Origin of the sequence: Actinotalea sp. JY-7876, assembly GCF_014042015.1 — a bacterium.
Taxonomy (GTDB): domain Bacteria; phylum Actinomycetota; class Actinomycetes; order Actinomycetales; family Cellulomonadaceae; genus Actinotalea.
The window spans coordinates 2,523,881-2,581,551 of record NZ_CP059493.1 but is presented as its reverse complement, the minus strand read 5'-3'; the positions used below and the strand labels follow the sequence as shown (position 1 = coordinate 2,581,551).

The window sequence follows — 57,671 nt, the reverse complement described above, 5'->3', positions numbered from 1 at the left end:
GGGTCCGGGGCCCCCGTCCCGAGCCGGACGACCACCGCGCTGCCCCCGATCCGCACGACCTGCCCGGGCCGGACCCGGCGTCCCCGGCGGCCCACCGCGACCTCGCGGTGGCGGCGCGTCGTGGTCGTCCCGTTGGCGGAGCCGACATCCCGGACGCGCCACCCGTCGCGCCGGTGCCCGCGCCTGGCACCGACGAGGGCGTGGTGGCGCGACGCGGCCGGGTCGTCCAGGTCGAGGGCGCCGACCCGCGTGCCGCCCTCCGGCCGACCGAGGCGCACGGTGCCGTCCCGCATCGGCACGCAGACGGCGCCCGCGGCCGGACCCGAGACGACCGCGACGTGCCAGGGCAGGCGCGCCGCGAGCGCGGCCAGGTCGGGTGCGCCGGCACCGACGCGCAGCACGGCGCCGGTCACGAGCGGGTGGGCGCCCGCGACGTGGTCGTCGCCGAGCACCTGCCCGTCGACCCCGAGGACGGCGTCGGTGAGCTCGGGGGCGCCCGTGAGGGCCGCGAGGGCCGCGCGGGAGCGCCCCAACGACGCCCCCCTCGGCAGGTCAACGTCGCCCCACGGCGCCAGCGTGATCTCCATGCCGCCACCGTCGCCTCCCGCGCGCACCCGGCGGGCGCGGGGACCCGCGGGCCTGGGGACGACGGCGTCGTCCCCAGGCCCGCGCGGCACCTACTCCACGGTGAGCGCGGCGACCGGGGACGTCCTGGCGGCGCTGCGCCCGGGCAGCACCGAGGCCAGGAGACCCGCGAGCACCGCGACGAGCAGCACGAGGCCGAGGTCGCGCCACGGCACGACGAAGTCGACGGGGCCGACCGTGCTGAGCAGGGTCGCCGCGCCGGCCCATCCGTACAGCGTGCCGAGGAGCACGCCGACCGCGGCGCCGACCCCCGCGATGAGCATCCCCTCCACCGCCAGGGTCAGGCGCAGCTGGGCCCGGGACAGGCCGATGGCCCGCAGGGTCGCCGACTCGCGGCGTCGCTCCAGGACCGACAGCGAGAGGGTGTTGGCCACCCCGACGACCGCGATGACGACCGCGACGCCGAGCAGCGCGACCACCACCGCGAGCAGGGTGTCCACGACCTGCTGGTAGAAGGCCCGCTCGACGGCGGCGCCGGTGGTGTCCAGAGCCGCCCCGGTCTCGCTCGCGACCGCCGTGACCCGGGAGACGACGTCGGCCGCGTCCTCGCCCGCGCCGAGCCGCAGCCAGGTCCGCGTCACGGGCGCGTCGGGGCTGATCTGCTCGAGCGCGGCGGGCGTGACGATCATCGCCGACCCGGCCAGGTCGGTGACCACGGCCGTGAGGGTGACCCGGGCGCCGCCGTCCTGCGGTGCCTCGTCGGACGGCACCGCGACGGTGACGGGTGGCGCCGCCGGGCCCTGCGTCGGCGAGGTCACCTGCTCGGTCGGGCGGGCGGCGGACAGCGTCACCTCGTCCCCGGTCTCGATCTGCGTCCACATCGTCAGGTGCGTGGGAACCACGACGTGGGAGTCGTCCAGGCCCTCGAGGGCGTCGGGCGCCAGCAGCACCCGCGCCGCCGCGGCGGGGTCGACCGCGCGCACCTCGGTGAACGAGCCGGCCATGGCGCGCTCCGACTCGGGCAGGCGGTCGAGGCCGTCGACGACGTCCACCAGGGCCCCGGTCAGCTCCGTGACGTCGGCGACGCCGTCGACCGCGCGCAGCTGGTCCGCCAGTCCCGTGGGCAACGGCTCCGCGTTGGCCAGGGTGCCCACCGCGACGTCGACGGGGTACTTCCCCTCGAGCGTGCTCGTGAGGCTGGTGCGCGACGTGGCGGCTCCGGTCGCCATCATCCCGACCAGCGTCACGCCGATGAGCAGCGCGCTGCTCGTCGCCGCGGTGCGACGGGGGTTGCGGACGCTGTTGGCCGCGGCGAGGCGTGCCGCCGGGCCACCGGAGCGGGCCAGCACGCGCCCCGCTGACCCGACCAGGCGGGGGACCCAGAACACGGCTCCAAGGACGACGCCGACGAAGGACAGCGTGCCGCCGACCAGGCCCAGGGCGAGCCCGACGACGAGGTCGGCCAGGACGGCGACCACCGGGCCCAGCACGAGCGCCCCGGCCCCGCCCACGGTGAGGAGCCCGGCGGCCCAGAGCCGCAGGCGGCTCGACCGCTCGGCGAGCGTCGGCGTCCCGGCGGGTCGCAGGGCGGCCAGGGGAGCGACGCGCGTCGCCGCGACCGCCGGCGCCAGGGCCGCGGCGACGGTGACGAGCGTGCCGATGCCGAGGGGCAGGAGCACGGTGGCCGGCGTGAGCGTGATGCGCGCGGGCAGCGGGACGTCGCCGACGCTGCCGCCCAGGAGCGCGAGCGCGACCTGCACCACGAGGATCCCGACCGCGAGGCCGACGAGCGAGGACGCGGAGCCCACCACGAGCGCCTCGACGACGACCGAGCGGCGCAGCTGGGACCGGTCGGCGCCCACGCAGCGCAGCAGGGCCAGCGTGCGGGTGCGCTGGGCGACGAGCACCTGGAAGGTGTTGGAGATGACGAGCGCGGCGACGAGCAGGGAGACGCCGGCGAAGCCGAGGACGACGGCGGTGAACTGGTCCGCCTGCCCGGTCACCTGCGCCGTGATCGCGCGGCCCATCTCCTCCATGGTCCGCACGACGACGTCGCCGCCCAGGGCCGCCGTCGCCGTGGCCTGCGCGTCGGCGGGCGACGCGCCGTCGGCCAGCGCCGCCGTGGCGTGCCAGTACCGCTGCGGTTGCCCCTGGCCCAGCGTGAACGCGTTCCACTGGCGTCCGAGGCTCTCGACCACGACGCCCGACTCGGCGGTGGCGAACGTCGCGCTGGGCAGGTCCAGGATGCCGACGACCGTGAGGTCGTCGACCCTGACCCTGGTCGTCTCGGTGCCGTCGTCCCCGATGGTCCAGAACTCGATCGAGACCTGCACGGTCGTCCCGGGGCCGGCGCCGACGACCTGCGCGCTCTCCTCGGTGAGCGCGATCTCGCCGGCGGTCCGCGGGAGCGTCCCCTCGACGAGCGCCCCGGACCGCAGCGCGGGGTCGGTGGCCACCGTGCTGATCCCCGCGTAGGTCTGGCCCCGCGGGCCGGTGAGCTCGGTGCCGACCTGCGAGTACCCGTGCACGGCACGCACGCCCGGCACCGCCTCGAGCGTGGCGAGCGTCGCGTCGTCGACCTCGCCGTCGCTCACGACGAGGTCGGCGTCGCCGTAGCCGGCGGTGACGGCGTCGTAGACCGTCGACTCCATCGCGTCGGACGCGAGGAGCGTCGCGGTGACGAACGCCGTGCTGATCCCGATCGCGACGCCCGCCGCGACGAGCCGGCCCAGGCTGCGCCGCATCTGGGCGAAGGTCAGGCGCAGCATCACCGGGCCCCGGGCTCGTCGAGCGTGCGCAGCGCGTCCAGTCCGGCGAGCACGGACTCGGGCGTGGGCTCGGTGATCTCCCCGGCGATGCGGCCGTCGGCCAGCAGCACCACGCGGTCCGCGTAGGCGGCCGCCGACGGGTCGTGGGTGACCATGATCACGGTGCGGCCGAGCTCGCGGACCGACTGCCGCAGGAAGCTGAGGACCTGGGCGCCCGAGCGGGAGTCGAGGTTGCCGGTGGGCTCGTCGGCGAAGACGACCTCGGGCTTGGCGATCAGCGCGCGCGCGATCGCGACGCGCTGCTGCTGCCCGCCGGACAGCTCGCTCGGCCGATGGGAGAGACGCTGCTCCAGGCCGAGCGTGTCGACGAGCGTGCTCATCCACTCCCGGTCGACCGGTGTGTTCGCGAGCTCCAGGGGCAGCACCACGTTCTGCTCCGCCGTGAACATCGGCAGGAGGTTGAAGGACTGGAAGACGAACCCGATGCGCGTGCGGCGCAGGACCGTGAGCTCCTTGTCGCCGAGCTCCGACAGGGCGGTGTCGCCGAGGTACGCGGTGCCGGAGGTCGCCGTGTCCAGGCCCGCGAGCAGGTGCATCAGCGTCGACTTGCCCGAGCCCGAGGGGCCCATGATCGCCGTGAACGCGCCGGCCGCGAAGTCGACGTCGACGTCGACCAGGGCGTGCACGGCGGCATCCCCGGAGCCGTAGACCTTGCCGAGGCCGCGCGCCCGCACCGCGACACGCCGCGCCTCGGCCTCCGTCTCCGTGCCGGGTCGTGCGGAGCCGGGCATCGCGGCAGGGTCCAGGGCGGTGAGATCCACAGGTTCTTCTCCGGGGGTAGGTCGAGCGTGGTCCCGACGCTACGGGCGGGGCGAGCGGGGCGGCGTCGCGCCCTGGCATGGCCTCGCCCGCCCGGCCGTCATCCCGCGGGCGGAGTCAGGCGCCCGGCCGCACCAGCCCCGACTCGTACGCCGTGACGACCGCCTGCACCCGGTCGCGCGCGGCGAGCTTGGCCAGGATGCGTCCCACGTGCGTCTTGACGGTCGCCTCGGCGACGTAGAGGTCGCGCCCGATCTCCGTGTTCGACCGTCCGCGCGCCATGAGCACGAGCACCTCGCGCTCGCGGTCCGTCAGGTCGGCGAGGCCGGGGTGCGGCGTCGGCTCGGTCGTGTCGGGCAGGGCCGTGACGAGGTGCTCGAGCAGGCGGCGCGTGCTCGACGGCGCGATGACGGCGTCGCCCGCGTGGACCGTGCGGATGGCGGCGAGCATCTCCTCCGGCGGCGCGTCCTTGAGGAGGAACCCGCTCGCGCCGGCCCGGATCGCGGAGAGCACGTACTCGTCGAGGTCGAACGTCGTCAGCACGACGACGCGCGGCGTCGGCTCCCCGGTGGCGGTCAGCCGCGCGGTCGCCGCGAGCCCGTCGAGCGTCGGCATGCGCACGTCCATGAGCACGACGTCGCACGGCACCGCGGCCAGCCGGCGCAGCGCCTCGGCGCCGTCCCCGGCCTCGACGACCACCTCGAGGTCCGGCTGGGAGTCGATGACCATGCGGAAGCCCGCGCGGACGAGCTGCTGGTCGTCGACGAGACCGACGCGGATGGGTGCGGGTCCGGTGGGGTCGCTCGGGCTCACGGCTGCTGCAGCTCCTCGGTGCGGGGTGGGACGGGGATCTCGGCGCGGACACGGAAGCCGCCGCCGGGGCGCGGGCCCAACGACAGCGTGCCGCCCAGCATGGCGGCACGTTCGCGCATGCCCAGCACGCCCTGCCCGGCGCCGTCGGCGCCCGTCGCGGCGGCGCCGCGGCCGTCGTCCGACACCTCGAGGACGAGCGAGGTCGCGGTCCACTGGAGCAGGACGGTGACGGTCGGCGTCGGCCCGGCGTGCTTGAGCACGTTCGTCAGGGACTCCTGGCAGATCCGGTAGACGGTCAGCCCGGTCCCCGGGGGGAGCGGGCGGTCCGTGCCCATGCGGACCAGCGAGACCCGCATGCCGCTCGCGCGGACCTGCTCGACGAGCTGGGCGATGTCACCGACGGCGGGCTGGGGGGTCAGGTCCGGGATCGCGGCGGGCTCTGACGCGCGCCCGCCGCCCGTGGGGCCGGCGGTGGTGCCGGTGGCTCCCGCGCCCGAGAGCTCCGGCCGCAGCACGCCCAGCAGGCGGCGCATGTCGGCGAGCGCGGCGCGGCCCGTCTCGGAGATCGTCGTCAGGGACCGGGCCGCGGCGGCGGGGTCGCCGGCCGCGGCGTACCGGCCGCCGTCGGCCTGGGCGATGATCACGGACAGGGAGTGGGCGACGATGTCGTGCATCTCGCGCGCGATGCGGGTCCGCTCGGCCGACGTCGCCAGCTGCGCCTGCTGGTCGCGCTCCACCTCGAGCCGCAGGGCGCGGTCGACGAGCGAGTCGATGCGCTCCCGCCGCGACCGGCGGACCAGCGCGAACGCGAAGACGCTGACGGCCAGGAGGCCGACGACGAACGCGACCGACACGGCGGCGTCCGGGCCCTGCTGCGCCGCGAGCACCGCCGTCCCGAGCACGACGGCCCCCACGAGCGCCCCGCCGATCGCCGTGCGGTAGGCCCACACCGGCCCGTGCACGGTGACCGAGTACAGGGCCACCAGGACGAGGACGTCGGCGGGCAGCAGGAGGGGGTGGCCCAGCACGATGTGCGTGAGGCCCAGGCCGTAGATCGTCGCGGCCGACGCGGTCGGCAGCGTGCGGCGCCAGGCCAGCGCGACGAGCATGAGGGTGGCGAAGACCAGCGCCGCGGTCGCATCGGTGCCGGGGGAGAAGCCGGCCGTGGCGGGGAACAGCACGAGCCCGACCAGCGCGGCGCCGGCGGCGTCGACGCTGAGCCGGTGGGACTCGTCCCAGGCGCCGACCCGCTCCCACCAGTGCACGCGGCAAGCGTAGGGGTGGCGGCTACAGGCGGCGTCGGACCCCGGGCCCAGGCGCGCGCCGCCACCGTCCGCCCGCGGGGGGACCGCCGCGCCGCGGGGGACGTGGGTCTGGCCACGCGGGCCGGGACGTGACTTAGCATGACCACATGACGCAGGTTCTGTTGGCGGAAGACGACCCGGCCATTGCCGAGCCCTTGGCCCGGGCCCTCGGGCGTGAGGGCTATGAGGTGGTCGTGCAAGGCACCGGTCAAGGTGCGATCGACGCCGCGCCTGGCGCGGACATGGTCATCCTCGACCTCGGCCTGCCGGACATGGACGGCCTGGACGTCGCGCGCTGGATCCGGCAGCAGGGGCTGACCACGCCCGTGCTGGTCCTGACGGCCCGCGCGGACGAGGTGGACCTCGTCGTCGGGCTGGACGCCGGGGCCGACGACTACGTGACCAAGCCCTTCCGCCTGGCCGAGCTGCTCGCCCGCGTCCGCGCTCTGCTGCGCCGCTCGCACGCCGACGGCGGCGACGAGGGCGACGTCGCCGCCCAGGACGTCCGCCTCGACCTCGGCGCCCACCGCGCGTTCCAGGGCGAGCGCGAGCTCCACCTCACGGCCAAGGAGTTCGAGCTGCTGCGCGTCCTGGTGCGCGACGCCGGCACCGTGGTGCCGCGCGAGACGCTCATGCGCGAGGTGTGGGACACCGACCCGAGCGGCTCGACCAAGACGCTGGACATGCACGTGTCGTGGCTGCGCCGCAAGCTGGGCGACGACGCCAACGCCCCGCGGTACATCTCGACGGTGCGAGGCATGGGCTTCCGCTTCGAGACCGGCGCCGGCTGACCCGACGTGCGCCGCCGCGTCCTGCTGGCGACGATCTCGGCCGTCACGGTCGCGGTCGTCCTGCTCGGCTTCCCCCTGGCGTTCTACGGCGCCCGGCTGATCCAGGAGGCGGAGGAGCGCGACCTCCACCAGCGCGCCGAGGCCCTCGCGCGCCAGGTGGAGAGCCGCCTGGCGACGGACCGTCCGCTCGACGACGAGCTCCTCGAGGTCTACGTCGGCGGCGACGGCGAGCTCCCGGCGTCGGTGTCGGTGGTCACGGCGTCCGGTGAGCGCTTCCAGGCGGGTGAGCCGGTCGAGGGTCGCGCGTACCCGGAGGTCGTCCGCACGGACTCGGGTGCGGTCGTGCTGCTCACGGCGTCGTGGTGGGACGTGTTCTGGCGGTCGGCGGGCGCCGTCGCGCTCGTCGCCGCGGCCGCGGTCGTGGCGTTCGCGGCCGGGATCGCGATGGCCCTGTGGCAGGCCCGCCGCCTGGCCGCGCCGCTCGTGTACCTCGCGGCGAGCGCGGAGCAGCTGGGGTCCGGGCAGGTGCGGCCCCGCCTGGAGCCGTCCGGCATCGAGGAGATCGACCTCGTCGCGGCGGAGCTGGCCCGCAGCGCGGACCGCCTCGCGGGCCGTCTCGCCGCGGAGCGGCAGTTCGCCGCCGACGCCTCGCACCAGCTGCGCACACCCCTGACCGCGCTGACGATGCGGCTCGAGGAGATCGCGGCGGCGACCGAGAAGGAGGAGGTCCGCGAGGAGGCCCGGATCTCGCTGGAGCAGGTGGAGCGCCTGGTCACGGTCGTGGACGACCTCCTGGCCCGCTCGCGCCGCGCCCAGGGCGGCACGACCGAGGCCGTCCACCTGCGCGACGTCGTCGACCAGCAGCGCGAGGAGTGGACGCCGTCCTTCGCCTCCGCGGGCCGGCGGCTCGAGGTCGAGGTGCCGCCGGGCACTGCCGTGCTCGCGACGCCCGGCGCGCTCGCGCAGGCGCTCGCGACGCTGATCGAGAACTCGCTCGTCCACGGCGCCGGCACCACCACCGTGCGCGCCCGCCCGTCCGGCGCCAGCGGGGCGATGGTCGTCGAGGTGAGCGACGAGGGTCCCGGCGTGAGCGACGACCTCGCGCCGCGGATCTTCGAGCGGGAGGTCACCTCGGGCAAGGGCACCGGCCTGGGCCTGGGCCTGGCGCGCGACCTCGTCGCGGCCGACGGCGGCCGGCTCGAGCTCGCGCAGCGGCGACCGGCCACCTTCGCGATCTTCCTGGCCGGGGTGCCCAAGACGCTGGACCCCGACGTCGTGCTGCCGCGCGGCTCGCTCGTCTCGACCCGCAAGGGCCGCCGCCCACGTCGCTGAGCCGGTTGTTAGGCTCCCCGCTCGTGACTCTCGTGGCGGTGGTGGGCGGCGGCCAGCTGGCCCGGATGACGGCGCCCGCGGCGACCGCGCTGGGAGTGGGGCTCCGGGTTCTCGTCGAGTCCCCGACCACGTCGGCCGCGCAGGTCGTCGCCGACGCTCCCGTCGGCTCGCCGCAGGACCCGTCCGCCGTCGCCAGGCTCCTCGGGGAGCCGTTGCCCGCGGTGCTCACCTTCGAGCACGAGCACATCCCGGCCGCGGCCTTCGAGGCCGCCGCCGCGGCGGGCGTGCCCGCGCGGCCGAGCGCCGAGGCGCTGGTCCACGCGCAGGACAAGACGGTCATGCGCCGGCGCCTCACGGAGCTCGGCGTACCGTGCCCGCGGTGGTCCCCGGTCGCGGACGCCGCGGCCCTGGCGACCTTCCTGGAGGACGTCGGCGGCGAGGCGGTGGTCAAGACCGCGCGCGGCGGGTACGACGGCAAGGGCGTGCGGGTGGTGCGCTCCGCCCACGACGTCGCGGAGTGGTTCGCCGCGGCGCGGATCGGCGGCCCCGCGCTGCTCGCCGAGGAGAAGGTGCCCTTCGTGCGTGAGCTGGCCGTGCTGCTCGCGCGCCGCCCGTCCGGCGAGGTGCGGGTGTGGCCCGTGGTCGAGACCGTCCAGCGCGACGGCGTGTGCGCCGAGGTGCTCGCGCCCGCGCCCGACCTCGACCCCGAGGTGGAGCGCGCCGCGGTGCAGGCCGCACGCGCCGTCGCCGAGGGGCTCGACGTCACGGGCGTGCTCGCGGTCGAGATGTTCGAGGTCGCCGGCGGTGACCGCGGGCGCGTGCTGGTCAACGAGCTCGCGATGCGACCGCACAACTCCGGCCACTGGACCATCGACGCCGCCGTGACGAGCCAGTTCGAGCAGCACCTGCGCGCGGTGCTCGACCTGCCGCTGGGGGAGACGGCGGCCCGTGCGCGCTGGGCCGTGATGGCGAACGTGCTCGGTAGCTCGCTCGAGCGCCTCACGGACGCGCTGCCCGCCGTGCTGGCCGCGGACCCGGCCGCGAAGGTGCACCTGTACGGCAAGGAGGTGCGGCCCGGGCGCAAGCTCGGCCACGTCACCGTGACGGGCGAGGACCTCGCCGACGTCCGCGCGCGCGCCGCGCGGGCCGCCGCGATCCTGCGCGGCGACCCCGCCTGACCGACCCACCCGGACCGAGGAGCACGACATGGCTGACCGCACTTCCCCCGCACCGCTCGTCGGCGTCGTCATGGGCTCCGACTCGGACTGGCCCGTCATGGAGGCAGCCGCGCAGGCGCTCGCGGAGTTCGGCGTGCCGCACGAGGTCGACGTCGTCTCCGCGCACCGGATGCCGCAGGAGATGGTCGACTACGGGCGCACGGCGGCCGAGCGCGGCCTGCGCGTGGTGATCGCCGGCGCCGGGGGCGCCGCGCACCTGCCGGGCATGCTCGCGGCGGTCACGCCGCTGCCGGTCATCGGGGTGCCCGTGCCGCTCGCCCACCTGGACGGCCTGGACTCGCTGCTGTCGATCGTCCAGATGCCCGCCGGCGTGCCGGTGGCGACCGTCTCCGTCGGGGGAGCGCGCAACGCGGGCCTGCTAGCGGTGCGCGTCCTGGCCGCGGGCGGCGACGACCGGGCCGCGGCCCTGCGCGAGCGCATGACGGCGTTCCAGGGCGACCTGCGTGACCAGGCCCACGCCAAGGGCGAGCGCCTGCGTGCGCGGCACCGCCCGGGCGGTGCGGTGACCGGCTTCGGGGCCTGAGCACAGGGCGCCGCACGGCGCCCTCGGGGTCCGTGCTCGGCGGGCGAGGTCAGGGGACCTCACCTAAGGTCACGGGATGGTCACGGCCCTTCGCGCACCACAGGTGCCGCACGCCGTGCCCTCTCCCCGCACCCCGGAGGGCGGCCGCGCCGGTACCGCGGCGGGCTCCCGGCTGCGCACCCTGGACGGGCTGCGGTTCGGCGCCGCCGCCGGCGTGCTGCTCTACCACTTCACCGCCCGGTGGAGCACGGCGTGGGGCGAGGAGCCGGCGGCGCGCTTCGGCGAGCTCGGCCGCGTCACGAGCTACTTCGCCCTCGGCCCTGAGCTCTTCTTCGTCATCAGCGGCTTCGTCATCCTCTGGAGCGCCTGGGGCCGGAGCGTGCCCGCCGTCGTGGGCTCGCGCGTCGGCCGCCTGTTCCCGGCGTACTGGACCGCCCTCGTCCTGACGAGCGTCCTGCTGCTGGTCCTGTGGCCGGACGGCAAGGACATCACCCTGGGCCAGGTGGCGGTCAACGCGACCCTCCTCCAGGAGGTCTTCGCCGTCGCCCACGTCGACGGCGTGTACTGGACGCTGTGGGCCGAGCTGCGGTTCTACGCGATCGTCGTCGTCCTGGTCGCGGTGGGCCTCACCCGGCGCCGCGTGCTCGCGTTCTGCGCGCTGTGGCCCCTGGCCGGGCTCGTCGCCGAGCACGCCGGGGCGTCGTGGGCGCAGACCCTGCTGGTGAGCCGGTACGCGCCCCTCTTCGCGGGCGGGATGCTGCTCTTCCTCATCCACCGCGACGGGCACGCCCGCCTGCCGTGGGCGCTCGTCGGGCTGAACGTGGTGGTCGCGCTGGTCAACGTCGTGCCCGCGCAGCTCGCCTCGCTCAGCCGGAACACCGCGTTCGTGCCGTCGCCCGTGGTCCTCGGGCTGCTCGTCGTCGGCTGCTTCGCGGCGGTCGCGGCGCTGACGCTCACGCGGCTGGCGCGCGTGGACCTGCCCGTGCTGACGACGCTCGGGGTCCTCACCTACCCGCTGTACCTCGTGCACGAGTACTGGGGCTGGTGGACCATCCACCTGCTGCACGACGCGGTGCCGACGCCGGTGGCGCTGCTCGCGGCGGTGGCCGTGTCCCTCGGGCTCGCGTGGGCCGTGCACCGCGTGGTCGAGAAGCGCGCGCAAGGGCCCCTGCGCGCCGCGGTGGAGGCGGGGCTGTCCCGCCTCGTCGCGACGTACCGCCCCCGCGGCGGCGCGGTGACCAGACCCCGCGCGGAGGACCGCGCGCTCAGGACGGCGGCTGGTCGGTGAGGTAACCGAGGACGTCCACGACCACGTGGGTGCGCCCGCCCGCGGGCTGGTCGGTGTGCACCACGACCTCGCCATCGGCGCCGATGGTCGCGACGACGAGGTTCGCGGTGTCGACCCGCGGGATGTAGTTCAGGGACGACGTCGGTGGCGGCGCGGTCGAGCCGGCGGTGCGCGGGAACACCCGGAGGTTGCCGATCGTCGTCGGCGCGACGGCGATGACGTTGAGCACCACGGCGGTGGCGTGGTCGGGGACCGTCCCGCGCACGGAGAGCGCCCGGCTCGTCCCGCCCACCAGGGCCCCGCCGCCGGACCGCGTGTCGAGCACGCGGTCCGCGTCGATCGGCACGAGCCCCGAGCCGGGGACCGTGTAGCCCACGACGTCGAGCACGACGCGCAGCCGGTTGCCCGCGCTGGTCTGGGAGACGTAGCTCAGGGCGCCGTCGTCGGAGAGCTGCACGAGCGCGGCGTTCGCGCGGTCGCCGTCGGCCGCGTAGTTGAGGTTGGACGTCGGGGGCGGTGTCGCGCCCGCGGGGAACAGCCGCAGGTTTCCGGGTGCCCGCGACCCGGCGGCGGTCACGTTGAGCAGCACGGCGGTGGCGTCCTCGGGCACGCCGGCGCGGCCGGCCACATCCAGGCGGACCGCCTGCCCGGGCACCACGCCCGAGCGGTCGTCGAGGCGCTGCGGCATCTGGACCGTGACCGCCGACCCGGGGAGCAGGTAGCCGACGAGGTCGACCACCACGCCCGCACGCGACCCGCGCACCTGGTAGCAGACCTTCCCGCTCGCGGGCACCGCGACGACGGCCGCGTTGGGCACGTCGGCACCCGGGACGAAGTTCACGGTGCTCGCGGCCGGCGCGGGCGTCGAGCCCGTCCCCGCGGTGTCCGGGTAGACGACGACGTGGCCGGGCCCGGTCGGGCGGACGGTCGTCACGTTGAGCGAGACGCTCGCGGCGCCGGCCGGCACGCCGGTGCCGGCGCCGGTCACGCTGAGGCACGTGACCGCGCCGTGCGTCGTCGACGTCGTCCGCGAGTCGTGGACGCGGACGGGCGGGACGGCGACGTACGCCCGGTCGTCGAGGCGGATGGTCGCGGTCCGGGACGTCGCGGAGCCGTGCGGGGTGGTCACGACGAGGCGGAGCTGGGCGCCGTCGTCGGCGGCGGTGAGCCCGGTGAGCGTCAGGGTCCGCGCGTCTGCCGACGGGACCGCCGACCACGTGCCACCGGTCCGGCGCTCCCAGCGGTACGTGGCGCCGGCCGCGCGGGACACCGTCGCGCTCAGGAGGACCGAGCCGCCCGTGGCGAAGACCGTGTCCTGCGGCCCGCTCGTGACGCCCGGGTCGCTGAGGACCGTCAGCACCGCGGCGGGCGAGGTGGCGGTGCCGAGCGGGCTGGTCGCGACCGCCCGGACGCGCAGGCCGTCGTGGGCGGCGTCGGGCGTGAACGTGTACGTCGTGCCCGTGGCGCCCGCGATCCTCGTCCAGGTGCTCCCGCCGGTGCTGCGCTCCCAGGCCACCGTCGGCGCGGGCGACCCCGTCGCGGTGACGCGGAACGTCGCCGCCGCGCCGAGGTCGACGGTCGTCGCGACGGGCGCCGAGACGGTGGGTGCCCCGGGGTTGAAGAGCCTGACCTCGTAGGAGTGGCTCGCGGCCGCGGCGTTCTTGATGCCGCTCACGGTCACGGAGTAGACGGTCTCGGCGGCCCCCGACGGCTTCGTGATGTTCCCGACCGTGAAGGCGAGCGTGGGGTTGCCGTAGCCGCGGGCCGGCCGCGAGACGGTCACGGGCAGCGCCGCGCCCCCGGGGCCCCGGACGCTGACCGTCGCGGCGGAGAAGTCCGCGTCGGGGGCGGACGAGGTGAGCGACCACCGACCGAGGGGCTCGAGCGGGACGGGGAAGTAGCCGGCCGTCGGCCAGGGCACCCAGGCGGGCGCGGTCGCGCCGCGGTTGCGGCCCGAGTCGACGACCCGCAGGGCGTTGGCCGAGTTCCGGCCGTACGTGACGCCGCTGCCCGTGGTGGTGGCGATGCCGACGGCGGTCGTCGACAGCTGCGGGTAGAGCAGCCACCGTCGGTGCCCGAGGTCCCGGCCGGCGTCGTGCTCCTCGGTCAGGTAGCCGTTGACGAGCGCCGCCGCGGTGGGGACCGTGCCCCACGCGATCCCGATGTTCGAGCCGGCAGCCGCCTTCCTCGCGGCCTCCGTGAGGCACTCGGAGCTCGGGTTCGGGTAGTGCGCGATCGTGTCGTTGCGCGAGAAGACGACAGCCGCCTCCTGCGTGCTCGCGGCCAGCGCCGGGTCCTCGGTCACGGCGTCCAGGCCGGCGAGCCCGCGCGCGTAGTTCCAGGCCGCGAGGACCTGGGTCCTCGTCGACGGCGAGACGGAGCCGCGCGTGCAGCTCGCCGGGACCGCGGTCGAGGACACCGCCGCGGTCGTGGCGGCCGCAGGCGCCCACCGCGCGAGGTAGCCGGCGTCCACGGCCGCACGGCTCGCCGTGTCGACGGCGTTCGCGGACGCGGCCCGGGCGGGGGCCACCGGCCCCGCCGGCGTGACGACGCCGATGGCGACCGCGAGGACGGCCGCAGCGACGCACGCGCAGAGTCTGCGGATCATGTCGGTCCTATCGGCAGCCCTCCGAGCGGGATGAGCCGCGTTCACCCGGACGGCCGTCGCCCGTGTGAGGTCCGGCGTGTCGGAGGCGGGTCCCGACCCGGCTCAGCCCGGCAGGCCGCCGACGGGTCCGGGGGGCAGGGAGCCGTCGCGGATCCCCGCCCAGAAGCCCGGCGTGGCGTCCGGGTCGAGGAGGACGGTCGAGCCGACGCCGCCCGGGCGGTGGTCCGGGTCGGCGATCGGCGGCGTCCCGGTGATGCCCTCGGGGCCGGTGGCACGGCGGAACGCGAGCGCGAGGCGGCCGAGGTCCACGACGCCCGTCCCCTCGCTGACCGCGAGCGCGTCGGTGCCCGCGCGGACCAGCGACACCTGGCGGCCCGGGTTGCGCAGCACCGCAGGGTCCGCCAGTGCCGAGCTGAGCGCGGCGATGAGCTGCTGCTGGCGCTTGGCGCGGCCGACGTCGCCCTCGGGGTCGTCGTAGCGCATGCGCGCGAAGGCGAGCGCCGTCGGGCCGTCGGCGACGTGGCAGCCCGCCGTCCAGACGAGGCCGCTCAGCGGCTCGTTCACGTCGCGGTCGAGACACAGCTCGACGCCACCCACCGCGTCGACGACGCCCGTGATGCCGCCGAAGCCGATCTCGACGTAGTGGTCGACGGTCAGGCCCGTGAGCTGCTCCACGGTCGCCGTGAGCAGGGGCGCGCCACCCCAGGAGAAGGCGGCGTTGAGCTTGTTCGCGCCGTGGCCGGGGATCTCGGCGTACGTGTCGCGCGGGAGGCTGATGAGGGCGGCCGGCCCCGACTCGGGAGCGTGCAGCAGCATGATCGTGTCGGTCCGGGCGCCGATCGTGCCGTCCTCGGGCACGGCGCCGTCACCCCGCGCGTCCGAGCCCGCGAGCAGGTACGTGGTACCGGGCGTGTCCGCGGCCTCGCTCAGCGCCGGGACGTGCTCGAGGCGCCCGTCCGCCCAGAGCACCAGACCGATCGGCCAGGCCAGCAGGAGCGCGACGACGACGGTCGCCGCCACACCGAACCGGCGCCCTCGCCGTCGCGGCCGCGCGGGGGCGACGGGCGGCCGGTCGACCGCCGGTGCCGCGCCACCCGCCCGCTCGGGACGCGTGGCGGCCGCGGCCCCTGGCGGCGCGCCGGCGGCTCGCCACCGGCGCGGCCGGACGGGCGGATGGTCGGCGGGGGCGCCGACGCCGCGCCGGCTCCCGTGCCACGGGACGCTCGCGCGCCGCCGGCCGCTCCCGCGCCGGCGGCCGGCGCGACCGGTGCAGCGCCGCCGCCGGAGCCGACGCGGCGCGCGCCGTCGGCCGTCGGGCGCGGCGCCGTGCGGCCGGGATCGAACCGCGGCGGCGGGGTCGCGCCGGCCGGGGTGGCGCGGCCGGGGTTCGCGCGGCCGGGGTTCGCGCGGGGCGGGGTGGCGCGCGGTGGCGTCCTGGGCTGTGCCGAGCGCGCCGACGGCGACTGGGGTAGCGCCGGGGGTGGTGTCCGCGGCGCGCCGCGGTCCGCCGGGCGAGGCTGCGGCTGCGCGGCGCCCTGCGGACGCGCGCGTGACGTCGTGCGGCGGACCGGGGGTGGTGGTGGACCGTCCGGCGGTCGGCGCTTCTCCTCGTCAGTCACCGGCTCAGCCGCAGACGGTCTGGACGTCGTCCGGGGTGAACGGGTCCACACCCGGCTTCGGTGCTTCGGTGACGACCTGCTCCGGCGGCGTCTCCTGCTCCGGTACGGCCGGGTCGGTGCCCGGCGCGACCGGCTCCGTGGGCGGCGTGGGCGCCGCCGGGGGGACGATCGGCACGTCCGCGGCCATGTTGGCCCAGATGGTGTCGGCCTCGGAGGTCCACACCACCTGGTTCGGGTCCTGCGACCACGCGCCGAACGGGATCGTCATGAACGTGATGTTCCCACTCGGCACGTCCCGCAGGCTGAAGGCGAGCCCGGCGAGGTTCGAGACGTTCCCGGTGTCCGGGTCGGCGGTGAGCGACTGCGTGGCCGCGTTGAGGAACAGGTAGAGCTTCGTGGAGTCGGTGAGGAGGTTCTTGGACAGCACCTCCGTGGCCGTGGCGGCGAGCAGCTGCTGCTGCCGGCCCAGGCGGTTCGTGTCCGAGCCGTCGCCCACGCCCTGGCCGGTGCGCGCCCGGGCGTAGGCCAGCGCCGTCGTCCCGTCGAGCGTGTGCTGACCGGCGGTGATCTGCAGGCCTGCCTTGGGCGAGGTCATGTCGTTCGGGATGCACATCGGGATGCCGCCGAGGGCGTCCACCATGTTGACGAACCCCGCGAAGTCCACGACGACCCAGCCGTCGATGAACACGTTGGTGAGCGACTCGACCGTCTTGATGGTGCACGCGGCGGCGTCGGCGACGTTGCCGGACTGCGAGCCGATCGAGAAGGCCTCGTTGAAGCGCGTGGACCGCGAGCCGCCCACCGTGCCGTCCGAGCGGGGGCAGTCGGGGATCTCCACGTGCGAGTCGCGCGGGATCGAGACCAGCTCGACGCGCGTCCGGTCGGCCGAGATGTGCATGACGATGGTCGTGTCGGAGCGCATGCCGTCGACGGCGCCGCCGATCTCCGCGTTGGCGCCGTCGCGCACGTCCGAGCCCATCAGGAGGATGTTCAGCGGGCGGCCGGAGTTCGGGTCCGTCGGGTCGACCGGCTCCGCCTGCACCGGGCGGTCCTCGCCGAGCTGCGCCGTCACGTCATGGGTCTCGATGTTGTTCTCGAGCCGGACGTACGCCGTCGCGGCACTGGTCGCGCCGAACGACAGGACGGCGACGGTGGTCAGTGCGGCGACGTGACGGAGCCGGTGGCTGCGCACCGTGCGGGCGTGGCGCGCGACGCGCGGGCGCGCCGGGGCGGAGTGGCGGGGTGTCACGGAGGTTGATCTTACGAGCGGGCGGCGCCGTCCCGACGGCGGCATCGGGTCGGGTCCGTGGAGGAGTCGTGGAGAAGGGGGTGCGCGTCGCCCGTGAGCGGGGGGCGCCGAGGCTCTCGATAGGGTCACCGCGTGACAGTTCTGGTGACAGGGGGCGCGGGGTACATCGGCGCGCACGTCGTCCGCCTCCTGGTGGCGAGCGGCCTGCCCGTGGTCGTGGTCGACGACCTGTCGACCGGCGACGCCGACCGCCTCCCGGGCGTCGCGCTCGAGGTGATGGACCTCGCGGCGTCGTCCGCGGTCGAGCGGCTCTCCCGCCTGATGGCGGAGCGGGGCGTGACCGACGTCGTCCACCTCGCGGCGCGCAAGCGGGTCGAGGAGTCGGTGCGGCGGCCGGCGTGGTACTACCAGCAGAACGTCACCGGTCTGGCGCAGGTCGTCTCCGCCATGGAGGACGCCGGGGTCGGGCGTCTGGTCTTCTCCTCGTCCGCGGCGGTCTACGGCGAGACCGGCCTGGTCGACGTCGACGAGGACGCGACGACCCGTCCGGTGAACCCGTACGGCGAGACCAAGCTGGCGGGGGAGTGGCTCGTGCGGGCGGCCGCCGACGCGGGGGTGCTGCGCGCGATCAGCCTCCGGTACTTCAACGTGGCGGGTGCCGGCTGGCCGGACCTCGGTGACCACGAGGACGCCAACCTCGTCGGGATCGTCCTCGCGCGCCTGGAGCGGGGCGAGGCGCCCGTGATCTTCGGCGACGACTTCGCGACCGAGGACGGGACGGGCGTGCGGGACTTCGTCCACGTCCTCGACCTCGCGAGGGCGCACCTCGCGGCCCTCGACCACCTCGCGGGGTCGCCCGACCGCCACGAGGTCCTCAACGTCGGCACGGGGCGTGGCACGTCCGTGCGGGAGGTCGTCTCGGGGCTGTGCGCGCTGACGGGGTCGGACGTCGAGCCCGTGCGCGCGGGTCGTCGACCCGGCGACCCTGCCCGCGTCGTGGCGGCGACCGGACGCATCGAGCGCGTGCTGGGCTGGCGGCCCGAGGCGACGCTGCACGACATGCTCGCGAGCGCGGTGGCGGCCCGCCGCCGGTGACGCATGAGCGTCACCGGCGTGCGCACGGTGACAGGTGGGTCAGCGCCCCAGCTCGACGTACTTCGCCTCGGTGACGTCCTTCTGCGGCCGCCACCACGCCTCGTTGGCCCGGTACCACTCGACGGTGGCGGCCAGGCCGTCCCGGAAGGAGCCGTAGCGCGGCTCCCAGCCGAGCTCGGTCCGCAGCCGGCTGGAGTCGATCGCGTAGCGCATGTCGTGACCGGGCCGGTCGGCCACCAGGTCGTACGCGTCCCGCGGCTGCCCCATCAGCTCGAGGATGAGCTCGACGACCGACTTGTTGTTCTCCTCGCCGTCCGCGCCGATGAGGTACGTCTCGCCGATGCGGCCACGCTCGACGATGGCCCAGACCGCCGAGTTGTGGTCGTCGACGTGGATCCAGTCCCGCACGTTCTCGCCCGTGCCGTAGAGCTTGGGGCGCACGCCGTCGATGACGTTGGTGATCTGGCGCGGGATGAACTTCTCGACGTGCTGGTGGGGCCCGTAGTTGTTCGAGCAGTTCGAGATGGTGGCCTGGACGCCGAACGACCGCACCCACGCGCGGACCAGGAGGTCGCTGGCGGCCTTGGTGGACGAGTACGGGCTCGACGGGTTGTAGGGCGTCTCGGGCGTGAACTTCGCCGGGTCGTCGAGCTCCAGGTCGCCGTAGACCTCGTCGGTCGAGATGTGGTGGTACCGGACGCCGTGCCGGCGCACCGCCTCGAGCAGCGTGTAGGTCCCGACGACGTTGGTCTGGACGAACGGCCAGGGGTTGCTCAGGGAGTTGTCGTTGTGGGACTCGGCGGCGAAGTGGACGACGAGGTCGGCGTCGGCGACGAGCCGGTCCACGAGCTCCGCGTCGGCGACGTCGCCCTGGACGAGCTGCACCCTGTCCGCGACCGGCGCGAGCGACGCGGTGCTCCCCGCGTAGGTGAGGGCGTCCAGGACCGTCACCCGCACCTCGGGGCGCGTGGCCACCGTGTGGTGGACGAAGTTCGAGCCGATGAAGCCGGCTCCGCCGGTGACGAGCAGACGCACGGGTGACCTCCTGGGTGGGACAACGGGACCGTCGGCCAGCCTAACGGCCGCCCCGCCGCCGACGGAGGCAGTGGCGCCCGGCACGTGCGTGGACGAACTCCGGACGGAACGGGCAGGGCGCGTGCCGGTCCTTGACCTGCCTGCAACACCGGCTGAGACTGCGCCTGACTAGCCTTCGAGACAGGACTCCCATGACTCTCCTCCGCCCAGCCGCCGTCGCCCTCGTGACCGCAGCCGTGACGGTCCTCGCCTCGACGGTGTCCCCGGCGCCCGCGGGTGCCGTCACGACCACCACCGCGACGACCACCGCCGCGACGACCACCACCACCGCGACGACCACGGCGACCCCGGCCGCGCGCGGCGTGCCCACGACCGAGGACCCCGCCGCCGCCGGCGAGGACGGCACCTTCACCGAGGTCGAGGTCGTGGTGCCCCCCGTGGACGAGGACGGCGAGGTGGCCCTGACGCCCGAGGTCGCCGCGGGTCAGGCCGACCCGTCCGTCGTGGTGGCGGACGAGGTCGTGGCCGACCGCGTCGAGGGCGAGGTGCTCGAGACGGAGACGTTCCAGACGCTCGGCGTCACGTGGCCGGCGGAGGAGGAGGTCGCCGACCTCGGTCTCGAGGTGCGGACCCGCGCCGCCGGCAGCTGGAGCGAGTGGGTGCCCCTCGAGCCGGCCGACGACGGCCCCGACCCCGGCTCGCCCGACGCCGCGAACGCGCTCCGCAACGGCACCGACCCGCTCTGGGTCGGCGACGCGGACGCCGTGCAGCTGTCGTTCCGGGCGACGCCCGAGGGCGGTCCGCAGGACATGGCGCTCGCGCTGATCGGCTCGCCCGAGGCGGCGTCCGACGACGAGGGTGCCATGACCGTCGAGACCGCGGCCTGGACGCCGGTCGAGGCCGCCGCGGACGTCCCCGCCGCGGGCCCGGTGCTCACCGCCACCCAGCCGCGCGTGATCAGCCGTGCCGAGTGGGGCGCGCGCGCCCAGGTCTGCAGCCCGGACACCGCGTCACAGCTCGTCGGCGTCGTCGTCCACCACACGGCGGGCTCGAACGCGTACTCCTCGGTCGACCAGGCCAAGCAGCAGATCCGCAACGACCAGCGCTACCACATCGAGTCCCGCGGCTGGTGCGACATCGGCTACAACTTCATCGTCGACAAGTGGGGAAACATCTACGAGGGACGGGCGAACAGCCTGACCCAGCCGGTCATCGGCGTGCACGCCGGCGGGTTCAACACCGGCACCGTGGGCATCTCGATGCTCGGCGACTACAGCCAGGTCAACCCGGGCGCGGCGGTCCAGGAGAGCATCGCGCAGCTCGCCGCGTGGCGCCTGCGCCAGTACCACCGCGACCCCAACGGCACGATGAGCTTCCGCACGCTCGGCGGGGAGAACTCGAAGTACCCCGCCGGGGCGACGGTCACCCTCCCGGTCGTCTTCGCGCACCGGGACGTCGGCAACACGGCGTGCCCCGGCAACGCGGGCTACGCGACGCTGCCGAACATCCGGACCCGTGCGGCGCAGCTCGCCGCCCCGTCGCTGGTCAACCCGTCGGTGCCCGCGTCGGTCCGGCAGGGTTCGGCCGTCACCCTCGCCGCACGCACCCTCGGCGACATCAACTGGCGGCTGGAGGCCAGGGACGCCCGGACCGGCGTGCTGGTCCACGCCTCCATCGGCTACGGGCAGCAGGCGTTCGGCGGCGTCGTCGCCACGTGGGACGGCAACAACAGCGCCGGGCGTCCGGTCGGGCCCGGGCCCTACCGCCTCACGCTCAGCGGCACGGGCGCCGGTGGTGCGGCGATCCACCCCTACTCGGCGACCGTGACCGTCACGGGCAGCCAGAACCCCGCCACCGTCGCGCCGGTGCCCCTGACGGGCGACCTGCGCTTCGTCCCCGTGACCCCGACCCGCGTCCTGGACACCCGACCGCTCGCCGAGTCGCTCGGCCCGGACTCGCGACGCGACGTCGTCGTGGCCGGCGTGGGCGGGGTCCCCGCCGACGCGAAGGCGGTCGCCGTGAACATCACGGCGGTGAACTCGTCGACCATCACCCACCTGCGCGCCTGGCCGGCGGGGCAGAGCCGCCCCGGTGCCTCGGTCCTCAACGCCGACGCCGCCCGCTCGGCGTCCGCGTCGGGTGTGACGCTCGGCGTCGGGGGGGAGGGCAAGATCAGCCTCTACAACAGCGCCGGGTCCACCCACGTGCTCGTCGACGTGACCGGCTACTACACGACGAGCGGTGGCAGCGGCTACGCCCAGCTCGGGACGGCGGCGCGGGTGCTGGACACGCGCACCACCGGTGGGCGGATGAGCGACGGGCAGCGCCGCAGCGTCACCGTCGCGGGGCAGGGCGGCATCCCGGCCGACGCGACGGCCGTGGTGATGAACGTGACGTCGGTGGTGTCGGGCGGCAACGGCTACGTCAGCGTCGTCCCGGCCGGTGCGGCCGCGGGCCAGACGTCCAGCGTCAACCACCTGCCCGGCACCGACGTCGCGAACCGGACGACCGTGCCGCTGAACGGCGGCAAGGTCGACGTGCTGCTGGCGGGTGCCCCGGCGAACGTGGTCCTGGACGTCGTCGGCTGGTTCGGTCCGGGCGCGACGGGTCGGTTCACGCCGATCGCGCCGGTGCGGGCGTTCGACACCCGCGCGGGCGGCGGTCCCATCGGTGCGGGGCAGTCCCGGACGTTCCCGATGTCGTCGGTCGCGGGCTTGCCCGCGACGGCGCGGGCCGCCGCGATCACCCTGACGACCACCCAGCAGACGTCCCCGGTGACCTACCTCACGGTCTGGCCGGCCGGCGCCGGGCGACCGCCGACGTCGGACCTCAACACCGGCCGCGGCCGCGACCAGGCGAACAACGCCGTCGTCGGACTCTCCCCGGCCGGGGTGCAGGTCTACAACAACCTGGGCCAGACGCACGTCCTCGCCGACGTCTACGGGTTCTACCGCTGACGCGGTGAGCCCGCGCGACCGGCCGCCACGGTGCGGCCGGTATGCTGACGCGGCGTTTCCCGGCAGTGCCCAGGAGGAGAGCGAGCTGCGATGTCCCAGTACGACACCACCCTGGATCCCTCGGTGTCGAACAACAGCCACGTGCAGCTCCTGGACCTCGTGGGCGGCGGCAAGGACGTGCTCGACGTCGGCTGCTCGACCGGTTACCTCGCGGAGGCGCTGACGCAGCGCGGCTGCACGGTCAGCGGCATCGAGTACGACGCCGAGGCCGCCGAGCTCGCCCGGCCCCACCTGGACCGGCTCGTGGTCGGCGACCTGAACACGCTCGACCTCGCCGAGGCCTTCGGCGAGCGCCGGTTCGAGGTCATCGTCCTCGGGGACGTGCTGGAGCACCTCGCCGACCCGGCACCCGTGCTGGGGCGGCTCGTCGGGCTCCTCGCGCCCGGCGGGTCGGTGGTGATCTCGATCCCCAACGTCTCGCACGGCTCGATCCGGCTGGCGCTCCTGCAGGGCTCCTGGGAGTACCAGGAGCTCGGCCTGATGGACCGGACGCACATCCGCTTCTTCACGCGGTGCACGCTCCTGGCGATGCTGCGCGGCGCCGGGCTGTCGGCCGTCGACGTGCGCACGACGGTGAAGGACCCGCTGGCCTCCGAGGTCGTGGTGGACGTCGAGCGGCTCCCCGCGGGCGTCGTGGAGTGGGTGCGCGAGCAGCCGGACGCGCTGACCTACCAGTTCCTCGTCCGTGCGGTCGTGGACGACGCGGCCGGCGCCGTCGAGGCGTCACGGCTCGAGCGCGAGGAGCTGCGCGTGCGGCTCGCGGAGGCGCAGGGACGCGTGGCCCACCTCGAGCGCGCGCTCGAGCGCGCGCGCGGCGACGTCGACGCGGTCCTCGCGACGCGGACGGTCCGCGCCCTCGCGGTGCCGCGCGCGGTGTACGGGCGCCTGCGCCGCGTGCTGGGTGGTCGGGCTCGGTGATCACCCTCCTCCGAGAGCTCGGCGGCTCCCGCGAGCTGCTGGTCAACCTCACGCGGCGCGAGATCAAGGGCAAGTACAAGCGCACGGCGCTCGGGCAGCTCTGGTCGCTCGCGAACCCGATCGCCCTGATGCTCATCTACACCGCGGTCTTCTCGGTGATCATCAACATCCCCGCCGATGTCGGCGACCCCAGCGGGCTCAACGTCTTCGCGGTGTGGCTGATGTGCGGCCTGCTGCCGTGGAGCTTCTTCACGAACACCGTGACGTCGGGGATGGGCTCGCTCGTCGGCAACGAGAACCTCATCAAGAAGGTCGCCTTCCCGCGGGTGACGCTCGTCGCCTCGAGCTCCCTCGCGGCGATGTTCACCTGGGCGATCGAGATGCTGGTGCTCGCCGTCGTGCTCGTGTTCCTCGGCGCCGACGTGTGGCTGTGGATCCCCGGGGTCGTGCTCATGATGGTGCTGCTCGCGCTCTTCGCGACGGGCGTCGCCATGATGCTGGCGATGGCGAACGTGTACTTCCGCGACACCCAGCACTTCGTCACGATCGTGTTCCAGGCGTGGTTCTACCTGACGCCGATCCTCTACCCGGTGTCGTACGTCGCGGGGATCTCCGAGCGGACGGGGCCGCTGCTCGGGTCGGTCACGATCCTGGACCTGTACCGCCTCAACCCGATGGAGCGCTTCGTCGAGGTGTTCCGCAACCTGCTCTACGACAACCGGCTCCCCGAGCTCGACTCGCTCGCGTGGTGCGTCGGCTGGACCGTCGTCGCGCTCGCCGTGGGCGGACGGGTGTTCTCACGCAACCAGGCGAAGCTGGCGGAGGTGCTGTGACGGCGGGTGGTGCGGCGGCGGTGACCGTCGACGGTGTCTCCAAGCGGTTCCGGGTCTACCACGAGCGCAACCAGAGCCTGAAGGCCGCGATCATGCGCGGCCGGCGGTCGGTGTACGAGGACTTCTGGGCGCTGCGCGACGTCGGGTTCGAGATCCCGGCCGCGAGCACGTTCGGCCTGGTCGGTGACAACGGCTCGGGCAAGTCGACGCTGCTCAAGTGCATCGCCGGCATCCTCGCGCCGGACGCGGGGACGATCACGTCGCGGGGCCGGATGGCGGCGCTGCTCGAGGTCGGCTCGGGCTTCCACCCGGAGCTGTCGGGGCGCGACAACGTCTACCTCAACGGCTCGATCCTCGGCATGACGCGCAAGGAGATCGACGGCAAGTTCGACGAGATCGTGGACTTCTCCGGGGTCGAGCAGTTCATCGACCAGCCGGTGAAGAACTACTCGTCCGGCATGTACGTCCGCCTCGGGTTCTCGGTCGCGATCAACGTCGACCCCGAGATCCTCCTCGTGGACGAGGTGCTCGCCGTCGGTGACGCCGCCTTCCAGGACAAGTGCACGCAGAAGTTCACGCAGTTCAGCCGCGAGGGGCGCACGGTCGTCGTGGTGAGCCACTCGATGCCCTCGCTGCGCAACATGTGCGACACGGTCGCGTGGCTCGAGCACGGGAACCTCGTCGAGACGGGCGACGCGAAGCCCATCCTCGAGCGCTACCTGGACTCGACCCGGCACGACGCGCGCGTCGACGCGCAGGGTCGCGTCCGCTGGGGCAGCGGCGAGGCGGTCATCGACGCCGTGGAGCTGCTCCAGGACGGCGCGCCCGCCGAGACGGTGCGCACGGGGGACCCGGTGGTGATCCGGATCCGCTACACCGCCAAGGAGCGGATCGCCGACCCGGTCTTCGGCCTCGCGCTCGAGTCCCACGACGGCGTGTACCTCTGGGCCAACAACACCCGCGACACGAACCACCCGATCGCGGCGATCGAGGGCGAGGGCGTCGTCGAGTGCCGGATCCCGGCGGTCGCGCTGCAGCCCGGCAGCTTCCAGCTCATGGCGTCCATCGTCGACTCCTCCACCACGCACACCTACGACTACCTGCGTGAGGCCGCGACGCTCAACGTCGACTACGGCACGCCGGTCGAGTCCGGCGGCTACCTGGCGCTCGACGGGCGCTGGTCGTGACCGCCCGCCGGGTCCTGGTCGTGACCCTCGACACGATCACCGACCGGATGGCCGGTCCGGCCATCCGCGCGTGGGAGATCTCGCGCGCGCTCGCCACGGAGCACGACGTGCGCCTGGTGACCTTCGGCCGGTGCACGCGGTCGGGGGAGGGCTTCGACGTCCGCCAGATCGGCGTCGGCGACTTCCGCGCGGAGGTCGAGGCGAGCGACGTCGTCGTGATCCAGGGCTTCGTCTTCAACGCCTTCCCGTGGCTGCAGACCTGCGAGCAGGTGCTCGTGGTCGACCTCTACGACCCCTTCCAGCTCGAGACGCTCGAGGTCGACAGGTACAAGCCCGAGGCCGCGCGGAACCAGGCGCTCGCCTTCGCGCTCGGCGAGCTGTCGGACCAGGTGCGCCGCGGTGACCTGTTCCTGTGCGCGTCCCGCCGGCAGCGCGACCTGTGGATCGGCCAGCTGGCCGCCGCCGGACGCATCAACCCCGACACCTACGACGCGGACCCGTCGCTGCGCTCGCTCATCACGATCGTGCCGTTCGGCACCGCGCCGGAGCCGCCGGTGCAGGCCCGGCGCGCGATCAAGGGCACCGTCCGGGGCATCGGCGTCGACGACAAGGTCGTCCTGTGGGGCGGCGGCGTCTACAACTGGTTCGACCCGCTGAGCCTGGTGCGGGCCGTGGACCGCCTCAAGGAGACGGTGCCCGAGGTCCGGCTGTTCTTCCTCGGCATGAAGCACCCCAACCCGGACGTCCCGGAGATGGCCGTGGCGACGCGGTGCCGGGAGCTCTCCGACGAGCTCGGCCTCACCGGTCGGCACGTGTTCTTCAACGAGGACTGGGTCCCCTACGAGTCGCGCGCGGACCACCTGCTCGACGCCGACGTCGGCGTGAGCTGCCACTTCCCGCACGTGGAGACCGAGTTCTCGTTCCGGACGCGCATCCTGGACTACCTGTGGGCCGGCCTGCCGATCGTCGCGACGCAGGGCGACTCGTTCGCCGAGCTGATCGAGGCCCGCGGCCTCGGGCGCACGGTCCCGGCGGAGGACGTGGACGCGCTCGTCGAGGCCCTGGAGGCGATGCTGACCGACGAGCGCGCGCGCGGGGCCGCGCGCGCGGCCGTCCGCGAGGTCGCGGCGGGCTTCACGTGGCCGGTCGTGCTGGAGCCCCTGGTGCAGTTCTGCCGGGAGCCGCGTCGGGCCGCCGACGCGCACCGCCTCACGGCCGCGGCGCACGCCGCCCCGGTGCCGCGTCCGCCGCGCCTGCAGCAGGTCCGCCAGGACGCACGCGCCGCCGTCCGCCACCTGCGCGACGGGGGCGTGCGGCAGGTGGTCGCCAAGATCCGCTGGCGGCTCGCGCGCCGCAGCTGAGGCGGCGCGGCGGGCCCGAGGCCGGCCGCGCCCGGCCGCTGCGCCTCAGCGCACCGCGCGGTGGTTGATGTGCGGGTCGTGCTTGGCGAGCTCGAGCGTGTGGTCCATGAGGTACTGCCGCTCGAAGGGCCGGACGTCGGCCACCCGTGACGAGCTCTCGTAGTGGTACAGCCGTGCGAACGGCGTGCACACCACGTCGCGGCCGGCGGCGACGACCTTGTGGCAGTAGTCGACGTCGTTGAACGCCATGGGCAGCTCCTCGGAGAACCCGCCGAGCTCGACGTAGAGGTCCCGCGGCGTCAGCAGGCACGCGCCGGTGACGGCGAGGTAGTCGAGGTCGACCAGCTTGGAGCCGAAGTGGCTCGCGTCGTCCGTCGCGAGGCGGTGCGCGTGCACGGGCAGCCAGGTGTCGTCGTGCACGATGCCGACGTGCTGGATGGTGTCGTCCTCGAACAGGAGCTTGGCGCCGACGACGCCGACGTCCGGGTCCTGCGCGACGGCGACCATCCGGTCCAGCCAGCGGGGCTCGATCACCTCGGTGTCGTCGTTGAGCAGCACCACGAGCTCACCGCGCGAGCGGCGCACCCCCTCGTTGACGGAGTGCGAGAACGAGAACTCGCCGGTCACCGGAGCCACGACGAGCCGGTCGCCCACCAGCTCCGCGGCGAGCTCGAGCACGTCGTGGGGGGTGCCCTCCGACGGGACCAGGACGACCTCCCACGCCGGGTAGGTGGTGCGCTCGAGCAACGAGCGCAGGCACGTCTCGAGCACGAGCGTCGACGTGCCCCGCACGTCCCTGCGCCCGCCGCCGGTCGGGATGACGATCGAGACGAGGGGCGGCGGGTCCGGCACGTCGCGCCACACCCGGACGTAGCCGTCCGGGTGAGCCACCTCGACCGTCGCGCCGATGCCGAGGCGCGCGTAGCGGTCCGCGACGGCGCGCCGACCTGCCTCCGCGACCTCCGGCCCGCGCGGCGGCGCGGCCGGGCGGGTCAGGCCGATGACGGGCACGTGCTCGATGGCCTGCGTCCGCTCGGCGACGCGGAGGTGCAGGTCCCACTCGAGGGCGAGCTCGGCCTCAGGCCGGAACCCGCCGACCTCGGCCACGAGGCTGCGCCGCACCAGGCACAGGCGTCCGAGGTAGTCCCAGCCCTCGAGATACCGGGGGACCCAGTGCGGCTTGGTCTGGATGCCCTCGTGGCCGGGTGCGGGCCACTGCTCGTCGGTGTAGAGGACGTCCGTCGCCGGGCGCGCCGCGACGTACTCGGCCATCGCGGCGAGCACGCCCGGCTCGATCTCGTCGCCGGGGGCCAGCACGGCGACGTACTGCCCGGTCGCCGCGGCGAGCCCGGCCCGCAGGACTGCCGCCGGCCCGTCGCCGTCCGGGCGCGTCCAGGTGACCGCCTTGCGCAGCATGCGGTCGATCTCCCGCCGGCTCGCCGTCGCGCCCTCGCGCGCCGCGTCCCCGCGATCGGGGGACGGCGCGACGAGCTGCCACGGCCCGCGGCCGTTGCGCTGCACCGAGGCGGCGGTCCGCCGCAGTGCCGACCCGGCGTCCGGCCCGTCCTGGCCCGGCAGCAGGAGCAACGAGATGAGCGTCATGTCTGTCGCAGGCCGGTGCGCACCACGCGACCGATGACGCGCCTGACGCGGCGCACGGCCTGTCGCGGCAGGTCGCCCGTCTGGCGGCGGTCGAGCTCGGAGGACATCTCGGCGATGCGGGCGTCGCGCTCGGTGAGCGCGACCGACTGCTCGTGCAGGAGGCGGGAGCGGAGGTCGACCGCAGCGCGCAGCACGCTCAGCTCGGCATTGAGGGCGTCGAGGCGTCGGCGCATGGTTGCCGGCTCTTCGTCGGCGGCGACCTGCGCCATGCGAGCGTGGGCCTCGCGGTCCTTCTGGGAGAGTCCGGCGTGCCACTCTGCACGCGTCGACGGGGGATCGGACGGCATGAAGGCGAGGGTAGAGCATCCACGGGCCGCCGGTGAGCGAGGCCCTTGCGGTCCAGCCTCTACAGTGGCCTGGTGCGCGTCGTCCAGGTCTCCGCTCACTACCCCCCGAATCTCGTCAGCGGAGGCACGCTCGTCCCGCAGCGCATCGCGCGCAGCCTGGTCGCCCGCGGCCACGAGGTCCACGTGTACGCGGGGCACCTCGACGCCGACCGCGAACCGCTGGACACCTGGGTCGAGACCGACGAGGCCGGCGTCCAGGTCCGCTGGGTCGTCACCACGCCCTGGACCGCGTGGGCGGACCCGAAGAACACGGTCAACGCCGCGGTGACGAGCGACTTCGCCGAGTGGCTCGAGGACGTGCGGCCCGACGTGGTGCACCTGCACTCGCTCCAGACCCTGGGCGGTGGGCTGGTGCGCGCGGCGAAGCGATCGGGGGCGGCCGTCGTCGTGACGATGCACGACTTCTGGTGGACCTGCGCGCGGCAGTTCCTCGTCGCCCCGGACATGCAGCCGTGCAGCCTCGTGGTCGACTGCGGCGCGTGCCCGTGCGCGGGGGGCCACCGCTGGCTCGAGCGCCGCAACGCCGTGCTCCAGCCCATGCTCGCGGATGCCGACGTCATCCTGGCGCCGTCGCGCAGCGCGGCGCGCGTGCTGGTCGCCAACGGCGTCGACGAGCGTCGGCTGCGGGTCGACGAGAACGGGCTGCCCGACGCGGAGATCGAGGTCGCGCGTGCGCCCGGGGCCCCGGCCGGGGAGGAGGGGCGCGCGGACGGACCCGTGCGCTTCATGTTCGCCGGCGGCCCGGACCCGATGAAAGGGCTCGACGTGCTGCTGGCGGCCGCGCGGCGGCTGCCGGCGGACGGCACGTGGACGCTCGACCTCTACGGCGTCGGGCCGGACCGTGCGCTGCCCCCGTCGGTGCGCGCCCGGCCCGCGTACTCGCGCGCGGAGATGGCCGACGTCATGGCGGCGCACGACGTGCTGGTCCTGCCGTCGGTGATGCGCGAGTCGCACTCGATCCTCACGCGCGAGGCGCTCGGTGCGGGCCTCGCCGTCGTGTGCACCGACACCCTCGGGCCCGAGGAGGCCGTCGAGGACGGCGTCAACGGCCTGGTCGTGCCGGCGGCCGACGCCGAATCCCTCGCCGCGGCGCTGCGCCGGCTCGCGGCCGACCCCGCGACCGTGGCACGCCTGCGGGCGGCGGGCGCGACGGCGCCCGTGCGCCGGTTCGAGGACCAGGTGGACGGCCTCGAGGAGCTCTACGGCGAGCTGACGAGGGACCCCGGCCCGCTGCCGGCCGAGGCGCTGCTGACGTCCCCGGACGTGCTCGAGGCCGAGGAGTCGCTGCTCGGCCGCGTGCTCGTCGTCGTCGGCATCCGGGGGGCAGCACTGCGCTACCGCGGCCACCTGCCCGCCGAGGCGCTGCGGCTGCACGGCGTGCACGCCGACGTGCGTCACTACCGCGACCCCTCGATCGTCGACCTCGCGGCCGAGGCCGACGCCGTCGTGCTCTACCGCGTCCCCGCCACGTCGCAGGTCGTGGACCTGGTGGCGGGCGTGCGTGCCCGCCCCCGTCCCGTGCCGGTGCTCTTCGACATCGACGACCTGATCTTCGACCCCGACCTGCGGGGCCAGGTGCACGGCCTGGACGTGCTCTCGCAGGACGAGCAGGAGCTGTGGTGGCGCGGGGTCGCGCGCTACCGCACCACCATGGAGCTGTGCGACGCCTACGTCGGCAGCACCGAGGAGCTCTGCGCGCACGCGACGCGCACGACCGGCCTGACCGCGTTCCGCTTCGCGAACGGGGTCGGCGCGGACCTCGCACGCCTCAGCGAGCGGGAGATCGCGCGCGACCGGACGCCGGGCCCCCTGCGCATCGGCTACTTCAGCGGGACCAACACGCACGACGCCGACTGGGCGGTCATCGAGCCCGCCGTCGTCGAGGTGCTCGCCGCGCACCCGGGCGTCGAGCTCTGGCTCGGAGGCTTCCTCACGACCGGTCCGGCCCTGGAGCCGTTCGCCGCGCGCGTCCGCCGGCTGCCGATGCTCCCGTGGACCGAGCTGCCGGGGCGGCTGCGCCAGGTCGACGTCAACCTGGCGCCGCTCGTGCTCGGCAGCCGGTTCAACGAGGCCAAGTCCGCGATCAAGTGGCTCGAGGCCGCCCTGACGGAGACGCCGACGGTCGCGTCACCCACCCAGCCGTTCGCGGAGGCCATCGAGGACGGGCGCACCGGGATCCTCGCCTCGACGCACGAGGAGTGGGTCGACGGCCTGACCCGCCTCCTCGACGACGCCCTGCTGCGGCGGCGGATCGGGGCCGCGGCGCGCCGCGAGGCGCTGCTGCGCTGGGGCCCGCACACCCAGGGCGCGCGCTACCTCGAGGTGCTGCGGGAGGCGGCCCGGATCCGTCGCGCGGCCGGCCCGCGGGAGGCCGGCGCGTGGGAGCCCGTCCTCGACGACGAGCCGCTCGACGCGGTCGAGGGCTGGCTCGAGCCGCACCCGGGCCTGCCGCGCGCGGGCGAGGGCGGGCTGCGCGCCTCCCTGCTCGGCACCCCCGTGGGTCAGCGGCTCGTGGCGGCGCGCCGCGTGCTGCGCGCCGGTGGCCCGACCGCGCTCGTCCGTAAGGTGGTGCAGGTGGCCCGGCGGGGCGCCTGAACCGAGGCGTCCGGACCGCCCGAGTCCTCATCTGCGCCCAGCGCCTGACGAAATGACCTCCGTGCACCCTCTGCGTCGAGTCCTCGCCTCCGTGACCGCGACAGCCCTGCTGGCCGCCGGGCTCGTCGGCCTCGCCGGCGCCCCCACGGCCACGGCCGCCGAGGAGGTCTACCCCGCACCCGCCTCCGGCCAGTGGACGGTCGACGGCCGCGCCTGGGGCCACGGCCGCGGCATGTCGCAGTGGGGCGCCCAGGGTGCTGGGCTCCAGGGGCGATCGGCTGACGAGATCCTGGCCTTCTACTACCCCGGCACGACGCCGGGGACGATCGCCGGCCAGTACGTCACGGTGGCCCTCACCGCGTACACCCCGACCACGTCGGTCACGGTGTGGAGCCCGGAGAACCGCCCGATCCGGATGGGGGAGATCAACAAGGAGCAGGTCCTCCCGCCCGGCCGCTGGACCGTCACCGTCTCGGGGCAGAGCGTCACGGCGCAGCGGCGCTCGGTCCCGGGTGGCGCGGTGACCGAGACGCGCACCTACACCGGCACGCTGCGGTTCGAGTCGCAGCAGGAGTACGGCATGGTCGTCGCGGCCTCCCCGACGGCGACGAGCGGCACGTGGTACCGCGGTGACCTGCGGGTGGTGCCGACGAGCGGCGTCGGCTTCAACCTCACGAACTCGCTGCCCATGGACGACTACCTCAAGAGCGTCGTCCCGCGCGAGTCGCCCTCGAGCTGGGCACCGGCGGCGCTGCAGGCGCAGTCCGTCGCGGCGCGCTCGTACGCCTGGTACAAGGTCATGAACGGCAGCGCGCTGTGCGACACGACCGCGTGCCAGGTGTACTCGGGACGCGGTGCGGCCAACGCCGCGGGGTCGCTGACCACGTCCTACGAGGCCGCGTCGACGAACGCGGCCATCGCCGCCACGGCCGGGCGCATCCAGACCTACGGCGGCAAGGTCGCGTTCACGGAGTTCTCCTCGTCCAACGGCGGATGGACGACGGCGAGCACGCTGCCGTACCAGGTCTCCAAGGCCGATCCCTGGTCGGGCACCGCGCCCGGGGACGACAAGACCCGGTGGTCCGGCACGCTGAGCGTCTCGCGCGTCGCGCAGTCCTGCCCGTCCGGCGGCACCCTGCGCAACCTCGTCGTCGTGAGCCGCACCGGCTCGGGGGAGCTGGGCGGCCGGGTGACGAGGGCGCGGGTCGAGTGCAGCACGGGCAACGCCACGATCAACAGCCCGTCGTTCGGCCTCCTGTCCAGCTGGTGGCGGCCGCGGTCCACGACGCCCACGCTGGAGGGCGTCGGCGTCTCCGCGACGACGATCGACCACGGATCCCAGATGAGCATCGGGGCGACCGCGAGCACCGCCCTCACGTGGACGCTCTCGGTCGTGGACCGCAGCAGCCGCCGCACCGTCCTGACGACCACGGGCACCGCCGCCGCGGGACAGCGCTTCAACGCGACCTGGTTCGGCACCTACGCCCCGCGCCCCGCGGGTGAGCCGGCCTACGTCGGACCGGGGACCTACGACCTCACCCTCACCGGGACGGACGCGGCCGGCGCCACCACGGCGCCGTTCCGCACGACGGTGACCGTGCGCCGTCCGGCGGACCCGCCCCCGGTCGCCGCGGTGCCGCTCGTCGCGAACGCGGGCTACGTGCCCGTGACGCCGACGCGGCTCGTGGACACGAGGACGACGGTGCAGTCGCTCGGTGCCGGCCAGCGCGCCGACGTCACCGTGCTCGGCCGGGCAGGCGTCCCGACGTCGGGTGTGACGGCCGTCGTGCTCAACGTCACCGCCGTCGGGGCCGTCACGGACACGCACCTGCGCATCTGGCCCGCGGGACTCCCGATGCCCGGGGCCTCCGTGCTCAACACGGACGCCCGCCGGACGCAGGCCAGCATGGTCACGGTCGGCGTGGGCGGCGACGGCAAGATCAGCATCTTCAACGCCGCCGGGACCACGCACTACCTGGTCGACGTGCTCGGCTACTACACGACCGACCTGGGCGGCTCCGCGCGGTTCACCCCCGTCGACCCGGTGCGAGCCTTCGACTCGCGGTCGGGCGCACCGCTGACCGACGGCGCCACCCGCGTGGTGGACGTGGCGACGGTGCTCGGCGTGCCCGCGTCCTCGCTGGGCGCCGTGACCGTCAACGTGACCTCGACCCGCGCGTCGGGCAACGGCTACGTCGTCGCGTACGGCTCGGGCGCGCTGCCCGCGACCTCGACGGTCAACCTCGCCCCCGGCGCCGACGTCGCCAACCGCGCGGTCGTGCCGGTCGTCGACGGCAAGATCTCGCTGACGCTCAAGGGGGCGGGGGCGCACGCCGTCGTCGACGTCGTGGGGTGGTACGCGCAGCCCGGCGTGGTGACCGGCACGCTGTTCACCCCCATCCAGCCCTCGCGGCTGCTGGACACGCGCTCGGGCGCGCCCTTCGGCCCCCGCGAGGTGCGGTCCGTCCTCGTGACCGGGGGCCAGGTCCCCGCGAACGCCAAGGCCGTGGCCGGCACCCTCACCGCGGTGAACCAGAGCGCGCCGGTCACGCACGCGCGGCTGTGGCCCGCAGGACTCCCGCTGACGCCGACGTCGGACGTCAACAGCGGCAGCGGCAGGACCCAGGCCAACGCCGTCGTCGTCCCGGTCGGTGCGGGGGGGCGCGTGAGCCTCTACAACGACCAGGGCACCTCGCACCTGATCCTCGACGCGGTCGGCTACTTCCACTGACGCGGCCGGGCTCCGGGCGCCCAGGACGCCCGCCCGGATAGCGGGCCGGGGGGTCGCCGTCGCCTAGGCTTGCCCTGCCCTGCCCTGCCCTGCCCGCGGACGCGGTCGCGCGACCGCCCCCGCCCCAGGTGAGAGGACCTTGATGGCGCACGAGCGCTCTGACGTTGCCACCGACCTCGGCGCCCCGGACCGCACGACACCGCGCGTGCCGGCGCCGGGTGACCCCGCGGAGCAGGCGGTGGCGACCTCGGGGCGCCGTCGGCGGACGGCGGCGGTGGCGATCCTCGTGGCGTTCGTCGCGCTGGTCGTCGCGCTCCTGGCGCTGCCCGGCGGCAAGGTCGTCGGCGACACCACGACGAACATCACGACCACGACGGTCCTGCCCGAGCTCGAGCCGGGCGAGCCGCTGGTCCAGCCCTTCGTCGCGACGGAGGACCGGCTCGCGGCGGTCTACGTCACCTTCGGCACCTACTTCGGCTCGGCGCAGTGCGACCTGGAGATCTCGCTGCACGAGCGCGAGCCGGGCGCCGAGCCCGGGACGGGGCCGCAGGTCGCGGAGCGGGACTGGGCGTGCTCCGACCTCGCCGACAGCGGCCGGTTGCAGGTGCTGGAGTTCGCACCGCTCGAGGACTCGCAGGGGGAGACGTTCGACCTCGTCGTCGAGCGGGTGGACGACGGCGCAGGTCAGGGCGCGGTCGTGTGGGCCGGCGCGCCGGACGGCGAGGCGCTGCCCGTGATCGTGGACGGGGTGGAGGACGAGACGCTGAGCGCGGCCGTGCGGCCCGAGTACGACCCGCAGCCGCACCAGTGGGACCACATCGGCAGGACCCTCGAGCGGCTCGCGGCGTACGGGCCGGCGTGGGGGAGCGCCGGCGTCTTCGCCGGGCTCGTCGTGCTCCTCGGCGCCCTGGTCTCCCTCGGCCCCCTGGCCCTGCGCTCGACGCGGACGCTGGTCGTCCTGGTGGCCCTGCTCGCGGTGGTGCGGGGCCTGATCTGGTCGGCGGCGGTGCCGGCGCTCGAGGGCATGGACGAGCCGGCGCACTTCGCCTACGTCCAGCACCTCGCCGAGGAGGGCGAGTTCCCGGGCCACGTCGAGAACCGGGAGATCTTCAGCGAGCGCCTGCACGGCACGATCGAGGCGCTCAACGTCGAGTCGACCACGCCGGGCGACCGGCCCGACTACTCGCCGGGCGGCGAGGAGCGCACGCTCGAGGAGGTCGAGGACCTCTCGCCGACGGGCGGTGGCGGCGGCCCCGGGAGCATGTACGCGCCCTTCTACTACCTGCCCGGCGTGCCGCTGTACGAGGCGGGCGGCGACGACATCCTCAGCCAGATCGCGCTCGTCCGGCTCTGGAGCGTGCTGCTCGGTGCCGCGGCGGCGGTGCTGCTGGTGCTCATCGGTCGGCGGCTCTTCCCCGCCAGCGGCGCCGCGCAGGGCGCCTTCGCGGTGGCCGGCGTCATGCAGCCGATGGTGGCCCACCAGTTCGCGATCGTGAACAACGACGGGTGGGTCGTGACAGCCGGCTTCGCCGCGCTGCTCGTGGGGCTGGAGCTGGCCGCCCGCGGGCGAGCACCGCGGCTCGCGCTGCTCGCCGGGGTCGTCATCGGCGCTGCCCTGCTCGGCAAGCCGTTCGCGATCGCGTGCGCCGTCCCGCTCGGGGTCGGCTGGCTCGTCGGCAAGGTCCGCTTCCGCGAGCGCTCGCTGCGGGTCCTCGCCGGGGAGGCGGGCCTCGTCGTGCTCGGCTTCCTGCTGACCTACGGGCTCTGGACGCTCAACGCCGCGCGCCTGGAGCTCAACACCTCCGAGGTACCCGAGCAGCGCGCGACCGGGCAGACCGTTCGGGACTTCCTCCTCACGAACTTCGGGGGCGGGCAGCAGGCGCTGCGCACGGTGTGGGCCAACCAGCTGTGGGGCAACTTCGGCTGGGTCCGGATCCCGCTCCCGACGGCGGTGCAGTCGGTGATCTTCTGGGGGCTGGTGCTCCTCGCACTCGGCCTCGCGGCGTGGGCCGTGGTCGCGCTGGTGACACTGCTGCGAGGGTGGCGGGCGCGGGCGGCGGGCGCCCGACCGGGCGCGGGCGACGGGCCCCGGACCGCTGCGGTCCCGGGCGGCCCGCTGCCCGTCGACGTGCGGCTCCTGATGGTCACGGTGACGATCGTCGGGATCGTGGCGACCCTGTACGCGGCGGCGTGGGTCTACTACGCGTCCACCGGGCAGCACGACCTCCTGCAGGGGCGCTACGCGCTGCTGGCCGTCCCCGCGTTCCTCGCCGCCCCGGCGCTGCTCGCGGAGCGCTTCGGGCGCGGTCGCCTCCCGGCCCCGGCGGTCATGATCGCGATCGCGGCGGGGATGGTGGGGCTCAACCTGCTGGGCCTGCTCCTGGTGCTCGAGGCGTTCTACGGCTGAGGCGGGGCCGCCGGCCCGGGCTCCCCGGACGAGGCACGGACGGCGGCGAGGCCCTCCTCGACGTCGCGGCGGAGCAGTGCGATCTCCTCGGCGAGGGTCCGCGTCTCCTCCTCGAGCTGGGAGATCTCGACGCTGAACTGCACGCAGACGATGAGCAGGATGAGGCCGCTCACGAGGAACAGCAGGTTCACGGGAGTCTGCACGCCGAGGAAGCGCGCCAGGTGCCCCAGCACGTCGGGGAAGGCGCCGAGCACCACGACGGCGAACGCGAGCGTGATCCACGCGGCCGCGTACTTCTCGCGGATCCGGCGCGAGCGCATGAGGAAGACGATCGCGCCGACGGTGACCAGCGAGGCCACGAGGGCAGTGGTGTAGCCGTTCACGGGTTCTCCTCCGCGGCGACGCGGGCGTGGGTGAGGCGGCTCGTGGGCCGGGTCAGCGCGATCAGCAGGGCGAGCAGCGCCCGGAGCAGGAAGACCGCGGCCTTGATCGGGCCGTGCGACGGCGTGCCGCCCTGGCGGGCCCGCATCGCGACCGGCACCTGGCGGACCACCAGGCCGGCGCGCGCCGCGATGACGAGGGACTCGACGGTGTCGCCGAGGTACTCCGCGGGGTACTCGGCGGCGAAGAGCGGGAGCGCGCGGGGGCCGGCGAGCTTGAAGCCGGACGTCGTGTCCGTCAGCCGGGTCCGGGTGACCCGCGACAGGACGACCGACAGCACGTGCATCGCGGCACGGCGCGGGCCCCGCGCGGTGTACGTGCCCGCCCCGGCGAAGCGCGCACCGATGACGACGTCGGCGTGCTCGGCGCGCGCGGTGCGCAGCAGGTCCGGGATGGCGGCAGGGTCGTGCTGGCCGTCCGCGTCGAGCTGCACGACGGCGTCGTAGCCCCTGCGGTAGGCGTACTTGAACCCGGCCCGCATGGCGCCCCCGACGCCGAGGTTGATGGGCAGGTCGAGGACCGCGGCGCCGTGCGCCCGCGCCGCCTCGACCGTGCGGTCGCGCGACCCGTCGCTGACGACGAGCACGTCGAGGCCGGCCAGCCCCGGCTCGGCGGCACGGACGGCGTCGATCTCCGCGAGCACGCCCGGGAGCGAGTCCTCTTCGTTCCAGGCCGGGATGACGACGAGCAGGCGGTGGAGCGGGTCGGGCGGCACGGGCTGCAGACTACCGTGGGGCCGTACCGGGGGACCGGCGCCTCGACGCCGCGAGGGCGGTGGCTCCGGCCGCCGCGCCGATCACCACGAGCAGGCCCAGGACGGCCCAGCGCCCGTCGACGGCGGTGCTCACCCACCACGACGCCGCACCGGCCACGACGAGGACGGCACCGGAGACCAGCCACGTCGAACGGGCGGGCGCCGCCGACGGGCCCCCGGACATCAGGGCGCCGGCACCGCGGCGCAGGACCACCATGGCCGCGACGGCGGCGAGCACGCCGGCCGCCGCCAGGCCCAGGAGGCCGAAGGTCATGGCGAGAGCCCAGCCGGCCGCGATCTTGACCACGGCGTACACGGCGTAGGAGCGCGACTCGAGGCCGGGCCTCCCGGCGGCCCGCACGAGGATCGCGCGGACGGATGTGACCAGCGTCAGCAGGAAGCCCGCCGCGAGGAGCGCGGTCACCTCGGTGACGTCGACGAGCTCGGGCCCGAGCCAGGCGGCCGCGGCGAACGGGAGCACCGCGAGCACCACGGCGCCGAAGGGCAGCGCGAGGGCGAACCACGCGCGCTCGGCGTCGGCCGCCGCGCGCGGAAGCCCGGCGGGGTCGGCACCCGCCTGGACGCTGAGCCGGGTGAAGAGGGGCGTGAGCAGGACGGACGGCGCGAGGCAGACGGCCGCGGTGAGCGGCGCCGCGGCCGACATGCTGGCCAGGGCCGCGGTCGGCAGCAGGATCCCGGCCAGGACCACGTCGAGCTCGCGCTGGGCGACGAAGCCCAGGGCGCTCGCCTGGTTGCGCCACGCGTAGGCCCACAGGTCGCTCGTCTCGGCGCGGTCCGTGGGTCGGCGGACGTCGTGACGCAGGTGGTGCCGGCACAGCCACAGGCCCAGGAGGACGGCGACGACGGCGTCCGCGTAGGAGGCGAGCAGCAGCCCGGGCAGGCCGTGGTCGCCCAGCAGCGCCACGGCGATGCCGAGCGCCAGCACGGCACGCGCCCCGATGCTCAGCCCGGCGACGGCGAGGAACCGGCTGTGCGCTGCGAGGTAGCTGCTCAGGGCCAGGGCGAGCAGCTGCAGCACGGCCAGGGTCCCGGCGTGGCGGAACAGCAGCCGCGCCTGGTCCCGCACGTCGGGCGGGAAGTCGACGACGGCGAGCACGCCGTCCGCGATCAGGGGCCCGGCGAGCGTGACCAGGACGAGGAGGGCGCCGAGCATGAGCAGGACCGATGCCGTGATCCGGCCGCCGAGGGCGCTGTCGCCGCGGCCGAGGGCCACGCCGTGGTACCGCTGCATGATGCCGACGACGCCCAGGTCGGCCGTGAGGAGCAGGTTGATCGTGGTCATCATCAGCGCCCACGCCGCGAAGGAGCCCTCACCGAGGGACGCCAGCACGAGCGGGGTCGCGGCCAGCTGGACCCCCAGCGGCGCCATCCGGGAGACCCCGGCGAGCAGGGCGTCGCGCCGGTAGCTGCCGGCTCCCGCGGGCGAGGGCGCCGCAGCACCCTCCGGCACGGGATCCGGGCCGGGGCCGGACGCGCTCACGCCGCGCCCCCGGGCCGCTGCGCCGGGTCCGTGCGGCCCGCCCAGCCGTCCGCGAGGCCGTGCGCCATGGCACGCAGCCGCGCGGCGCGCGGTGGCTCGAACAGCAGGACGGTCAGGGCGACGTACCCGAGGAGCGCGAGGGACGTGGCGACCCACACGGGCTCGCGCCGCCAGTTCTCCCGCGCGAGCACCACGGCGTTGCGCGCGGCCCAGTACAGCCGCCACGTCGGGTGCTGCGTCGAGCGCAGGCGCAGCGGTCCCCAGCCGCGCCAGCGCGTCTCGCCCAGGCTGTGCGGCAGCGGGACGGTCCGGTCCTGCACCACGCGGAAGCCCGCGCGCCGCACGCGCAGGCAGAAGTCCTGGTCGATCGCGTCCACGAAGAAGTCCTCGCGGAACGGTCCGACCGCGTCGAGCACCGTGCGGCGCACGAGCATGCCGGACGTGATCGCGACGACCAGGTCCGCCAGCTCGGGGCGTCGGGCCGCACGGGGGTCCAGGTACCGGCCCGCGCCGGCGTCCCAGGGCACCGGCGTGGCGACCCCGATGGCGGGCTCGCGCTCGAGGTGCCGCGCCAGGGCGGCCACCGCGCCCGCGGGCAGGGCGGAGTCCTGGTCGAGCAGCAGCAGCGCCCAGGCGTCTCGGCTCAGGCCGGACCCGAGGTTGAGCGCGCCGGCGAGCCCGAGGTTGCGGCCGCTGCGCTCGACCTGGACGCCGGCGATGTCGCCGATCCGGTCCTGCGCCCCGGGCTCGCCCGTGGGCGTGTTGTCGACGACGAGCACGCGGTCGCACTGGTCCGCGGCGCTGCGCACGACCTCCGCGAGGCGCTCGTCGGGCCGGAAGGCGGTCACCACGGCGACCACCACCCGCTGCGGGTCGACGGCGCCGGTGCTCACACCCACCTCCGCACGAGCCGCCACCACAGCGCCAGCGCGGCCTCGGCCGGGGCCGCGGCGGGCGGCAGCGGCATCTGGGAGGAGTCGAACGTGACGGTCATCAGGTGGACGAGGTCGCGGTCGGGCACGGTCCGGGACGACTGGACCAGGCGGCGGCGTCGGGCGACGGTGCGGGGGTGGGTCACCAGCCAGCGCCAGCCCCGCAGCTTCTGCCGCCCCCAGCCCTGGGCGACCGCGACCGCCAGCAGCGCCACCTCGAACGCGAGCAGCGGCAGGGCGAGCAGCGCCAGAGTGCGCGCGCCGTAGGCGGTGAGCACGAAGAGCAGGCGGTTGCGCTCGAGGAGGTACATCTTGAGCGGCGACCTGCCGAAGTCGTAGTGGTGCGCGGCGCGAGCCTGGGGCACGTACCGGACCGTGCGCCCGTGCTGCCACGTGCGCCAGCTCAGCTCGAGGTCCTCCATGTAGGCGAAGAACTCGGGCGGGAACCCGCCGAGCTCCTCCCACAGCGACCGGTCGACCGCGAGGCACGCGCCGCTCGCGGACGCCACCGGCCGGGGGACCGCGTGCTGCTCGACCGGGTCACCGAGCCCGCCCGCCCAGCACAGGCCGAGGACGTGCAGCGGGTTGCCGGCCGAGTTCACCACGTCGGGCCGGTCCGCGAGGACGACGCACGCCCCCGCGATGCCCACCCCGGGCTCGGCGAGCGCCTCCAGCAGCGCGGCGATCGCGTCGGGCGCGACGACGGCGTCGCTGTTGACGAGCACGAGCGGGCCGGCCGGCGCGTGCCGGGCGGCGTGGTTCATGCCGCCCGTGAACCCGAGGTTGCGCTCGGGGGTCAGCACGCGCAGGCGCGGGTCGGTCGGCAGGGTGCGCACGGCGTCGGACGTGCAGCCGTTGTCGACGAGGAGGACCTCGAGCTCGACGCCCTGCGACGCGAGCACCGCGGCGACGGCGTCGTGCAGGTACTCCTCGGCGCCGTACGCCAGCATCAGGACCGTGGCCCGGGTCATGCGGCCCCGCTCCTCGCGCGGGCGGTGTCTGCGAGGCGACCGCCGCGACCGCGCACGCCGTGCCACAGGCCGCGCGCCAGCAGCCGTGCGCGTCGCGCGCGCGGCGGCACCGCCAGCACGTAGAAGACCGCGTACTTGGTGATCCAGGCGGCATACCCCCAGCGCCACCACGCCGACAGGAGCCCGGAACGGATCAGGAGCACGGTGTTGCGCGCCATGTAGTAGTTCCGCGCGGGCGAGTGGATGTGCACGTCGCGCTCGCGACCCGGGATCCGCTGGGTGCGGTCGCCGAGGGAGTGGGCGAGCGCGGCGCCGACGACGCCGTAGAGCCCGTACCCGGCCGCGCGGGCGCGCAGGCCCCACTCGAGGTCGATGTGGTCGATGAACCAGCCCTCGTTCATCGGTCCGACGTGGTCCAGGACCTCGATCGGCACGAGGCAGCCGGACGCGATGAGGAAGGTCGCCTCGACGAGGGCGCCGTCCGCGTCCGGGACCGTCGCCCGGCGCGGGCCCCAGCGGTGGTCGGAGAAGAGGAGCGCGGCACCCGTGTTGCGCTCGTCCATCGTCACCGGGCCGACGGCGGCGACGGGCTTCCCGCGGCCGGCGGCGGCGCGCTCGCGGGCGTCGGCCAGTCCACCGAGCAGCCGCGCGACCATGTCCGGGGCCGGCAGCGAGTCCTGGTCGGAGAGGAGCACGGCGCGGGCGCCGTGCTCGCGCGCCCACGCGACGCCGGCGTTCTGGGCCGCGGCGATGCCGTTGTTGCTCCCCGTCGCGAGGAGCGTCGCACCGCACGCGTCGGCGGCCGCGCGCAGCGCGGACACGGTCGCGGCGGGGCTGCCGTCGTCGACCACGACGAGGCGGTCCACCTGCGGGGCCAGCGCGGCGAGCAGCGCGGACGTCAGCCCGACCTCCGGCCGGAACGTGACGACGACGGCGACGACGCCCGTCGAGCCGTCCGCCCCGCCGCCCGTCTCAACCACGCAGGGTCGCGAGGTAGGCGTCCACGTCCTCCTGGGTCGGGAGCAGGCCCTGCTCGCGGGCCTGCGCCAGCGACGGCGCGACGGCGTCCTTGTCGGAGAGCTGCGGCTCGATCGGGCTGCCGTCGCGGGCCGTCGTCGGCCAGTCGATGCCGACCTCGGGGTCGAGCGGGTGGATGCCGTGCTCGCGGCCCGGCGAGTAGCCGGCCGAGCAGAGGTACAGGACGGTCGAGTCGTCCTCGAGCGACATGAACGCGTGACCGAGGCCCTCGGGGAGGTAGATCGCCCGGCGGTCGACGTCGTCCAGCAGCACGGCGTCCCACGTGCCGAAGGTGGGGGAGCCCACCCGGATGTCGACCACGACGTCCAGCACGGCGCCCTTGGCGCACGTGACGTACTTCGCCTGGCCGGGGGGCACGTCGGCGAAGTGGATCCCGCGCACGACGCCCGCGGCCGAGACCGAGAGGTTGGCCTGCTGGAGGTCGAACGCGTGCCCGGCGGCGTCCGCGAACGGCGCGGCCTTGAACCACTCGAGGAAGACGCCCCGGGGGTCACCGAACTGACGGGGCGTGATCTCCCAGGCGCCGGGGACGGACAGTTCGCGGTACTCCACGGAGCTTCTCCTCGTTCTGCTGGGGACGACGGTCCAGGGTAGCGGCCAGGGGCGGTGCGACCATCCGGGTGAACTTGACCGGGCGCCGCCCGCGGGGCCGGGCGCCAGGTCCCGAACGTCCCGTTCTGGTACCCCTCGTACCCCCTACCGTCGCTCCGATGCCGGTGGTCACCGGTGAGCGCGCAGGCTCGAGGAGTCCCATGTCGCACCACACCCGTACCACCCGGTCACGAGGCGCCGGTCTCAGGCTGCGCGTCCGCAGCGTCGCGGTCCTCGCGATCGCGGCCCTCACCGCCGCCGGCTTCGCACCCATGGCGGCGGCCGCCGACGAGCCGACACCGACCGGCTCCATCTCGGGCCGCATCACGGTGCCGGCCGGTGTGACGGCCGAGGTGTTCGAGGGCATGTCCGTCAACGCCTGGGACCCGCACGGGTTCGGCGCCTCCTTCGGTGCGAGGGTCGGTCTCGACGGCAGGTACACGATCGCGGAGGTACCTCCGGGGAGCTACCAGGTCCAGGTCGACGCCCCGGATGCGAGCGACCTGATCGACGAGTACTACGGCGCCACGACCAGCGACATGGGCGCCGTCCCGGTCACGGTGACGACCGGGTCCGTGTCCGGGATCGACGTCGCCCTGGACCAGGGCGGCTCGGCGTCGGGGACGGTCACGGTGCCGGCCGGCACCGACCCCGCTGTGGTGCGTGTGAGCGTGACCAGCGTGGTGCCCGGGATCTGGCGTTCCGTCAACGTCCGCCCGGACGGCACCTGGAGTGCCCACGGCCTGGTGCCGGGGGACTACCACCTGCTGTTCGAGGCCTACGGCACGTCTCTCATGAACGAGTACTACCCGGACGCGGCGACGTCGCTGGACGCGACACCCGTGACGGTCGCCGCCGGCGAGACGACCCGTGCCCTGGACGTCCGCCTCGACGTGGGCGGCTCCATCTCCGGCACGGTTCAGGTTCCCGCCGGCGCCGACGTGAGCCGAGTGATGGCCACCGCGAGTGGTGCGGCGGGCCAGGGGCGCTCTACGCAGGTCGCCGCCGACGGCACGTTCCGGATCGACGGGCTGCGCACCGGCTCCTACGCCGTGCAGTTCGACGCCTACGGGACGGAGCTCATGCCGGAGTACTACGACGACGCGGCGACGCGCGAGACCGCCGAACTCGTGGCGGTCGTCGAGGGTCAGGCGAGCACGGGCGTCGACGCGGTGCTCGCGACCGGTGGGGTCATCACCGGTTCCGTCACGGTTCCCTCCGGCGTCGACCCGGTGTCCGTGTACGTCGGCGTCATGCCGATCGGTGGCGGTCAGCCTCGCGGGGCGCAGGTGGGCGCGGACGGTACCTACCGCGTGGCGGGCCTCCGGACGGGCGACCACCAGGTCACCTTCTCCGCGTACGACTCCGACCTCGTCACCGTCGTCCTGGGCGGTGCGGGTGTCGGCGGTGACCCCGTGAGCGTCGTCGAGGGCGAGGTGCTGTCAGGTGTGGACGCGACCCTCGTGCGAGGAGGCGCGATCACCGGCCGCGTCACGGTCCCCCAGGGGCACTCGGTGCGCGACGTGTCCGTCTGGGCGTCCGCGGACACGGGCGGTGGTGGCCCCAGTGCAGCGGTGAATGCCGACGGCACGTACCGCCTCGGCGGTCTGGCCGCGGGGAGCTACCGCGTGTCGTTCAGCGCGAACACGGGCAACCTCGTCGGCGAGTACTACAAGGACGCGTACGACGACATGACGGCGACGAAGGTCGAGGTCGTGCTGGGCGGCACGGCGACCGGGGTGGATGCCTCGCTCGAGGCCGGCGCGTCGATCGAGGGTGTCGTGCGCGGCACCGACGGTCCGCTCGCCGGGGTGAGCGTCTCGGCGCAGCCCGTCGGGGGCGGCATGGGCGGGGGTACGACCACCGACGCCCAGGGCCGGTACACGATCCGGGGTCTTCGTGCCGCCGACTACACGGTCTCGTTCTACCCCTCGGGGGACTCCCCGTACGTCTTCGAGTACTACGACGACGCGGCGTCGACGGGCGCCGCCAAGGCGGTCCGGGTGACGGCGGGAGCAGCCGTCCGTGGTGTCGACGCGACCCTCGCCCTCGGCGGCGTGGTGACCGGCCTCGTCACCGGGCCGGAGGGCGCGCCCTTGCGCGGGGCCATGGTCTCGCTCCAGTCGCTCGAGGACGACGGCATCTGGGGTGGCTCGGCGACCACCGCGGCCGACGGGCGCTACACGGTGCCGCGCGTCCCGGCGGGCCAGTACCGCGTCAGGGTCGACCCCGGCGCGGACTCGGACGCCGTGCCCGGCTGGTGGGGCGGCGTCGGCACGCCGTCCACGCTCACCGTGTCGGCCGGCCAGACGAGGGCCGGCATCGACGTCCGGCTGCCGCTCGGCGGGACCGTCTCCGGGACCGTGAGGGCGTTCGACGGGTCGCCCGTGGCCGGCGCCGAGGTCTATCTCGACAGCGACGACGGTGGCGGCGAGGGCGCCTTCGCGGTCACGGCGGCGGACGGCACCTACGTCGCACGGGGTGTCCCGGCGGGGAGCTTCACGGCGTGGGTCTGGCCCGGGCGCGACGACCTCGCCCCGCGGTACTGGAGGGACAAGGCGTCGGCCGCCGATGCCGACCGGATCGAGATCGCGCTCGGCACCTCCCGCGCCGGCATCGACTTCACGCTGCCGCCCGCCGGTGCCGTCAGCGGCACCGTCGTCGTGCCCGCCGGGTATGAGACCTACTGCGTCAGCGTCATGCCCGTGAAGGGCAGCGACGGCGGCGCGGACTGCTACGACGCGGGGGAGCCCTATACAGTCGGCGGGCTCGCCAGCGGGACGTACGTGATCGGTGCCACGGCGTACGACGCCGAGACCTCGCGGTCGACGATCACCCTGTACCGGCCGGCGACCGCCCGCCGCTCGTCGGCGACACCGGTGGCGGTCACGGCGCCGGCCACCGTGTCCGGCATGGAGCTCGACCTCAGGTCGGCCACCGTTCGAGGTGATGTGGAGCCAGCCCTGACGATCACCTCGTCACCCGCGACGCCGGTGCCCGGCAGGCCCACGACGGTCACGCTCACCGCCGCCGGCACCGCGGGGGTGCCGACGGGTGTCGTCGAGCTCACGGACCGGAACGGGTTCGTCACCGACGCCGTGCTGTCGGGCGGGAAGGCGACGTTCACCTACACGTTCGCCAGTGCCGACGCCTGGCTGGACGTCTCGTACAGCGGCGACGCGACCTACCGGATGGGTGGCGGCTACCTGGAGGCAGGTGGGGCGGTGCCCGCGGCGGCCACCACCACCACCCTGACGTCGTCGGCGCCGTCGACGACGGTGGGCACGCCGGTGACGGTGACGGCCACGGTGCGCTCGGCGGCGGGGACGCCTGCCGGTGACGTCGTCTTCGAGGGCCCGGGTGGCGAGCTCGGCCGGGTGCCGCTCGCGGCCGGCAAGGCGTCGCTGCCCCTCACCGAGCTGCCCGTGGGGCAGCACCTCATCACGGCGCGCTACGTCGGCACCGCGGAGCACGCGGCGTCGAGCGGGCAGGTCACGCAGACGGTCACCGCGCCGGTGCCACCGTCGATCAGCCGGGTCGAGCCGCCGAGCGGCAGCCTCCTGGGCGGCACGGCCGTGACGATCGTCGGTGCCGGGTTCACCGGCGCGACGAGCGTCATGTTCGGCGACACGGCCGCCACGAACGTCGTCGTGACGTCTGCGACGACGATCACCGCGACGAGCCCGGCGGGAGCGGTCGGGACCGTCCCGGTCTCCGTGGCCACCCCGGTGGGCACGACGACCGGCACGACCGCGGGCTCGTTCACGTACGTGGACTACGTCGCGCAGACACCCGCGCGGGCGCTGTCCAACGGTGCCGTGACGCCCAACCTGGTCCGCTGCCTGAAGGTGGGCGGCACCAACGGCGTGCCGGCGGAGGCCACGGGAGCGATCATGAACGTGACGGCGGTGCGGCCCAACGGGCCCGGGTACGTCGTGGTCTACCCCGACACCGCGGGCAACGGGAAGACGCCCGCCCCGAGCGGCTCGACGGTCAACTTCGAGCCCGGTGCCGACGTGGCGAACTCCGCGTTCGTCGCCCTGCCGGCCAACGGCCAGGTCTGCTACCAGACGCGGGGCGCGGCGAACGTCGGCGTGATCCTCGACGTCACGGGGTACACGCTGCCCAGCTCGGGCATCGTGACGCAGGCGTCGCAGCGGCTCGTCGACACGCGCGCCGGTGGCTACCGCGTGGGTGACATCGCCGGTCCCGTCGCCCCGCGCCAGGTCCAGACCGTCAAGGTCCGGGGCGAGGCCGGCGTGCCGGCCGACGCCACGGCGGTGGTCCTCAACGTCACGGTCACCGGCCCGACGACCGGGGGCAACCTGCGGGTCTTCCCGGCCGGCCAGCGGGTCCCGAACACGTCCGTGGTGAACTTCGCCGCCGGGCAGGACAAGGCCAACGGCACGATCGTCAGCCTCCCGAGCTCGGGGGAGATCTCGTTCTACTCCGACTCGCCGGTCGGAGTCGGCGCGAGCCCCGTGCAGGTCATCATCGACGTCGTCGGCTACGTGAAGGCGGAGACGTCCTTCACGGGTGTCGCGCCGGAGCGGATCCTGGACACGCGGCCGGGGGCGGCCCACGTCGGGCCGATCGCCGGCGCGCTGACCGCCCGGAAGGTCTACTCCGTGCCGGTGGCGGGCGTGGGGCCCGTGCCGCGGGACGCGACGGCCGTCGTCCTGAACGTCACGGCCATCCGGCCGAGCGCGAACGGGAACCTGCGCGTGTACCCGGACAGCAACGGCAACGGCACGACGCCGCCGCCCAACGCGTCGGCGATCAACTACGTGCCGGGGCGGGACATCCCCAACCAGGTGGTCGTGGCGCTCCCCGCCGACGGGAAGGTCAACTTCTACTCCGACATGGGCGCCGGCACGGTGAACCTCGCCGTCGACGTCGTCGGGTACGTCACGGGGGACGCCCAGGAGTGAGACCGGCCCGCCCCTCCCGGCCTGCCCGGGAGGGGCGGGCCGCCGCCCCGACTACTCTGACCGTCGAGGACGGCTGGACGGTCGAGGCGAGGGAGACGCAGTGCGCTGGTTGGTGGCGGGTGCCCGGGGGATGCTCGGGCAGGACCTGGTGAAGCAGCTCGAGGCGCGTGGGGAGGACGTCCTCGCCTTCGACCGCGCGGAGCTCGACATCACCGACCCGGTCGCGACCCACGAGGGCGTCGCGGGGGTCGACGTCGTCGTGAACTGCGCCGCCTGGACCGCCGTGGACGACGCCGAGAGCGCGGAGGCCGGAGCATTCGCGGTCAACGCCGTCGGGCCCGCCTCGCTCGCGCGGGCGGCCGCCGCCCACGGCGCGCGCCTGGTCCAGATCTCGACCGACTACGTCTTCGACGGCGTCGCGACCGAGCCCTACGCCGAGGACGCCCCCATCGCGCCGCGCTCCGCCTACGGCCGGACGAAGGCCGCGGGCGAGTGGGCGGTGCGGGCGGAGGCGCCCGACCACCTCATCGTCCGCACGGCGTGGCTCTACGGCGCCGGGGGGAGCTGCTTCCCGAAGACGATCGCGCGCGTCGCGCGCGAGCGCGGGGGGCTCGACGTCATCACCGACCAGGTCGGCCAGCCGACGTGGACCGCCGACCTCGCGGACCTCGTCCTGCGGCTCGTCGACGCCGGGGCGCCGGCGGGCACGTACCACGGCACGTCGTCGGGGCAGACGTCCTGGCACGGCTTCGCCCAGGCCGTCGTCGGCGCCGCGGGCCTCGACCCGGCGATCGTCGCGCCGACCACGAGCGAGGGCTACGTGCGCCCCGCACCCCGCCCGGCGTACTCGGTCCTCGGCCACGACGCCCTGCGCGCGATCGGCGTCGAGCCGATCGGCGAGTGGTCGCAGCGGTGGACCGCCGCGGCGTCGGAGGTCCTCGCGTGAGCGCGTCGCGGACCGTGCGGATCGGTGAGCACGTGGTCGGTGAGGAGCACCGGCCGTTCGTGGTGGCGGAGATGTCGGGGAACCACAACGGTGACCTGGGTCGCGCGTTGGCGATCGTGGACGCGATCGCGCAGAGCGGCGCGCAGGCGGTGAAGCTGCAGACGTACACGGCGGACACGATCACGATCGACGCGGACGGTCCGGCGTTCCGGGTCTCGAGCGGCCACGAGCTGTGGGGCGGGAAGAACCTGTACCAGCTCTACACCGAGGCGCACACGCCGTGGGAGTGGCACGCGCCGATCTTCGAGCGGGCGCGTGAGCACGGCCTGGTGGCGTTCTCGAGCCCGTTCGACGACACGGCCGTGGACCTGCTGGAGGAGCTGGGTGCGCCGGTCTACAAGATCGCCTCGCTCGAGATCGCGGACCTGGCCCTGCTGCGGCGGGTGGCGCGGACGGGGAAGCCGGTGATCATCTCCACGGGTGCTGCGACGGTGACCGACGTCGACACGGCGGTGCGCACCATTCGTGCGGAGGGCAACGACCAGGTGGTGGTGCTGGCGTGCACGTCGTCGTACCCGGCGTCGCCGAGCGAGTCGAACCTGCGCTCGATCCCGGTGATCCGGGACACGTTCGACGTGGTGGTGGGGCTCTCGGACCACACGGCGGGCATCGGCGCGGCGGTCGCGGCGGTGGCGCTGGGTGCGGTGCTGGTCGAGAAGCACGTGACGCTCGCGCGGGCCGACGGCGGTGTCGACTCGGACTTCTCGCTGGAGCCGCACGAGCTCGCGGCGCTGGTCACCGAGACGGAGCGGGGCTGGCAGGCGCTGGGTCGGGTGCAGCTCGAGCCGACCGCGGGGGAGGCGGAGAGCCGGCGGCTGCGCCGTTCGCTGTACGTGGTGCGCGACGTGCGCGCCGGTGAGGTGGTGACGCCGGAGAACGTGCGGTCGATCCGGCCCGCGGGCGGGCTGGAGCCCGTGCACCTGGACACGGTCCTGGGCCGCAGGTTCACGCGGGACGCGGCGCGCGGCACGGCCCTGACCTGGGACCTCGTCTGAGCGCTGGGCGCCTCGTCTGAGCGGCGCCGGCCCCCGCCGGGCCGGCGGCCTCAGGTCGGCGGGGCGGCGGCCGGCGGCCGCTGCACGTAGGCGTCGACGTCGTCGTCGGCCAGCTCGGGCGCGGGGGCGTAGCCGGCGGAGCGGAAGAGCCGGGCCGAGGCGTGGTTGTCCGGGCGCACGTGGGCGAGCACGGCGGGGCGGGGCCCGACGAGCTCACGCCACGCGCGCTCGCCCGCCGCCAGCACGTGCCGGCCCAGTCCACGACCGCGAGCGGCCGGCGCGAGCGCGATCGAGACCTCCCACAGCTCCGCCCCGGTGCCGGCGGTCCCGTGCTCGGTGCGGTCGAAGCGGACGGTGCCGACCGGCCGGCCGGCGGCCTCGGCGACCAGGAGGACCCGGCCCGGGTCGGCCAGCACGCGCGCGAGCCAGGCCAGGTGGTCCGCTCGCTCGACCGGCGCGGTGCTGCGCGACGCCCGGCGCGTCAGCGGGTCGTTCCGCCAGGCGAGGAGCAGGTCGCCGTCGCCGGGTGTCGCCGGGCGTGCCTCGACGCGGGGGACGGCCGCTCGTGCACGGTCCCACGCCGCGACGATCCTGGCGGCGCCCCCGCCGTCGACGCTCGCGCGCGCGACGTCGGCGACACGTCGGCGCACCCCGGGCTCGCCCAGCGCGGTGCGCAGGGCCTCGCGCGCGGCGGGGGCCGCGCTGCGCACGTCGTCCGCGGAGCCGAGCCCGAGCGCGATGCCGGCCTCGACGGCGCGCCGGTAGCCCTCGTGCTGGTTGGCCGTGATCGCGACCGCGGCGGTGGCGACGCCGACGCACGCGAGCTCGACCACCGTGGTGCCCGCGGCGCTGACCACCAGGTCGTAGGCCGCGGCGAGGGCCGGCAGGTCGTCCTGGGGACCTCGAAGGTCCACCTCGACGCCCGGGCCCGCGTCCGTCGCGGGCCGGAGCCGCGTCGCCGCGGCCCGCACGTCCGCGTGGCGCTCGGGGGGCGCGACGACGGTCAGGCGGCCCAGGGGTGCGCCGTCGGCGACGACCGCGGCGAGCAGCGCGACGACGGCGGCCGCGACCCCGGCGGCGTCGGTCCCGCCCATGACCACCAGCACCGCGGGGCCCTCCGGTCGAAGGTCCCGCGTGAGGTCCTCGCGTTCCGCCCGGGCGCGGCGGACCGAGTGGCGCAGGGGTGCGTAGCGCACCCCGAGCAGCGCCTCGCCGGGTCCCGCGTCCCCGGTCGTCGCAGTCTCGGCGCCGAGGGTCGGGTCGACCACGACGTCGGCGGCGCGTCGGCCGTAGGTCCCGTCCTGGATGGAGGACAGCACGAGGCCGGCCCGGTGGAGCGGCTCGAGGAGCGCGCTCGACACCCCGTAGTGGTCGACGTGCACGACGTCGGCGTCGAGCTCGAGCGCGAGGGCGGCCAGGTCCGCCCCCTCGGCGCCGGCCGCGGCGGGCTCGGGCACGGGCGGCGGCGGGACCAGGGGCACGCCCGCGTCCGCCACGAGGCGCCGGCCGAGCGGCACGTCGACGGTCCCGACGAGGGTCGTGCTCCAGCCGTGCTCGCGCGCGGCCTCGGCCAGCGCGAGGCAGCGCACGAGGTGCCCGACGCCGCCCGAGGCGCTCGCGTCGCAGCGCAGGAGGACGTGGCTCATCCCTCGTGGAGCCGCTTCTGCACGACCCCGGCGTTGAGCGCCGTGAGCTCGGGTGCGGCGCGCAGCGCGGCGACGAGGTCGCGCCAGGCGGGCGGGCGGTCGCCGAGCGCGGTGACCAGGGCACGCAGCAGCTCGGCGTCCTGCGGTGTGTCGAGCGTGACGCGCAGGTCGTGCGCGTCCGGGCTCACGACCAGGCCCAGGGCGCGGCACCGGCCGGGCTCGTCGTAGAGCCAGGACGTCACGTGCACGCGGTGGTGCTCGCGCGCGTTGGCGTCGGCCAGCGCGAGACCGCGGGCGGAGACCAGCTCCACGTCGAGGCCGCGCGGCAGGGTCCGCACGAGGGTGGTCGCGACGTAGTCGAGGTCCGGGGTGGCGCGCCACGCCGCGACCACCTGGGTGATGAGGGCGGGGTCCAGCAGCGGGCAGTCGGCCGTGAGGCGCACGACCGCGTCGGCGTGCGTCGCGGCACGGGCCTGCACGAAGCGGTCGAGCACGTCGAGCTCGCTGCCGCGCACGACGTCGACCCCCAGCCGGGCGGCCGCCGCCGCGACGGCGTCGTCGCCCGCCGCGGTGGACGTGGCCACCACGACCTGGTCCACACCCGTGGCCGTCCGTGCGGCCCGGACCACCCAGTCCAGGACCGGCCGACCGGCCAGCGGCAGCAGGACCTTGCCGGGCAGCCGGGTCGAGCCGGTGCGGGCCTGGACGACGGCCACGACGCGGGGCGCGGGCACGGAGGCGACGGTGGTCGGGGTCTGCACCGTGCCATGATGCTCTACCGGGACCGCTGGGTCCCACGCGTCCAGGTGGATGCGTCGCTGACCCACGTGGAGACCTGCGGATGTCCTTGCTCAACGGTTCGTCGATCTTCGTGACGGGTGGGACGGGGTCGTTCGGCAAGGCGTTCTTGCGTGAGGTGCTGGATCATCACGACCCGCGGCGGGTGGTGGTGTTCAGCCGTGACGAGCTCAAGCAGTACGAGGTGCGGGCGCAGTTCGGTGACGACCCTCGGCTGCGGTGGTTCATCGGGGACATCCGTGACCGGCACCGGTTGGAGCGGGCGATGCACGGGGTGGACTACGTGGTCCACGCGGCGGCGCTGAAGCAGGTCGACACGGCGGAGTACAACCCGTTCGAGTTCGTGCAGACCAACGTCAACGGGTCGCAGAACGTGATCGACGCGGCGATCGACTCGGGTGTGAAGAAGGTCGTGGCGCTGTCGACGGACAAGGCGTCCAGCCCGATCAACCTGTACGGGGCGACGAAGCTGTGCGCGGACCGGATGTTCGTCTCGGGCAACCACTACGCGGCGGCGCACGAGACGCGGTTCTCGGTGGTGCGGTACGGGAACGTGATGGGTTCGCGGGGGTCGGTGATCCCGGTGTTCCGGCGGTTGGCGGCCGAGGGGGCCTCGATCCCGATCACCGACATGCGGATGACGCGGTTCTGGATCACGTTGCCGGACGCGGTGAAGTTCGTGCTGGACTCGTTCGAGCTGATGACCGGCGGTGAGCTGTACGTGCCGCGGATCCCGTCGATGAAGGTCACGGACCTGGCGCAGGCGGTCGCGCCGGGTTCGCCGATGCACGAGATCGGGATCCGGCCGGGGGAGAAGCTCCACGAGGAGATGATCGCCCCGGACGACTCGCGTCGTACGGTGCGCCTGGGGGACCGGTACGTGGTGATGCCCTACGTCAGCGGCTGGGGCTACCAGGCGCCCGCGGACGGGGAGCCGGTCCCGGACGGGTGGACCTACCGGTCGGACACCAACGACCTGTGGCTGGAGCCGGACGAGCTGCGCGACATGGTCGCGCGGTTCGCCTGAGGCGCGCGGTGCTGCCCTACGGGCGCCAGTCGATCGACGACGCGGACGTGGCCGCGGTCGTCGAGGCGCTGCGCAGCGACTGGTTGACCACCGGCCCTGCGGTGGACGCGTTCGAGGCGGCGGTCTCGCGGGTCACCGGTGGTCGCTCGGCGGTGAGCGTGACCTCGGGGACCGCGGCGCTGCACGTGGCCTATGCCGCGGCGGGGGTGGGCCCGGGCGACGAGGTCGTCACGAGCCCGCTGACGTTCGTGGCCACCGCCGCCGCGGCCGCGCTGCACGGTGCGACGGTGGTCTTCGCCGACGTCGAGCCGGACACGGGCAACCTGGACGTGGCGGCGGCCACGGCCGCGCTGAGCGACCGGACCCGGGTGGTCACGGCGGTGGACTACGCGGGCCTGCCGGCCTCACCGACCGAGTTCGCCGCCCTGGCGCGCGAGCGCGGGCTGCTGTTCGTCGAGGACGCGGCCCACTCGATCGGATCGACGTGGGACGGGGCGCCGGTCGGGTCGTTCGCGGACCTGACCACCCTGTCCTTCTTCCCCACCAAGAACCTCACCACGGCCGAGGGCGGCGCCGTGGTGACCGGTGACGTGAGCCTGGAGCGGCGGGCGCGCCGGTTCAAGAACCACGGCCTGGTCCGCGACCCCGCCGAGCAGCGCTGGCCCGACGAGGGCCCCTGGCACCAGGAGGTCCACGAGCTGGGCCTGAACTACCGCCTGCCCGACGTGCTGGCCGCGCTGGGCACCTCCCAGCTGCGGCGCCTGGAGGCGTTCAAGGCCCGCCGCGCGCAGATCCACGCCCGCTACGACGCCGGCCTGGCGGACCTGGACGGCGTGCTGACCCCGGCCCACCGCGACCGGGCCGACCCCGCGTGGCACCTGTACCCGCTGCGCGTGCTCGACGGACGGCGCCGCGAGGTCTTCGAGTCCCTGCGCGCCGCGGGCATCGGCGTGCAGGTCAACTACGTCCCGGCCTACTGGCACCCCGCCTTCGCCGACCTGGGCTACCAGCGCGGGCAGTGCCCCCACGCCGAGGAGTACTACCGCCAGGAGATCTCCCTGCCCCTGTTCCCCGACCTGAGCGACGACGACGTCGACCGGGTCGTGGAGCAGGTGCACCGCGCAGTCACGGGCCGCTAGGCCGTGGCGTGACGGATCCGGTCGCGGCAGGAGGCCCGGACCGGGCCGCGGGCCGCACCGACTCGGCGACGGTGCTGGGTCGCGGCGCGCTCTACACGCTCGCGACCGCCGGTCCCGCCCTGGCGGCCGTGGCCGTGATCCCCGTGGTGACGCGCGTGCTCGCGGCGGACCAGTACGACCTGGTCGCCGTGGCGACGGTGGTCGTCCAGGTCGGCTTCATCCTGGTCGCGCTCGGGATGGGTGCCGCGATCACGCGTCAGTACGTGCTCGACGCGGCCGGCGCGCCCGGCGCGCGGGGCCTCGTCCTGCAGGCCGCCGCGCTGGCCACGGCGCTCACGCTCGTCGCGGCGTCGACGCTGGGCTGGTGGGCACCGGCCCTGCTCGGGCGGCCGGCGTCCCCGGCGCTCCTGCTCGCCGTCGTCGCGTGCCTCGGCGGCGCCTGGATGGTGGTCGCCCAGGCGTACCTGCGGGGCGCCGACCGGGCCGGCGCCTTCGTCGGGCTCGCCGTCACGGCGAGCCTCGCCGGTCCGGCGGCCGGGCTCGCGGGGCTCGTCCTGCTCGAGCGCACGGCCACCGTCTACCTCAGCGGGGTCGCCGCCGGCTACGTCCTCGCGGGGCTGGCCGGCCTGGTCCTCGCGCTGGGCTCCGGCCCCGTCCGTGCGGAGAGGGCCGGCCTGCGTGCCGCGATGCGGATCGGCCTGCCGACGGTGCCGCACCAGGTGAGCCTCTACGTGGCGCTCGCGGGACTGGTCGTCGTCGCCGACCGGCTCCTCGACCAGGGCGGCCGCGCGAACGTGGCGCTGACGATCGGCGCCGGCGCGACGGTCGTGACCGCCGGCCTCAACAACGCCTGGGCGCCGCTCGTCTACCGCGCCGCACCCGAGCGCCGCGGCGAGGTGCTCACGGGCACGACGCGCACGATCGCCACCGTCACCGCCGTGCTGGCCGGTGGCGTGGGACTCCTCGCGCCGTGGCTGCTGCGGCTCGCCGCACCCGCCTCCTACGCCCCCGACGAGCTGGTCCCCGCAGTCGCGCTGGCGTCGGCCGCCGCCCTGCCGTCCGTCGTGTACCTCGCGAGCGGGCACCTCGTCTTCGCGCGCGGTCGGACCGGGGCGCTCGCCCTGACCACGCCGACCGCCGTGCTCGTGGGTATCGCGGTCGCCGCGTGGCTCGCCCCGGCCTGGGGCGTGACGGCCGTGGCGGTCGGCTACCTCGTGACCTACCTGGGGCTCGCGGTGCTCACGACCCTGCTCCAGCGGCGGGTCGCGGACCACCCGTGGTGGCCACCGTTCCTGCCCGTCGTGACCCTCGTCTGGCTCGGCGTCACGGCGGCCGGGGTCGTCCTGCCGGTCGACGGCGCGTGGGCCCTGGCCCGCGTGGCCCTCGCGCTCGTGCTCGGCGTCGGCGGCGCGCTGGCCGTGCGACGCGGTCTGCGGTCGAACCCTGCCCGGTAGCCGGCCCGTCGGGCCGACGGGCGCGGCTCAGTCGATGCGGTAGACCGCGGCCCCGTCGGTCTCGTGGACCAGCGTCGCGTACCGCGCGAGTGCCGGGTCCTCGACCGAGATCGTCCGGTCCACGAGCAGCCAGCGGACGCCGTAGCGGTCCGCGAGCAGGTCGACGGCGTCCTGCGAGGGGTCCGTGAACACGGCCTCGTTGTGGGCGTACCGCTCCTGGTCCCAGAACGGGCTCGTGCGCGTCTGGCCCGGGCGGAAGCCCTCAGGGTAGGCCCAGCCTTCGAGCAGCACCCTGCGTTCGGTGAGCGCGGCCACCCAGAAGTGCCGGGCGTCGCACGCCTCGGGCGGGCCGTAGCAGTGCGCGTTGGTCGCGACGACGTCGTCCGCGGCGGCGGTGTCGCGGACGAGGAGTGCGGCGAGGGCGCCGTCACGGGGGACGGGCCAGCCCTCGGGGCTGCCGGGCGTCCCGCCGACCACGGCGCGCGCGGCCGCCACGACCTCCTCCGAGCGCTGTGCCAGCGACCCGCCGACGAGGAGCCCGACCAGCACGACGAGCGCGACGGTCACCGGCGGCAGTCCGCCCGGGCGGCGCCGGACCAGGCGCGCACCAGCGGCGGCGCAGGCCAGGACGAGGCACATGGCGAGCAGCATGAGCCACGGCGTGCCCAGGGCACGGAGCGGGATCAGCGGCACGATCCGCTCAGGTGCCTCGGGCCCGTCGAGCGACTGCACGAGCCGGAGCACGACGGCACCGGCGAGCAGGGCGCCGGTCACCAGGGCCATCCCGGCGCGCGGCGCACGCCTGACCGCGGCCGCCAGGCCCCATGCCGACAGCACACCCAGCACCGGCCACGCGGCGTAGAGGAAGTACAGCTGGCTCAGGCCGTTCGCGGACGTGAGCAGCGATCCGCAGACGCCGGCCACGGCGACGCCGACCACGAGCCACAGCGCCGGGTCGCGCATCGTGCGCCGGGTGGCCAGGAGCACGACACCCGCACCCGCCAGGAGCCACGAGACGAGGCCGAGCCCGAGCATGAGGACGCGGTGGCTGGTCAACGCCGGGTCCGCGACCTGCTGGGTGAGGGCGAAGGAGTGGACGAGGTTGAGGGGCGCGATGGTCAGGCTGCCCGCCGCGCCGCCGAGCAGGACCACCGCGACGAAGGCGAAGCACGCGGTGGCACCCGCGGTCAGCCCGGCGGACATCCGCCACCTGCGGTCGCGCAGCAGCAGGCTCACGGCGAGGGCGAGCAGGAGCCCGCAGACGAGGACCGGCAGGAAGGTGCTCTTGGAGCCGCCCGCGGCCAGCGCGAGCACGGCGAACGTCGCGAGGAGCCCGGCGCGCCCACGCCAGCCGCGGCGCTCGTCCCGGACCAGCATCACCGTGACCGTGACGGCCGCCAGGAAGAGCGGGATGCCGAAGGTCTGGGTGGGGCTCCGGTAGGTGGCGAAGTGCAGGAAACCCGGGTTCTGGAAGGGGTAGTCGATCCACCCGTACACCGGCACGGCGGCCGAGAGGGTCACGACCGCCGCCGCGAGGGGCGCCGCGGCAGGGATCCCCGAGAGTCGCCGCGCGAGGACGCCCGCGAGCACGATGCCCAGCGCCACGAGCGGCAGCGGGTCGAGCCGGTACACGAGCCACGTGAGGTCGATGCCCGTGACCGCGGCGGCCCCCGCCAGGTGCTCGTAGACGAAGAGGTGGTAGCGGAGCGGCTCGTCGTACAGGTAGGGGTACACGAGCGGGAAGTGGTCCATCACGCCCGAGGCGATCGCGTGGTGGAACGGGAGATCGACGTAGGCGGTCACGGGGACGCCGCGGCTCCACGGCCCCGATCCGTCGACGTAGGCGATCATGTTGTTCGCCATCGCTGTCGCGCCCAGCCACACGGCGGCGGCCACCACCGCGCCCGCCTGGACCCAGGCGCCCAGCGCGGAGCCCGGGGAGGCGGTCGGCCGCGACCAGACCCGGCGCAGACGCGGGTGCAGGGCCGTGAGCGCGACCGCGACGGGCGCCCAGACCCAGGACCAGCCCGACAGCCCGAACGGCGCCAGGGCGAGGGCGAGCAACACCTGGACCGCGAGGCCGACGGCCGACCCGAGCGCCACGTCCTCGGTGAAGGAGACCTGGTCGCCTCGCACCGCACGCCACACGAGCGTCCCGGGAAGCGCGACCATCAGGCCCAGGTAGAGGAGGAACGCCACGGCGACCGGGACCGGCGTCCCGTAGCGACTCAGCACCGCGAGGCAGGCCAGGACCGCGACCACCGTGGGCAGGTACGCCAGCGCGCGGCGTGCCGGACCCGTCGGCCGAGCCCGCCCGGACGT

41 protein-coding genes (2 of these 41 running past the window's edge) are annotated in these 57,671 nt (G+C 75.0%); 20 read left to right on the top strand and 21 right to left on the bottom strand.

Translation table 11 applies throughout. The features are described 5' to 3' along the window. The 5 genes from H2O74_RS11940 to H2O74_RS11920 form a co-directional block, all read right to left on the bottom strand. Window positions 1–587, bottom strand: the beginning of a protein-coding gene (locus tag H2O74_RS11940; RefSeq protein ID WP_182111787.1) for an FtsK/SpoIIIE domain-containing protein. 3,340 nt of this gene lie to the left of the window's left edge; 587 of the gene's 3,927 nt are visible here — the first part of the coding sequence; its start codon is at window positions 585–587; its stop codon lies beyond the left edge, outside the window. Window positions 588–677: 90 nt separating this feature from the next. Continuing rightward, entirely contained in the window at window positions 678–3,353 is a 2,676-nt protein-coding gene (locus H2O74_RS11935; protein WP_182114244.1) for an ABC transporter permease, read from the bottom strand. Beyond that, window positions 3,353–4,144, bottom strand: coding sequence for an ABC transporter ATP-binding protein (locus tag H2O74_RS11930; protein WP_182114243.1), 792 nt, complete (start codon window positions 4,142–4,144; stop codon window positions 3,353–3,355). Before H2O74_RS11930 ends, H2O74_RS11935 begins: the two co-directional genes overlap by 1 nt. Window positions 4,145–4,289: 145 nt before the next feature. Then, window positions 4,290–4,985 (bottom strand): response regulator transcription factor, encoded by a 696-nt coding sequence (locus H2O74_RS11925; RefSeq protein ID WP_182111786.1) that lies wholly within the window; start codon window positions 4,983–4,985, stop codon window positions 4,290–4,292. Continuing rightward, window positions 4,982–6,250 carry a sensor histidine kinase gene (locus H2O74_RS11920; protein WP_182111785.1) on the bottom strand — a complete coding sequence of 423 codons (1,269 nt, stop codon included), beginning with the start codon at window positions 6,248–6,250 and terminating at the stop codon, window positions 4,982–4,984. Before H2O74_RS11920 ends, H2O74_RS11925 begins: the two co-directional genes overlap by 4 nt. Before the next feature lie 146 nt (window positions 6,251–6,396). On the opposite strand from H2O74_RS11920, the gene H2O74_RS11915 reads away from it, so the two are divergent. The 5 genes from H2O74_RS11915 to H2O74_RS11895 all read left to right on the top strand — a co-directional run bounded on the left by H2O74_RS11915 (window position 6,397) and on the right by H2O74_RS11895 (window position 11,461). After that, window positions 6,397–7,080, top strand: coding sequence for a response regulator transcription factor (locus tag H2O74_RS11915; RefSeq protein ID WP_182111784.1), 684 nt, complete (start codon window positions 6,397–6,399; stop codon window positions 7,078–7,080). Window positions 7,081–7,086: 6 nt separating this feature from the next. Next, on the top strand, window positions 7,087–8,412 hold the full coding sequence (locus H2O74_RS11910; RefSeq protein WP_182111783.1) for a HAMP domain-containing histidine kinase: 1,326 nt from the start codon (window positions 7,087–7,089) through the stop codon (window positions 8,410–8,412). 65 nt (window positions 8,413–8,477) lie between these two features. Beyond that, entirely contained in the window at window positions 8,478–9,590 is a 1,113-nt protein-coding gene (locus H2O74_RS11905; protein ID WP_223148163.1) for a 5-(carboxyamino)imidazole ribonucleotide synthase, read from the top strand. A 28-nt stretch (window positions 9,591–9,618) separates the two neighbouring features. Continuing rightward, the gene (gene purE, locus H2O74_RS11900) at window positions 9,619–10,173 is read left to right on the top strand and encodes a 5-(carboxyamino)imidazole ribonucleotide mutase (protein ID WP_182111782.1); all 555 of its coding nucleotides are present in this window, start codon (window positions 9,619–9,621) and stop codon (window positions 10,171–10,173) included. A gap of 115 nt (window positions 10,174–10,288) precedes the next feature. Continuing rightward, entirely contained in the window at window positions 10,289–11,461 is a 1,173-nt protein-coding gene (locus H2O74_RS11895) for an acyltransferase (RefSeq protein ID WP_182111781.1), read from the top strand. Here H2O74_RS11895 and H2O74_RS11890 read toward each other — a convergent pair. The 3 genes from H2O74_RS11890 to H2O74_RS11880 form a co-directional block, all read right to left on the bottom strand. Next, the gene (locus tag H2O74_RS11890) at window positions 11,439–14,069 is read right to left on the bottom strand and encodes a CAP domain-containing protein (protein WP_182111780.1); all 2,631 of its coding nucleotides are present in this window, start codon (window positions 14,067–14,069) and stop codon (window positions 11,439–11,441) included. The genes H2O74_RS11895 and H2O74_RS11890 overlap by 23 nt on opposite strands. A gap of 102 nt (window positions 14,070–14,171) precedes the next feature. After that, window positions 14,172–15,089 carry an LCP family protein gene (locus H2O74_RS16855; protein WP_182111779.1) on the bottom strand — a complete coding sequence of 306 codons (918 nt, stop codon included), beginning with the start codon at window positions 15,087–15,089 and terminating at the stop codon, window positions 14,172–14,174. Window positions 15,090–15,692: 603 nt separating this feature from the next. Then, window positions 15,693–16,937, bottom strand: coding sequence for an LCP family protein (locus H2O74_RS11880; protein WP_255491594.1), 1,245 nt, complete (start codon window positions 16,935–16,937; stop codon window positions 15,693–15,695). Between the two features lie 132 nt (window positions 16,938–17,069). Between H2O74_RS11880 and galE the strand changes: the two genes are divergently transcribed. Beyond that, on the top strand, window positions 17,070–18,032 hold the full coding sequence (gene galE, locus H2O74_RS11875) for a UDP-glucose 4-epimerase GalE (RefSeq protein WP_182111777.1): 963 nt from the start codon (window positions 17,070–17,072) through the stop codon (window positions 18,030–18,032). Window positions 18,033–18,071: 39 nt separating this feature from the next. Here galE and rfbB read toward each other — a convergent pair whose 3' ends face one another. Next, window positions 18,072–19,067: a dTDP-glucose 4,6-dehydratase gene (gene rfbB, locus H2O74_RS11870; protein WP_182111776.1), complete on the bottom strand. Its 996-nt coding sequence runs from the start codon at window positions 19,065–19,067 to the stop codon at window positions 18,072–18,074. A 191-nt stretch (window positions 19,068–19,258) separates the two neighbouring features. On the opposite strand from rfbB, the gene H2O74_RS11865 reads away from it, so the two are divergent. The 5 genes from H2O74_RS11865 to H2O74_RS11845 all read left to right on the top strand — a co-directional run bounded on the left by H2O74_RS11865 (window position 19,259) and on the right by H2O74_RS11845 (window position 26,383). Beyond that, entirely contained in the window at window positions 19,259–22,024 is a 2,766-nt protein-coding gene (locus H2O74_RS11865; RefSeq protein ID WP_182111775.1) for an N-acetylmuramoyl-L-alanine amidase, read from the top strand. Between the two features lie 90 nt (window positions 22,025–22,114). Then, entirely contained in the window at window positions 22,115–23,002 is an 888-nt protein-coding gene (locus H2O74_RS11860; RefSeq protein WP_182111774.1) for a bifunctional 2-polyprenyl-6-hydroxyphenol methylase/3-demethylubiquinol 3-O-methyltransferase UbiG, read from the top strand. After that, on the top strand, window positions 22,999–23,835 hold the full coding sequence (locus tag H2O74_RS11855; RefSeq protein WP_255491593.1) for an ABC transporter permease: 837 nt from the start codon (window positions 22,999–23,001) through the stop codon (window positions 23,833–23,835). The genes H2O74_RS11860 and H2O74_RS11855 overlap by 4 nt, the downstream gene beginning before the upstream one ends. 20 nt (window positions 23,836–23,855) lie before the next feature. Then, window positions 23,856–25,022, top strand: coding sequence for an ABC transporter ATP-binding protein (locus tag H2O74_RS11850; RefSeq protein WP_255491592.1), 1,167 nt, complete (start codon window positions 23,856–23,858; stop codon window positions 25,020–25,022). A 20-nt stretch (window positions 25,023–25,042) separates the two neighbouring features. After that, complete coding sequence (locus tag H2O74_RS11845; protein WP_255491591.1) at window positions 25,043–26,383, top strand: glycosyltransferase; 1,341 nt, start codon at window positions 25,043–25,045, stop codon at window positions 26,381–26,383. A gap of 45 nt (window positions 26,384–26,428) precedes the next feature. On the opposite strand, the gene H2O74_RS11840 is transcribed toward H2O74_RS11845, so the two are convergent. Both H2O74_RS11840 and H2O74_RS11835 read right to left on the bottom strand, forming a co-directional pair. Further along, window positions 26,429–27,985 carry a glycosyltransferase gene (locus tag H2O74_RS11840; RefSeq protein ID WP_182111773.1) on the bottom strand — a complete coding sequence of 519 codons (1,557 nt, stop codon included), beginning with the start codon at window positions 27,983–27,985 and terminating at the stop codon, window positions 26,429–26,431. Further along, a complete protein-coding gene (locus tag H2O74_RS11835) occupies window positions 27,982–28,332 on the bottom strand; it encodes a hypothetical protein (protein ID WP_182111772.1) in 351 nt (116 codons plus the stop codon). Before H2O74_RS11835 ends, H2O74_RS11840 begins: the two co-directional genes overlap by 4 nt. Before the next feature lie 72 nt (window positions 28,333–28,404). Here H2O74_RS11835 and H2O74_RS11830 point away from each other — a divergent pair, with 72 nt between their 5' ends. The 3 genes from H2O74_RS11830 to H2O74_RS11820 all read left to right on the top strand — a co-directional run bounded on the left by H2O74_RS11830 (window position 28,405) and on the right by H2O74_RS11820 (window position 36,125). Next, on the top strand, window positions 28,405–30,987 hold the full coding sequence (locus tag H2O74_RS11830) for a glycosyltransferase (RefSeq protein ID WP_182111771.1): 2,583 nt from the start codon (window positions 28,405–28,407) through the stop codon (window positions 30,985–30,987). Between the two features lie 91 nt (window positions 30,988–31,078). Next, window positions 31,079–33,718, top strand: coding sequence for a SpoIID/LytB domain-containing protein (locus H2O74_RS11825; protein ID WP_182111770.1), 2,640 nt, complete (start codon window positions 31,079–31,081; stop codon window positions 33,716–33,718). 142 nt (window positions 33,719–33,860) lie between these two features. Further along, the gene (locus tag H2O74_RS11820; RefSeq protein ID WP_182111769.1) at window positions 33,861–36,125 is read left to right on the top strand and encodes a DUF2142 domain-containing protein; all 2,265 of its coding nucleotides are present in this window, start codon (window positions 33,861–33,863) and stop codon (window positions 36,123–36,125) included. On the opposite strand, the gene H2O74_RS11815 is transcribed toward H2O74_RS11820, so the two are convergent. From H2O74_RS11815 to H2O74_RS11785, 7 genes are read right to left on the bottom strand one after another with little or no spacing between them, the layout of a single operon-like run. Continuing rightward, window positions 36,116–36,508, bottom strand: a complete 393-nt coding sequence (locus tag H2O74_RS11815; RefSeq protein ID WP_182111768.1) for a DUF2304 domain-containing protein — start codon at window positions 36,506–36,508, stop codon at window positions 36,116–36,118. The two genes, H2O74_RS11820 and H2O74_RS11815, sit on opposite strands and share 10 nt — an antisense overlap. Further along, window positions 36,505–37,281, bottom strand: a complete 777-nt coding sequence (locus H2O74_RS11810; protein ID WP_182111767.1) for a glycosyltransferase family 2 protein — start codon at window positions 37,279–37,281, stop codon at window positions 36,505–36,507. Before H2O74_RS11810 ends, H2O74_RS11815 begins: the two co-directional genes overlap by 4 nt. Before the next feature lie 10 nt (window positions 37,282–37,291). After that, window positions 37,292–38,821 carry a lipopolysaccharide biosynthesis protein gene (locus tag H2O74_RS11805; RefSeq protein ID WP_182111766.1) on the bottom strand — a complete coding sequence of 510 codons (1,530 nt, stop codon included), beginning with the start codon at window positions 38,819–38,821 and terminating at the stop codon, window positions 37,292–37,294. Further along, the gene (locus tag H2O74_RS11800) at window positions 38,818–39,714 is read right to left on the bottom strand and encodes a glycosyltransferase (RefSeq protein WP_182111765.1); all 897 of its coding nucleotides are present in this window, start codon (window positions 39,712–39,714) and stop codon (window positions 38,818–38,820) included. The genes H2O74_RS11805 and H2O74_RS11800 overlap by 4 nt, the downstream gene beginning before the upstream one ends. Further along, entirely contained in the window at window positions 39,711–40,724 is a 1,014-nt protein-coding gene (locus H2O74_RS11795) for a glycosyltransferase family 2 protein (protein ID WP_182111764.1), read from the bottom strand. The genes H2O74_RS11800 and H2O74_RS11795 overlap by 4 nt, the downstream gene beginning before the upstream one ends. Next, on the bottom strand, window positions 40,721–41,704 hold the full coding sequence (locus H2O74_RS11790) for a glycosyltransferase family 2 protein (protein ID WP_182111763.1): 984 nt from the start codon (window positions 41,702–41,704) through the stop codon (window positions 40,721–40,723). Before H2O74_RS11790 ends, H2O74_RS11795 begins: the two co-directional genes overlap by 4 nt. Beyond that, window positions 41,697–42,314, bottom strand: a complete 618-nt coding sequence (locus H2O74_RS11785) for a dTDP-4-dehydrorhamnose 3,5-epimerase family protein (protein WP_182111762.1) — start codon at window positions 42,312–42,314, stop codon at window positions 41,697–41,699. Before H2O74_RS11785 ends, H2O74_RS11790 begins: the two co-directional genes overlap by 8 nt. A 200-nt stretch (window positions 42,315–42,514) precedes the next feature. Here H2O74_RS11785 and H2O74_RS11780 point away from each other — a divergent pair, with 200 nt between their 5' ends. From H2O74_RS11780 to pseI, 3 genes are all read left to right on the top strand, one after another. Continuing rightward, the gene (locus tag H2O74_RS11780; protein WP_182111761.1) at window positions 42,515–47,284 is read left to right on the top strand and encodes a carboxypeptidase regulatory-like domain-containing protein; all 4,770 of its coding nucleotides are present in this window, start codon (window positions 42,515–42,517) and stop codon (window positions 47,282–47,284) included. A 100-nt stretch (window positions 47,285–47,384) separates the two neighbouring features. After that, window positions 47,385–48,230 carry a dTDP-4-dehydrorhamnose reductase gene (gene rfbD / locus H2O74_RS11775; protein ID WP_182111760.1) on the top strand — a complete coding sequence of 282 codons (846 nt, stop codon included), beginning with the start codon at window positions 47,385–47,387 and terminating at the stop codon, window positions 48,228–48,230. After that, a complete protein-coding gene (gene pseI / locus H2O74_RS11770; RefSeq protein ID WP_182111759.1) occupies window positions 48,227–49,285 on the top strand; it encodes a pseudaminic acid synthase in 1,059 nt (352 codons plus the stop codon). The genes rfbD and pseI overlap by 4 nt, the downstream gene beginning before the upstream one ends. Before the next feature lie 50 nt (window positions 49,286–49,335). On the opposite strand, the gene H2O74_RS11765 is transcribed toward pseI, so the two are convergent. Both H2O74_RS11765 and H2O74_RS11760 read right to left on the bottom strand, forming a co-directional pair. Then, a complete protein-coding gene (locus H2O74_RS11765) occupies window positions 49,336–50,931 on the bottom strand; it encodes a bifunctional UDP-2,4-diacetamido-2,4,6-trideoxy-beta-L-altropyranose hydrolase/GNAT family N-acetyltransferase (RefSeq protein WP_182111758.1) in 1,596 nt (531 codons plus the stop codon). Continuing rightward, complete coding sequence (locus H2O74_RS11760; protein ID WP_255491590.1) at window positions 50,928–51,692, bottom strand: cytidylyltransferase domain-containing protein; 765 nt, start codon at window positions 51,690–51,692, stop codon at window positions 50,928–50,930. Before H2O74_RS11760 ends, H2O74_RS11765 begins: the two co-directional genes overlap by 4 nt. Window positions 51,693–51,772: 80 nt before the next feature. Between H2O74_RS11760 and pseB the strand changes: the two genes are divergently transcribed. The 3 genes from pseB to H2O74_RS11745 are packed head-to-tail and all read left to right on the top strand — an operon-like array spanning window position 51,773 to window position 55,349. After that, complete coding sequence (gene pseB, locus H2O74_RS11755; RefSeq protein WP_182111757.1) at window positions 51,773–52,756, top strand: UDP-N-acetylglucosamine 4,6-dehydratase (inverting); 984 nt, start codon at window positions 51,773–51,775, stop codon at window positions 52,754–52,756. Window positions 52,757–52,764: 8 nt separating this feature from the next. Continuing rightward, window positions 52,765–53,895: a UDP-4-amino-4,6-dideoxy-N-acetyl-beta-L-altrosamine transaminase gene (gene pseC / locus H2O74_RS11750; RefSeq protein WP_182111756.1), complete on the top strand. Its 1,131-nt coding sequence runs from the start codon at window positions 52,765–52,767 to the stop codon at window positions 53,893–53,895. Window positions 53,896–53,903: 8 nt separating this feature from the next. Beyond that, the gene (locus H2O74_RS11745) at window positions 53,904–55,349 is read left to right on the top strand and encodes a lipopolysaccharide biosynthesis protein (protein WP_182111755.1); all 1,446 of its coding nucleotides are present in this window, start codon (window positions 53,904–53,906) and stop codon (window positions 55,347–55,349) included. A gap of 27 nt (window positions 55,350–55,376) precedes the next feature. Here H2O74_RS11745 and H2O74_RS11740 read toward each other — a convergent pair whose 3' ends face one another. Continuing rightward, window positions 55,377–57,671: the 3' portion of a hypothetical protein gene (locus tag H2O74_RS11740; protein WP_182111754.1), read on the bottom strand. It continues 51 nt past the right edge of the window; only the last 2,295 of its 2,346 coding nucleotides appear in the window; its start codon lies beyond the right edge, outside the window — the gene reads right to left on this strand; its stop codon occupies window positions 55,377–55,379.

Excerpts from the sequence above, each read along its gene's own strand:
- H2O74_RS11935 (WP_182114244.1), bottom strand. The coding sequence starts at position 3,353 with ATGCTGCGCCTGACCTTCGCCCAGATGCGGCGCAGCCTGGGCCGGCTC.
- H2O74_RS11930 (WP_182114243.1), bottom strand. The coding sequence starts at position 4,144 with ATGCCCGGCTCCGCACGACCCGGCACGGAGACGGAGGCCGAGGCGCGG.
- H2O74_RS11915 (WP_182111784.1), top strand. The coding sequence starts at position 6,397 with ATGACGCAGGTTCTGTTGGCGGAAGACGACCCGGCCATTGCCGAGCCC.
- H2O74_RS11905 (WP_223148163.1), top strand. The coding sequence starts at position 8,478 with ATGACGGCGCCCGCGGCGACCGCGCTGGGAGTGGGGCTCCGGGTTCTC.
- purE (WP_182111782.1), top strand. The coding sequence starts at position 9,619 with ATGGCTGACCGCACTTCCCCCGCACCGCTCGTCGGCGTCGTCATGGGC.
- H2O74_RS11890 (WP_182111780.1), bottom strand. The coding sequence starts at position 14,069 with ATGATCCGCAGACTCTGCGCGTGCGTCGCTGCGGCCGTCCTCGCGGTC.
- H2O74_RS11865 (WP_182111775.1), top strand. The coding sequence starts at position 19,259 with ATGACTCTCCTCCGCCCAGCCGCCGTCGCCCTCGTGACCGCAGCCGTG.
- H2O74_RS11860 (WP_182111774.1), top strand. The coding sequence starts at position 22,115 with ATGTCCCAGTACGACACCACCCTGGATCCCTCGGTGTCGAACAACAGC.
- H2O74_RS11840 (WP_182111773.1), bottom strand. The coding sequence starts at position 27,985 with ATGACGCTCATCTCGTTGCTCCTGCTGCCGGGCCAGGACGGGCCGGAC.
- H2O74_RS11835 (WP_182111772.1), bottom strand. The coding sequence starts at position 28,332 with ATGCCGTCCGATCCCCCGTCGACGCGTGCAGAGTGGCACGCCGGACTC.
- H2O74_RS11820 (WP_182111769.1), top strand. The coding sequence starts at position 33,861 with ATGGCGCACGAGCGCTCTGACGTTGCCACCGACCTCGGCGCCCCGGAC.
- H2O74_RS11795 (WP_182111764.1), bottom strand. The coding sequence starts at position 40,724 with ATGACCCGGGCCACGGTCCTGATGCTGGCGTACGGCGCCGAGGAGTAC.
- H2O74_RS11780 (WP_182111761.1), top strand. The coding sequence starts at position 42,515 with ATGTCGCACCACACCCGTACCACCCGGTCACGAGGCGCCGGTCTCAGG.
- H2O74_RS11765 (WP_182111758.1), bottom strand. The coding sequence starts at position 50,931 with ATGAGCCACGTCCTCCTGCGCTGCGACGCGAGCGCCTCGGGCGGCGTC.
- pseB (WP_182111757.1), top strand. The coding sequence starts at position 51,773 with ATGTCCTTGCTCAACGGTTCGTCGATCTTCGTGACGGGTGGGACGGGG.